This is a genomic window from Metapseudomonas resinovorans DSM 21078 (genome assembly GCF_000423545.1).
GTDB lineage: Bacteria > Pseudomonadota > Gammaproteobacteria > Pseudomonadales > Pseudomonadaceae > Metapseudomonas > Metapseudomonas resinovorans.
This window is the reverse complement of record NZ_KE384031.1, coordinates 1-56249: the sequence shown is the minus strand read 5'-3', so window position 1 is coordinate 56249 and position 56249 is coordinate 1. Positions and strand designations below refer to the sequence as shown.

Sequence of the window (56249 nt, the reverse complement as noted above, 5' to 3'; positions counted from 1 at the left end):
GAGGAAGCGATAGACCTCGGCGCGATTGATCGCCTGCATCAGTGTGGTGCGGTCGCCATGGGCGCTGAGCAGCATGCGCAGGGCGTCTGGCTGGCGCTGCCGGGCGAATTGCAGGTACGTCAGGCCATCCAGTTGCGGCATGTTGAGGTCGCAGATGATGGCGGCGTACTGGTGCTCGGCCAGGGCCGCGAGCGCGGCTTCGGGCTTGTCGAAGGTATGCAGGACCCAGCCCTGGGGGCGCAGCTGGCGCTGCAGGGCACTGAGGATGTGGGGTTCGTCGTCCACCAGCTGGATCTTGATCATCGGTGTTACTCCTTGGCCGGGCTCGCGTCAGCCTCGGACAGGCGGACGTGGAGGGTGTAGCGCGCACCTTCGCTGGCCTCGAAGGCGATGAGCTTGTCGATCAGGGTGCGGCTGAGCTGCTTGCCGGCATTGAGCAGGAGCATGCCGCTCTCGGCCTGGAGGTTGCGGGCCAGGACCATGCCCGGTTCCAGGCGCCGGGTATCGACGGCGAGGATGCTCGTGTCGGCCTCCGGCAGGTCTGGTGCGCAGCGGGTGCAGAGGTCGATGAATTGCTGGGAGAGCTGCGGGTCGTAGAGCCGCCCTGCATAGCGGGCGAGGAACTGCAGGGATTCCTGGCGCTGCAGCGGGCGTTGCAGCACCAGGCCGCATTGCAGTTCGACGAAGTCCACCGCCAGCTTGAGCAGGCGGGCGCCGAAGGGGATGTCCTGGCCGCGCAACTGGTCGGGGAAGCCGGTGCCGTTCCAGCGCTCCTGATGGTGGCGGATCAGTCGTCCAGCATCGTGCAGGGGTTCCAGGGCCATCAGCAGGCTTTCGCCCAGCAGTGGGTAACGGCAGTAGCGTTCCCGCTCTTCGCGGTGCAACAGGTCGCTGGGGCGGATCAACAGGTGGTCGTCCCAGGTCAACTTGCCAAGGTTGTAGAGGGCGGCGGCCATGGCCAGATCGCGACTGTCCGTTTCCGGCAACTGGTGCTCGCTGGCATAGGCGCGCACCAGGGCGATGACCTGGGCGTTGCCTTGTTTGTCGCCCGGCAGGCGCTGGCTGAGCAGGGATGAGAAGACTTCGGTGGCCGTCACGTAGCTATGGCGCAACTCGTCGTAGGCCAGGTCGAGCATGTCGGCGGTCTGCTGCAACTCGGCGGTGCGGTCGCGGACGCGTTGCTCCAGGCTGGCGTTGAGTTCCTGCAGGCTGCGATTCTGCTCCAGGGTGAGGCGTTCCAGGCGCTGGTGTTCGCGTTCGGCATGCTGGTGAGCCAGGGCCTGGCGCAGGGTGAAGCGCAGTTCGTCGTCATTCCAGGGTTTGCCCAGATACCGGTAGATCCGCCCCTGGTTGATGGCGCGGATGCTGGTGTCCAGATCAGTGGCCCCGGTTAGCATCAGGCGCAGGGTGCTCGGCCAGCGCTGCTGTACTTCAGCCAGCAGGGCGGGGCCATCGAGGCCGGGCATGCGCGCATCGGAGACCACGAGGTCCACATCGTTCGCGGCCAGCAGCGCGAGGGCCTCGGTGCCGCCGGTGGCCGTGAGCAGTTCGTAGGGTTCGCCACGCAGGACGCGACGCAGCGCGCTGAGGATGTGTTCTTCGTCATCCACCAGCAGCAGGGTGGGGCGGTGCCGGGCTTCGCTCATGCTTGCGACCCGCCGGGCTGGGGTTGGTGCTGCGGCAGCCAGACGCGGAAGCGGGTGCCCTGGCCGGGTTGGCTCGCTACTTCGATGCGGCCGTTGTGCTTCTGCACGATGTTGTAGGAAAGCGCGAGGCCAAGGCCTGTGCCTTTGCCCACCGGCTTGGTGGTGAAGAAGGGTTCGTAGATGCGATGGAGGATGGTGGGGTCGATGCCCTTGCCGTTGTCTTCGACTTCCAGCCAGATCCAATCGCCCTGGTGGCCGCTGCGCAGGGTGATGCGGCCAAAGCTTTCGATGGCGTGGGCGGCGTTGATCAGCAGGTTCATCACCACCTGGTTGATCTGCGAGGGGATGCATTCCACCAGCGGCAGCTCCCCATACTCGCGCACGACTTCGGCCTTGTACTTGAGTTCGTTGTTGACCAGGTTGAGGGTGCTGTCGAAGCCTTTGTGCAGGTCGGCCGCGCGGAACTCTTCTTCTTCGATGTGCGAGAAATCCTTGAGGGCGGTGATGATCTTCTTGACCCGATCGATACCGTCCTCGGATTCGTGGATCAGGGCTTCGACATCGTTGCGGATGTAGTCGTACTCCAGGCTGCGCTTGAGCTGCTGCAGTTCTTCCAGGCTGCCGACGCCGTCCACGGCGTCGACGATGCGCAGCAGGTCGTTGACGTAGCCGGTGAGGGTCTTGAGGTTGGAGAAGACGTAGCCGATGGGGTTGTTGATCTCGTGGGCCACGCCAGCTGCCAACTGGCCGATGGCGGCGAGCTTCTCCGATTGCAGCAACTGGGCGTTGGCCTTCTCCAGCTTGTGGACCAGTTGATCCTGCTCCAGTTGCTTGCTGCCCAGGGCGTTTAGGGCTGCGGCCAACTGGTCGTTGGAGCGAGCGAACTCGGTGGTGTCGTAAAGCAGCAGGCCGAAATAGCGTTCGCCCGCACAATCGAAGGGGAAGAGCAGGGTGCTCTGCAGGCGCAGGGGCGTCACCTGGCCTTCGGGGTTGTAGGGCAGCTGGATCAGGTAGGGGTCTTCGCGCCAGTGGGTGTAGGCGTGGAGGCCCTGTTCGCGGGCCTTGGCCACCATCTGGCCGAGGCGTGGGGTGTCCGCTTCCGGGAAGACCCACGTCAGCGGTTGATACCGGGCAGGCCCCAGCGCCTTGCCGCTGCGCTGGCTGACGAAGTCGTTCCAGTGAAGTACGCGCAGCTCCTGGTCGAGGATGATGACGCCCACCTCGATCCGTTCAACCAGGGCTCCGGCAAGATCCAAAGGGCTGCTTTCCATGATGTCGCCCGCTTTTTTCGCTGTAGAACTGTTGTCGGGGTTGAATTCTGGCGCTTGTCCGACTTTGTTGTACGAAGTGTATGACAGATTTCAGGCGTCTGAATCTCGTCGAATTTCGTGTTGGATGGCGCTGAAATTTCCCTTCAACAGGTGAGCAAGGGTAGACCATGGAGCTGGAGTCGAGGGCTGAGGCACAGGTTCGCTACGAGTTCCGATTCCCGGATGGCCACCTCTGGGCGCATGAGGTGGACCTGGCGGGCACTGAGCAATACCTGGACAACGGGCCGGACTGGGCGCGGCTGGGCTTCCAGCAATGCAGCCATTGCCCGCTGAAGACCACCGAGGTGCGTGACTGTCCCTTTGCGCGGGCCCTGGCACGGCCAGTGGCAGTGCTGGCACATTCGCCTTCCTACGAGGAGGTGCAGATGGCGGTATTCTGGCGCGGGCGGGAGATTCGCCAGCAGACCACGCTGCAACGGGCCCTGGGCTCGCTACTCGGTCTGCTCGGGGCGACGAGCGGTTGTCCCCATACCCGGATGCTGCGGGCGATGGCATGGTTCCACTGGCCGTTCAGCACCTCGGCTGAGACCCTCTACCGCTCCCTGGGTACCTATCTGCTAGGGCAGCATTTGCGCCGGCAGCGCGGCCTTGAACCTGATTGGGACATGGATGGGCTGCGCGAGCTGTACCGCAACCTGCGCCAGGTCAACTTGGGCATGGCCGGCCGCTTGCGTGCCGCTGCCGAGGAGGATTCCAGCCTCAATGGGCTGATCCTGCTGGACCTGCTGGCGGCCGACACCCTGTATTCGCTGGACAGCTATGAGGGGGAGCTGGATGGGTTCTTCGCGGAGTTCTTCGAGGAGGGGTGAAGCGAGTTTTGTCGTAGGGGCCGCCAAGGTCAACGGCGTTGCCCTGTCGAACGCCTCTGGGCGGGCCTGAGGCCCGCTTGGCGATTGAAATCGCCCCTACAGCACAGCTGGGGCGTCGGACCAGCAGGGCAGTCAGCCGTTGAAGCCGAGGCGCTCCTTCCAGCGTTTCTCCAGCGCCTTGGTCTCGTGGTCGAAAGGATGGAAACCGGGGCGGTAGTAGTCCAGGTAAGGCTTGATCATCTTCGGGAAGTAGCCGTTGCGCGGACCGAGCAGGGTCTTGAGGCCGCGAGCCCAGCTGCGCCAGTTGAACAGCTGGCCGTCCTTGCGCATCAGGTGGACCTGAAAGGTCATGATCACGCCGAAGAACAGGAAAGTGGTCAGGAACATGGTCAACGTGCGGATCAGGTAGCCGCCGCCGATTGCCTGGTAAGCGTCATAGCAAACCGCCTTGTGCTCGTTCTCCTCGATGGCGTGCCACATCCACAACTTGTACATCTTCGGGTCGTCCATCTGGGTGTTGATGTCTTCCCGGCGCAGCAGTTGCTCGGCCATGGTGGCGGTGAAGTGTTCCAGGGCGCAGGTGGCAGCCAGACGCTGCTTCTTGGTGGTGACGCGGGTGACCCATTCCAGCAGCACCTTGATGCGCAGTTCCAGGCGTTCCAGGTCGATACCGTGTTCGGCGGCGTAATCGTTATAAGTCGCGTGTTCCTTGGAGTGCATGGCTTCCTGGCCGATGAAGGCGCTGATGTCCTTCTGCAGTTGCGGGTCACTGACCTGGTCGCGCACGGCACGCACGCTGTCGACGAAGAACTTCTCACCGTAGGGGAAGAGCGAAGACAGGTTGTTCATGAAGTGGGTCATGAAGGGATCGCCGCTCCACCAGTATTTCTGGGTCGACGCGAAGCTGAAGTCCATGCGGCGCACGGGGAAGTTGGCTTTGGGCAGGGGAGCGCTGGCGCTGGCGGTCATGCGGGGATCCTCTCGGGCTCTGCGAGCCGTCCATTCGTTGTTATCGGTGGGCACGGCAACCGTGCCATCAGTCGATGTAACTATTGAGGATCGTGCGGGGCGGCGCGAGGGGCTGGCCGCCAACTTTCGGCGGGTGATCGCGGCGTGGGCTGGGGCGAGGGGTAACGTCAGTCGGAGGGGGTGTAACCCGGGTGGGTCAGCCGTGCTTCGGTTGGGGCGGGTCCGCTGGCACGGCCCCGCCCGTCTCTCAGCGCTCGTCGAGTGCGAAGGCGGTGAGGGCGAAGGTGGGGATCCCAGCGTCGGCAAGGCGCTCGGAGCCGCCCAGTTCGGGCAGGTCGATGATGGCTGCAGCCTCGAACACGCTGGCGCCCATGCGCCGGACCAGCCGGGTGGCAGCCAGCAGGGTGCCGCCCGTGGCGATCAGGTCATCGAAAATCAGCACCTTGTCGCCGTCGCACAGGCTGTCGCTGTGGACTTCAAGAAAGGCTTCGCCGTATTCGGTCTGGTAAGGCTCGGAGAGCACGTCCGCCGGGAGCTTGCCCTGCTTGCGGAAGAGCACCAGCGGCTTGTTGAGTTCGTAGGCGATGATCGAGCCAATCAGGAAGCCGCGGGCGTCCATGGCGCCGATGTGGCTGAAGTCGGCCTCGACATAACGCTGGATAAAACTGTCGGCCACCAGGCGCAGGGCGCGGGGCGACTGGAACAGGGGCGTGATGTCGCGGAATACCACACCGGGTTTGGGGAAGTCAGGGACAGGGCGGATCAGTGTCTTGATGGAAAAGTCGTCGAAGATCATCGTCAATGCCTGATGGGAAGGGCAGGGTGGGACAGGCGGACCTGCCAGGCCGGCAGGTCTGCGGGGGATCAGCTTTCGATGCTCCCGCCTGCCATGGCGCAGAGTTCGATGGGGTCGAGAATGTGCACTTCCTTGCCTTCGGCGGCAATCAGGTTGGCCTGCTGGAAACGGGTGAAGACGCGGGAGACGGTTTCTACAGCCAAGCCCAGGTAATTACCGATTTCATTGCGCGACATGGCCAGGCGGAACTGGTTGGCCGAGAAGCCGCGGGCGCGGAAGCGTGCGGAGAGGTTGACCAGGAAGGTGGCGATGCGCTCGTCGGCGGTTTTCTTGGACAGCAGCAGCATCATCTGCTGGTCGTCGCGGATCTCGCGGCTCATCACGCGCATCAACTGACGACGTAACTGCGGCAGCTGGACCGAGAGTTCGTCCAGGCGCTCGAAGGGAATTTCGCACACCGAGGTGGTTTCCAGGGCTTGGGCAGAAACCGGGTAGAGCTCGGTGTCCATGCCGGAAAGGCCTACCAGTTCGCTGGGCAGGTGGAAGCCGGTGATCTGCTCTTCGCCAGTGTCAGTAACGGTGAAGGTCTTGAGGGCGCCGGAGCGTACTGCGAAGACCGAGCCGAAGGTATCGCCCTGACGGAAGAGGAGTTCGCCTTTCTTCAGCGGGCGGCCGCGTTTGACGATGTCGTCCAGCGCGTCCATGTCCTCCATGTTCAGCGACAGGGGCAGACAAAGGGCGGCCAGGCTGCAGTCCTTGCAGTGGGCCTGGGGTACGTTGCGCACCTTGATGATTTCGGACATGAACCATTCCTTGCGAGGCATACACACAATGCTCGTAAGGGTAACGCAGGGTGTAGGCAACGGCCAGAAAAAGCCTATCTGACTTGTTGCTCAAGTTTTGCCGGCAATGGTCGATATCCGGGCGGTATTCAGGCAAGGAGCGGCCTATGTTGCGCGTGGACACGAATAGCGCGGTTTCTCGGGTGGCGGAGTCGGTGCGGCGACAGGTCGCACGGCAGGATGAGGCCCCGGTGGACATGCATGCCGTGCGACAAGGGATTCGCGTCAGCCTGTCGAACCTCGGCAAGCCCGGCGAGCCGCAGAAGAATGACGACATCGACAAGAGCAGCCTGCCGGATGGCATCAAGGAGCTCCTGAAGATGATCCGCGCCCTCAAGGCGCAGATTGCCGAGCGGAAGGCCGAACTGGATGCCATCGCGGCCGACCGGAGCCTGGACGATGAAACCCGCGCCCAGCGTCTGGAGGCAGTACGCAATCAGCTTACGTCGTTGCAAGGGGCCCTGAGCAGCGCCAACCTGAATCTCGCCAAGCTGGTTCGTGAGTCGAATCTCAGTGAGGAGCAGGCGGTGGAGCTGAACCAGTTGCTCGCCGCCTGAGCCGATTTCAGATGACGCGGGAGAATCGTTGCTGGTTCTGCCCCGCCAGGTAGTTGTCGAAGAGCATGCACAACGAGCGCACCAGCAGGCGCCCAGCAGGCAGAACGTCGATGCGGCCGTCGCTGAGGTCGATCAGGCGATCCTCGCTCATTTGCTGCAATTGCGGCCAGATGTCAGCGAAGTAGCCGCGAAATTCGATGTTGAAACGGGTTTCGATGCTCGCGAAATCCAGCTCGAAGGCGCAGATCAGTTGCTGGATCACCGCTCTGCGGATGCGGTCGTCCTCGTCGCACATCAGCCCCCGATTGATAGCCAGCAGGTCTTGCCCCAGCGCACCCTGGTAGTCGTTGAGCTGCACCGTGTTCTGGCAGTAGAGGTCGCCGATCTGGCTGATGGCCGATACGCCCAGACCAATCAGGTCGCAATGGCCGTGGGTGGTGTACCCCTGGAAGTTGCGTTGCAGGCTGCCGTCTTCCTGGGCGATGGCGAGATCGTCGTCGGGCAAGGCGAAGTGATCCATGCCGATGTAGCGGTACCCGGCAGCGCTCAACTGCTCGATGCTGCGCTGGAGCATTTCCAGCTTTTGCCCAGGGCTGGGCAGGTCTTCGCTGCGAATCCGCCGTTGCGGCATGAAACGATCCGGCAGGTGGGCGTAGTTGAACACCGAAAGCCGGTCCGGTTGCAGGGCGATGACTTCGTCCACAGTGCGGGCGAAGCTCTCCGGGTTCTGCTTGGGCAGGCCGTAGATCAGGTCGAGGTTCAGTGAGCGGTACTGCAAGGTACGCGCGGCTTCAACGATGGCGCGGGTTTCCTCCAGGCTCTGCAGGCGGTTGACGGCGCGTTGCACGGCGGGGTCCAGGTCCTGCACGCCAAGGCTGACGCGGTTGAAGCCCAGTTCACGGAGCAGGCCCATGGTGGACCAGTCGGCCTCGCGCGGATCGATTTCGATACCGTAGTCCCCCGAGTCGTCGTCCAGCAGGCTGAAGTGCTTGCGCAGATGACCCATGAGCCGGCGCAGTTCGTCATGGCTGAGAAAGGTCGGGGTGCCGCCCCCGAAGTGCAGTTGCTCAACTCTCTGCTGCGGATCAAGGTGGCAGGCCAGCAGTTCGATTTCCCGCTCCAGGTGTTCCAGATAGGGCAGAGCGCGGCCGCGATCCTTGGTGATGACCTTGTTGCAGGCGCAGTAGTAGCAGATGTTCGCGCAGAACGGCACATGGACGTAAAGCGACAGGGGGCGACGGGCCTTGCGACTGTCACGCAGGGCATGAAGCATGTCGAAGGAGCCTACCCGGTGGGTGAATTGCACGGCGGTGGGGTAGGAGGTGTAGCGGGGGCCTGGAGTGTCGTAGCGGTGGATCAGGCCCGCGTCCCAGCGAATGTTGTCGAGCATGCAGGTGTCCCCGGTTCGGATATCAGTGCCAGGGAGTCTATGGGGCACCCGCTTGAGCGATCTTGATTTGTATCAAGCCGTTTAGTGGCTGTGTTGATGCTCGCTGGTGGCGGCACTGCTGTCGTGTCCACCGTGACCCATCAGCCACGCCTGGTGGGGGCCGGGCAGAGTCCAGAGACCGAACAGGACTACCAGCATGCCACCGGCGACACGCACGCCGCGCTTGCGCAGCAGTGCGGTCAGACGCTCGGCGGCGAGGCCGGTAGCGATCAACACGGGCAGGGTCCCGAGGCCGAAGGCAAGCATCAGCAATGCGCTGTCGGCGGCCGAACCTTGGCTGGCGGCCCAGAGTAGGGTGCTGTAGACCAGGCCGCAGGGCAGCCAGCCCCAGAGTCCGCCCAGCAGCAGGGCGCGGGGCAGGCTGGAAACCGGCAGCAGCTTGCGCGCTGCCGGCTGGATGTGGCGCCAGAGGCCCTGTCCCAGTGCTTCGATGCGGGTCAGGCCGCTCCACCAACCCGCCAGGTAGAGGCCCATGCAGATCAGCAGCAGCGCCGCCACCACGCGCAGGGCCATGGCTGCCGGGCTGCTGGCAATGGCCCAGCCGGCGAGGCCGATGAGCAGGCCAGCGAGGGCGTAGCTGAGGATGCGACCGAGGTTGTAGGCCAGCAGCAGGCGCAGGCGCCGGGCGCGTTGTTCAGGGGGGATGGCCAGGGTCAGGGCGCCCATCAGGCCACCACACATGCCGAGGCAATGGCCGCCTCCGAGCAGGCCGAGGATCAGGGCAGAAAGCAGCAGAGGAGCAAGTTCAGCCACGGGGCTCGTCCTGCTCGTCCTGTTTGTCCTTGTTGTTGCCCTCGGCTTCGGCGATGCCAGCCTTGTGCTTGGGGTCCTCGTCATCGAAGAGGATGCTGTGGGCCGGCCCGTCCAGGTCGTCGTACTGGCCGCTGTCCACGGCCCAGAAGAACAGCCAGATGGCGAAACCGACCAGGCCGATGGCGACCGGAATCAGTATGTAAAGCGCTGGCATCAGGGGCTCCGATTGAAAATGCGTGGCTCAGGTGCGGGCCAGGCGCAAGGCGTTGATTACCACCAGAAGCGAGCTGACCGACATGCCGAATGCGGCCCAGAGCGGGGTGATCCAGCCGAGGGCGGCGAAGGGCAGCACCAGGCCATTGTACAGGGTCGCCCAGGCCAGGTTCTCGATGATGATGCGGCGGGTCCGGCGGGCCAGAGCGAACGCCTGCACCAGGCTGTCGAGGCGATTGGACAAGAGCACGGCATCGGCGCTGGTCTTGGCCAGGTCGGTGGCGCTGCCCATGGCGACGCTGATGTCGGCGCCGGCCAGCACCGGTACGTCGTTGACGCCGTCGCCCAGCATCAGGACCTTGTGGCCCTGCTGGTGGAGATGGCGCAACACTTCCAGCTTGGCATCCGGCGTGAGGCCGCCACGGGCGTCGTCGATGCCGAGTTGTTGGGCAATGCCAGCAACCATGGGTGAGCTGTCGCCTGACAGCAGCAGGAGCTTCCAGCCGCGTTCGCGGCAGTCATCGAGCAGGGCCGGGGCGTCTTCCCGCAGGCGGTCGTCGAGGACAAACCAGGCCAGCGGTCCTTGTTCATCCCCCAGCAGCAGCCACTGGCCCTGGTCGCCAGGAATGCTGGGTACCGGCTGGCCGCTGAGTTCGGCGACGAAGCCGGGCTGGCCGATGCGCAGCAGGTGCTCGCCAACCCGGCCTTCCAGGCCTCGGCCAGGCACGCTTGAGACCTGATCGGCCGCTTGTGGGGCGCGGCCGAAGGCACGCGCGATCGGGTGTTCGGAGCGGCTCTCGAGGGCGGCGGCCAGGCCCAGGCAGGTATCGCGATCCATCGCGCCCAAGGGGTGGATGGCGCTAAGCGTCAGACGGCCTTCCGTGAGGGTGCCGGTCTTGTCAAAAATCACTGTGTCGATCTGGTTCAGGCCTTCCAGCACATGTCCGCGGGTCAGCAGCAGACCGAGCTTGTGCAGGCTGCCGGTGGCGGTGGTCAGGGCGGTGGGGGTGGCCAGGGCCAGGGCGCAGGGGCAGGTGGCGACCAGCAGGGAGAGCACGACCCAGAACGCGCGGTCCGGGTCGATCTGCCACCAGATGGCGCCGACGATGGCGGCAGCAGCGAGGACGATCAGCAGGAACCACTGGGCGACCTTGTCCGCGAGCTCGGCCAGACGCGGCTTGTCCGCCTGGGCGCGCTCCAGCAGGCGCACGATGGCGGAGAGGCGGGTGTCGTCACCCAGCGCCTGGACTTCGATGGTCAGCGGGCCTTCGACGTTGAGGGTGCCGGCCGTGACGGTATCGCCTTCGCCACGTGGGTGGGGCAGGTATTCGCCGGTAAGCAGGGACTCGTCGACGCTGGACTGGCCGGTGAGAATCTGGCCGTCAGCCGGCATCAATGCGCCCGGCGGCACCAGGACGCGGTTACCGACCTTCAGTTCGCTTAGCAGGATTCGCTCGCTGTGCCCGGTCGCATCCAGGCGCAGGCAGGAAGCCGGCAGCAGGTTGACCAATTGCGCGGTGGCGGCGGCCGTGCGTTCACGCGCTCGGCGTTCCAGGTAGCGGCCGGCGAGGAGGAACAGGGCGAACATGCCCACGGCGTCGAAGTAGAGCTCGCCCACGCCGGTGACGGTGGACCAGATGCCGGCGACATAGGCACCGCCGATGGCCAGGGAGACCGAAACGTCCATGGTCAGGTGGCGTGTGCGCAAATCGCGCAGGGCGCCGCGGAAGAACTGACCGCAGCAGTAGAAGACGATCGGCGTGGTGAGGAACAGGCTGACCCAGCGCAGGATGGTGTCCAGCTCGGGGGACAGGTCGATGTTGAACTCCGGCCAGGTGGCCATGGCAGCCATCATCACCTGCATCCAGAGCAGGCCGGCGACGCCCAGCTGGCGCATGGCGCGGCGGTTTTCGCTGGCCAGACGTTCGGCGGCTTCGTCCGCTTTGTAGGGGTGGCCGGCATAGCCGATCTTGCGCAGCTCCTTGAGCATCCGGCTCAGCGGCAGCTGGCTGTCGGACCAACGTACCTGCAGACGATGGTTGGAGAGGTTGAGGCTGGCCTCGGCAACGCCCGGCAAAGTCTTCAGGTGTTTCTCGATCAGCCAGCCGCAGGCGGCGCAACTGATGCCCTCGATCAGCAGGCAGGTCTCGCTCAGTTCGCCTTGGTGCTGAACGAAGGGCTGCTGGACTTCGGCGCGGTCGTAGAGGGCCAGCTCCTCGGGGAGCTCGCGGGGCAGGGTGTCAGGGTTGGGGGCGCTGTCGCTGCGGTGGCGGTAGTAGCTTTCCAGACCGCCGGCGACGATGGCTTCGGCTACCGCCTGGCAACCCGGGCAGCACATGGCCCGCGTCTCTCCCAGCACGCGGGCCTCGAAACGACTGCCGGCCGGAACCGGCAAGCCGCAGTGGTAGCAGGAAAGTGGTGCGCTCATGGGCGCTTATTCGCCGAGGCGGATAACACTGCCCTTGTTCAGGGTTTCTTCCTCGAACAGGCGCCAGTCCTGGCCCTGCTCCTGGCCGATCAGCTCGACGAAGCGGCGCCCGTTGACCGTGTCCTGCAGGTGGCCGCGGTAGTGGCCGTCAGCCTGGGGCTGGAGCACGATGCGACGGTCCTTCTCCGGCTGAGTAGGGGAGAGCAGGCTCAGCACCAGTTGCTGCGGACGGCTTTCGCCGACCAGTTGCAGCTCGACTTCGCCGCTGGCCTCATCCACTTGCAGGCTGGCTTGCATGCCGAGCTGCTTGGCGAGGTTCTCGCGTTCCAGTGAGGTGTTGATGCCCTTGCCGACTTCGTAATAGTTGTCGGAGACCAGGCTCGGTGGGTTTCGGGTGGCGATCACCAGCATGGTGGTGCCGAGCACCACCGAGGTGCCGAGAATGGCGAGGATGAACCAGGGCCAGGGCTGCTTGTACCAGGGGCTGGGAGTTTCGGACTGCATGGGTCTTCCGTTTGCTAGCGGACGCTGGGGCCGATGAAGCGGCTGTCGGCGTCGGTCTTGATACTGGGGTCATCCGCGCTGTGGACGCGGAAGAGGATCTTGTTGGTGCTGGACGGCAGCTGGTCGGGGTCGATGGACAGCTCCACCGGTACCGAGAGCACTTCACCCGCGTCGGCGCGGACTTCACGCTTGCCCTCGTAGACCAGGCCATCAAGGCCTTCGGCGTCGATGACGAAGGTCTGGTCGACCTGGGACTTGTTCATGATCTTCAGGGTGTAGACGTTCTCGATCCGACCCTGCTCGTTCTCGCGGAACAACACGCGGTCCTTGATAACGTCCAGTTCTACGAGGGAGCGAATGGCTACGGCGTAAGCGAAGAGGCCGATCATGGCGACGAGTGCAATAGCGTAACCGATCAGGCGCGGGCGTATCAGCTGCGTCTTCTGGCCATTGAGGTTGTGCTCGGTGGTGTAGCTGATCAGTCCTTTCGGATAGTTCATCTTTTCCATGATGCTGTCGCAGGCGTCGATGCACGCGGCGCAGCCGATGCATTCGATCTGCAGGCCGTCACGAATGTCGATGCCGGTGGGGCAGACCTGGACGCACATGGTGCAGTCGATGCAGTCACCAAGTCCCTGGGCCTTGTAGTCGGTGCCTTTCTTGCGCGGGCCGCGGGATTCACCGCGACGAGGATCGTAGGAAACGATCAGGGTGTCCTTGTCGAACATCACGCTCTGGAAGCGCGCGTACGGGCACATGTAGATGCACACCTGCTCGCGCAGCCAGCCGGCGTTGCCGTACGTGGCAAGGGTAAAGAAGCCCACCCAGAAGTAGGCCCAGCCACTGGCTGCGCCCGTGAAGAATTCGAAGACCAGTTCGCGGATGGGGGTGAAGTAACCGACGAAGGTGATGCCGGTGGCGAAGCCGATCAGCAGCCAGAGGCCATGCTTGGCAGACTTGCGCAGGATTTTCTGGCCGCTCATGGGGGCCTTGTCGAGCTTCATGCGCTGGTTGCGGTCACCTTCGGTGACTTTTTCGCACCACATGAATATCCAGGTCCAAACGCTCTGCGGGCAGGTGTAGCCGCACCAGACGCGTCCGGCGAATACGGTGATGAAGAACAGTCCGAAGGCGCAGATGATCAGCAGCCAGGAGAGGAGGACGAAATCCTGGGGCCAGAAGGTGGCGCCGAAGATGTAGAACTTTCGCTCGGGGAGGTTCCACCAGACGGCCTGGCGGTCGTTCCAGCTCAGCCAGACAGTGCCGAAGTAGAGCAGGAAGAGGAAGGCGCCACCTGCCATGCGCAGGTTGCGGAACAGGCCCGTGAAGGCTCGGGTGTAGATTTTTTCGCGGCTGGCGTACAGGTCGGTGGTTTCACCGCCCTTGGCCGGGGAAGGGGTGACGTTCTTGACAGGAATCTGTTCGCTCATCGTTCTCATACCACGGCGGTTGTCGGCGCCCTGACCAGTACATCGCCGGTCGGAGTCTTTTTGCCCGCTATATATGGTACGCCTGATAGCGGCCTGCCATGTGCGACAGTGCGTCGCGCATGGCAGGCGAGGGTATTACTTGGCTTCCGCTTCTGCAGCAGGTTTCTGCGACAGGCTGTACACGTAGGCAGCCAGCAGGTGCACCTTGTCGTTACCGAGGATTTGCTCCTGGGCCGGCATGGTGCCTTGGCGACCATAGCGGATGGTCTGTTGCAGTTGGGCGTAGCTGCTGCCGTAGATGAAGGCGCTCGGGTGGGTCAGGTCTGGAGCGCCCATCGCCGGGGTGCCCTTGCCTTCCGGACCGTGGCAGGCCACGCAGTTGGCAGCGTAGATGGCTTTACCGGCTTCCGGATCAGCCTTCACGTCCTTAGGCAGTTCGCGACCGTGCAGGGTCACGCGCAGGAAGGCGGCAACGTCGCGCACGCCCTGGTCGCCGACGACTTCACCCCAGGCCGGCATGATGCCGTGGCGGCCAGCCATGATGGTGGTCTTGATGGTGGCGGCTTCGCCCCCCCAGCGCCAGTCGCGGTCGGTCAGGTTCGGGAAGCCGTAGGCGCCCTTGGCATCGGAGCCGTGGCACACGGAGCAGTAGGACGCGAACATGCGGCCACCCATTTTCAGCGCTTTCGGGTCCTGGGCCACTTCCTCGATCGGCATGGCTGCGTACTTGGCGAAGATGGGGCCGTATTCCTTGTCGGCCTTGTCCATTTCCTTTTCCCACTGGTGCACGCCAGTCCAGCCAGCCTCGCCGTTGGCGAAGGGCTTGCCCTCGGTCACTTCGTTGTAACCGGGGAAGATGCCTTTCCAGTTGCCCATGCCCGGGTACATGACCAGGTAGCCGACGGCGAAAATCAGGGTGCCGACGAACAGCATGAACCACCACTTGGGCAGCGGGTTGTCATATTCCTCGATGCCGTCGAAGGCATGGCCGACGGTTTCTTCGGTGCTTTCCTGGCGCTGGCCACGACGGGTGGCGAAGATCAGCCAGGTCAGCGCCACCAGCGTGGCGCCGGTGAGCAGGGTTACGTACCAACTCCAGAACGAAGTCATTCTTTCTCACTCCTAGAAGCTTGCTCGTCGCGCTTGGCGGACTTCGGAGGCTCATCCGCGAAAGGCAGGTTGGCTGCTTCGTCGAAGCTGCTCTTGCGCCTGCTGCTGTAGGCCCAGAGCACGACACCGATGAAGGCGACGAAGACGACGAAGGTGCCTATACCGCGGAGAGTCCCGATATCCATCTTGCGTTACCGTTTGTTCTTGATAGAGGTGCCCAGGCCTTGCAGGTACGCGACGAGCGCGTCCATCTCGGTCTTGCCTTTGACTGCCGCCTTGGCGCCGGCGATGTCTTCGTCGGTGTAGGGCACGCCCAGCTTGCGCAGAGCTTCCATCTTGTCGGCGGTGTGCTTGCCGTCGAGCTTGCTCTCAACCAGCCAGGGGTAGGAGGGCATCTTCGACTCGGGCACTACGTTGCGCGGGTTGTACAGGTGCGCGCGGTGCCAGTCGTCGGAGTAGCGACCGCCAACGCGGGCCAGGTCCGGACCGGTACGCTTGGAACCCCACAGGAAGGGGTGGTCCCAGACGCTTTCACCCGCGACGGAGTAGTGGCCATAACGCTCGGTTTCGGCACGGAAGGGGCGGACCATCTGCGAGTGGCAGCCAACGCAACCCTCGCGGATGTAGATGTCACGGCCTTCGAGTTCCAGCGCGGTACGCGGCTTCATGCCTTCCACCGGAGTGTTAGTCACGTCCTGGAAGAACAGCGGCACGATCTGCACCAGGCCGCCGATGCTCACGGCGATCACCATGAACAGCGCCAGCAGGCCGATGTTCTTCTCGACTAATTCGTGTTGCTTCATTAGTGAGCTCCTTGCGGAATCTGCGCAGCAGCGTCGTATTCAGACGGCTTGGCAGCACGTACGGTGCGATAGGTGTTGTAGGCCATCAGCAGCATGCCGGTCACGAAGAAGGCGCCGCCGATCATGCGCACCAGGTAGCCCGCGTGGCTGGCTTCCAGGGCTTCAACGAAGGAGTAGGTGAGGGTGCCGTCTTCGTTGACAGCGCGCCACATCAGGCCCTGGGTGATGCCGTTGACCCACATGGAGGCGATGTACAGCACGGTACCGATGGTCGCCAGCCAGAAGTGCGCGTTGATCAGGCCAACACTGTGCATCTGCTCACGGGCGAAGACCTTCGGGATCAGGTGGTACAGGGAACCGATGGAGATCATGGCTACCCAGCCGAGCGCGCCGGCGTGTACGTGACCGATGGTCCAGTCGGTGTAGTGGGAGAGGGCGTTGACGGTCTTGATGGCCATCATCGGGCCTTCGAAGGTGGACATGCCGTAGAAGGCCAGGGAAACCACCAGGAAGCGCAGGATGGGGTCGGAGCGCAGCTTATGCCAGGCACCGGACAGGCTCATCATGCCGTTGATCATGCCGCCCCAGCTCGGAGCCAGCAGGATCAGAGACATGGCCATGCCGAGGGACTGCGCCCAGTCCGGCAGGGCGGTGTAGTGCAGGTGGTGCGGACCGGCCCAGATGTACAGGGTGATCAGCGCCCAGAAGTGCACGATGGACAGGCGATAGGAGTAGATCGGACGTTCGGCCTGCTTCGGCACGAAGTAATACATCATCCCCAGGAAGCCGGTGGTCAGGAAGAAGCCTACGGCGTTGTGGCCGTACCACCACTGGATCATGGCGTCGGTAGCGCCGGCGTACATGGAGTACGACTTGAAGGCGTAGACCGGCATTTCCATGCTGTTGACGATGTGCAGCATGGCCGTCACCAGGATGAACGCGCCGAAGAACCAGTTGCCCACGTAGATGTGCTTGGTCTTGCGTTTCATGATGGTGCCGAAGAAGACGACGCAGTAGGTGATCCAGACGATACCCAGGAGGATGTCGATCGGCCACTCCAGTTCGGCGTATTCCTTGGAGGAGGTGTAACCCAGCGGCAGGGTGATGACTGCCAGCACGATCACGGCTTGCCAGCCCCAGAAGGTGAAGGCGGCCAGACTATCGGATACCAGACGGGTCTGGCAGGTGCGCTGCACCACATAGTAGGACGTGGCGAACAGTGCGCATCCGCCGAAGGCGAAGATCACCGCGTTGGTATGCAGGGGGCGCAGGCGGCCGAAAGAGGTCCAGGGTAGGTTCAGGTTGAGTTCCGGCCACACGAGTTGTGCGGCGATGAACACGCCTAGACCCATCCCTATGACCCCCCAGATCACCGTCATAATGGCGAACTGGCGGACCACCTTATAGTTATAAGCAGTCTGACTGATTGCTGTGCTCATGCTAGGGGTTCCACGGTTAATGGAGTTTTCTGGGGACAAAAAATCGGCGGCAAGTATGGAGAAAGAGGGTAGCCATTGCAACGACACAAGCCGACACAATCGGGGCTGAAAAGCCCGCTGGACAAGGATTTGCGGCTGTGCTTTCAGCGCTTCTCGACGCGCTGTCGAAACCCGATGGGTTGCGTGGCTGGAGGGATCGCCTCGGAGTTGTCACAAGTGGCGACTGGAAAGCAGCTTAGCCGATGTCAATGAAGGCAGGGTGCTACTGGTCGGAGAGGTGCGACACTGGGTCGCACTATATAAAGGAGGGGGTGGACACTTCCCTGTGTCCTTGGCACCCGGCTCAGGGGGCCGTTTTGCGCGGCATGCAGTTCGGCTGGAGGGCCTGGCTGCGTGGTTGGAGCGACGCGTCCTTGCGTCACCCCGACTTCTTCACTACTTGATGGCCAGATCCTGGTCCTTGTGAGACAGGCTGTAGATATAGGCAGCCAGTACGTGGACCTTGTCCTGGCCAAGGTATTCCTGCTGGGCCGGCATCTGGCCGTTGCGGCCGTAGCGGATGGTCTGCTGCAGTTGGGCCAGGCCCGAGCCGTAGATCCAGCCGGCCGGGTGGGTCAGGTCCGGAGCACCCATGGCCGCAGTGCCTTTGCCGTCGACGCCGTGGCAGGCAACGCAGGTAGCGGCGAATAGCGACTTGCCGGACTCCAGGTCTGCTTTGGTGCCTTCCGGCAGTTTCAGGCCGGCCAGGTCCTGGCGCACATAGGCTGCGACGTTCTTCACACCCTCGTCACCCAGCACTTCGCCCCACGCAGGCATGGCGGCCATACGGCCGTGCAGGATGGAGGCCTTGATGGTTTCCGGCTCGCCGCCCCAGCGCCAGTTGCTGTCGGTGAGGTTGGGGAAACCCATGGCACCCTTGGCGTCCGAGCCGTGGCAGATGGAGCAGTAGGTGGCGAACAGGCGGCCGCCCATCTTCAGGGCTTGAGGGTCCCTGGCCACTTCCTCGATGGACATGGCGGAGTAGCGGGCGAAGATCGGGCCGTACTGTTGGTCGGCCTTGTGTACTTCGCGCTGCCATTGGGCTTCCTGGGTCCAGCCGTCGGTGTAACCGGGGAAAATCCCTTTCCAGTTACCCAGCCCCGGGTAGAGCACCAGGTAGCCGGCGGCGAAGATCAGGGTGCCAACGAACAGCAGGAACCACCACTTGGGCAGCGGGTTGTCGTACTCCTCGATACCGTCGAAGGCGTGGCCCATGGTCTTGTCAGTGGTGCCCTGGGACTCGCCCTTTCGAGTGGCGAAGATCAGCCAGAGCAGCGCCAGTAGGGTGAAGATGGTGAGCAGGGAGATGTACCAGCTCCAGAAAGTGGTCATGCGCGGGTGCTCCTAGAATCGTTCCGGTCGTCGTCGGCGAAGGGCAGGTTCGCGGCTTCGTCGAAGCTGGCCTTGCGCTTGCCGCTGTACGCCCAGCAGATCACGCCAAGGGTGGCGATCAGCACCAGCAGGGTGCCGAGGCCACGCAGGGTTCCGATGTCCATGGCCTTACCTCTTGTTCTTCAGGCTGGTGCCCAGCACTTGGAGATAGGCGACCAGGGCGTCCATCTCGGTCTTGCCCTTGACCGCCGCCTGGGCGCCCGCAACATCCTCGTCGCTGTACGGCACGCCGAGGGTCTGCATGGCGCGAAGCTTGGCCGCCGTGTCCTTGCCGTCCAGCGTGTTCTCCACCAGCCAGGGGTAGGCGGGCATCTTCGACTCGGGCACTACGTTGCGCGGGTTGTAGAGGTGCGCACGGTGCCAGTCGTCGGAGTAGCGGCCGCCCACGCGGGCCAGGTCTGGGCCGGTGCGCTTGGAACCCCACAGGAAGGGGTGGTCCCAGACGCTTTCACCGGCCACGGAGTAGTGACCGTAGCGCTCGGTTTCGGCGCGGAAGGGGCGGATCATCTGCGAGTGGCAACCGACGCAGCCTTCGCGGATGTAGATATCGCGGCCTTCCAGTTGCAGGGCGGTGTAGGGCTTCATGCCTTCCACCGGGGTGTTGGTCACGTCCTGGAAGAACAGCGGCACGATCTGCACCAGGCCGCCGATGCTGACGGCCAGGATCATGAACAACGCCAGGAGGCCGACGTTCTTCTCGAGTTTCTCGTGCTGTTTCATCAGTGGGCTCCTTGCGGGATCTGCGCGGCGGCGTCGTATTCAGCAGGATCGGAGGCCTTCGCGGTACGCCAGGTGTTCCAGGCCATGAGGAACATGCCGCTGAAGAAGATGGCACCGCCTATCACCCGCACGACGAAGCCGGGGTGGCTGGCTTCCAGGGCTTCGACAAAGGAATAGGTGAGGGTGCCGTCCTCGTTCACTGCGCGCCACATCAGGCCCTGGGTGATGCCGTTGACCCACATGGAGGCGATGTAGAGGACGGTGCCGATGGTGGCCAGCCAGAAGTGGGTGTTGATCAGGCCGGTGCTGTACATCTGCTCGCGACCGAACACTTTCGGAATCAGGTGGTACAGGGAGCCGATGGACACCATGGCGACCCAGCCGAGGGCGCCGGCGTGTACGTGGCCGATGGTCCAGTCGGTGTAGTGGGAGAGGGCGTTGACAGTCTTGATGGCCATCATCGGGCCTTCGAAGGTGGACATGCCGTAGAAGGCCAGGGAAACCACCAGAAAGCGCAGGATGGGGTCCGAGCGCAGCTTATGCCAGGCGCCGGAGAGGGTCATCATGCCGTTGATCATGCCGCCCCAGCTCGGCGCCAGCAGCACCAGGGACATCACCATGCCGAGGGACTGGGCCCAGTCCGGCAGGGCGGTGTAGTGCAGGTGGTGCGGACCGGCCCAGATGTACACCGCGATCAGCGCCCAGAAGTGCACGATGGACAGGCGATAGGAGTACACCGGGCGTTCGGCCTGCTTCGGCACGAAGTAATACATCATTCCCAGGAAGCCGGCCGTGAGGAAGAAACCCACGGCGTTGTGCCCGTACCACCACTGAATCATGGCGTCGGTGGCGCCGGCGTAAAGGGAGTAGGACTTGGTCAGGGTGACCGGGATCTCCAGGTTGTTCACCAGATGGAGGATCGCCACGGTGAGGATGAAACCGCCAAAGAACCAGTTGCCCACGTAGATGTGCTTGGTCTTGCGCTTCATCACGGTGCCGAAGAAGACGATGGCGTAACTGACCCAGACAATGGTGATCAGAATGTCGATCGGCCACTCCAGCTCGGCGTATTCTTTCGAGCTGGTCCAGCCCATCGGCAGGCTGATGGCGGCCAGCACGATCACCAGTTGCCAGCCCCAGAAGGTGAAGGCGGCGAGCTTGTCGGAGATCAGGCGGGTCTGGCACGTACGCTGCACCGCGTAGTAGCTGGTGGCGAACAGCGCGCATCCGCCGAATGCAAAGATCACTGCGTTGGTGTGCAGTGGGCGCAGTCGGCCGAAGCTCGTCCAGGGAAGGTTGAAGTTGAGTTCCGGCCAGGCCAGTTGTGCGGCTATGAGAACGCCGAGCCCCATCCCGACGATTCCCCAGACCACCGTCATGATGGCGAACTGGCGGACCACCTTGTAGTTATAGGCGGTACTGCTTGCTGTGCTCATGTTATGGGCTTCCGTCCACGGTTTTTGGATTGCGCGGCAAGCATGGTGAAAGCCCATTGGGCGACTATTGATCTGGATCAATCGCCCACAAACGACGGAGAAGTCTGAATGCTGTTGTGGAACAGGCCTGACGGCCCGGTTTCGTACACCCTTATCCTGGCCCATGGCGCCGGTGCCGCGATGGACAGTCCGTTCATGGATGACATCGCGCAAAGGCTCGCCGCTCGTGGCGTTGCGGTGGCGCGTTTCGAGTTTCCGTATATGACTGCACGGAGGCACGACGGACGTCGCCGACCACCCAATCCCCAGGCCCTGCTACTGAGTTGCTGGCGGGAGATTCATGCCGAGGTGCGACAGCAGGTCACAGGGCCACTGGCCATCGGCGGCAAGTCTATGGGCGGGCGCATGGCCAGCCTGCTGGCAGACGAACTGGGCGCTGACGCGCTGGTCTGCCTGGGTTATCCCTTCCATGCCGTTGGCAAGGCGGACAAGCCTCGTGTCGCCCATCTGGCGGACCTGAAGACTCCGACTCTGATTATCCAGGGCGAGCGCGACCCCATGGGCGATCGCCTTACGGTTGCGGGCTACAGCCTCTCGGGTGCCATTCACCTGTGCTGGCTCGCTGCCGGGGATCACGATCTGAAGCCGCTGAAGGCCTCCGGGTTTACCCATGAGCAGCATCTGGACACCGCCGCGGACGTCATAGCGCGGTTCCTGGCGGGACCGGTCCAGGAATGAGAAGGGCGCAGTCTCAGGCTGTGTGAAAACTACTGCGCTCGGTGATGCCGAGCGTCGCTCGCGACGTTCTCACACAGCCTGGTCTGGCGCCCTGTTGATTGCTTCAGCGATTGAACCTATCCACCAGGGAGTACTGTCCCTGCGCCGTGTGGGTCAGCTCTTCGCTCAGCATGGCCGTGCGCTGGGCCTCGCCCGAGGTCTGGTCGGCCAGGTGGGCGATGCTGCTGATGCTCTGGTTGATCTGCTCGGCCACCGCGCTCTGTTCCTCGGTCGCTGCGGCGATCTGGTCGGCCATGTCAGCGATGTTGGCCACCGCTTCGCTGATGCCCACCAGCGCCTGGTCCGCCTGGAGCACACGCTCGACGCCTTCGTCCGCCTGGCGACGGCCATGCTCCATGGTGTGCACGGCTTCTTCGGCGGTCTTCTGCAATTGGGCGATGAGTTGATGAATCTGCCCGGTGGATTCCGCCGTGCGCTGGGCGAGCTGGCGCACCTCGTCGGCCACCACGGCAAAGCCACGGCCCATTTCGCCGGCGCGGGCGGCCTCGATGGCCGCGTTCAGCGCCAGCAGGTTGGTCTGGTCGGCGATGCCCTTGATGACATCTACCACGCCACCAATTTCATTGCTGTCCTGGGCCAGTCGCGTGACGGTCTCGCCGGTTTCACCCACTGACGCCGAGAGACGCTGGATGGCTTCGCGGGTTTCGGCGGCGATATTGCGGCCCTCGCTGGTCAGGCGGTTGGCTTGCTGGGTTGCATCGGCGGTGCGCTGCACGTTGTTGGCCACTTCCTGGGTGGTGGCGGCCATCTGGTTCACCGCGGCGGCCACCTGCTCGGTTTCCACCCGCTGGCGTTCCAGGCCTTCGGAGCTGTTGTGAGCTAGGGTGTCGGCCTCGCGAGCCTGCTGGGTGAGGTGCTCTGCGGTGTCCTGCAGGCGGGTCAGGCAGGTCTTCAGCCGCGCTTCCTGGCTGAGCATGGCCATTTCCAGGCGCGCCTGGACGCCGCGGCTGTCGGTGTACATCTGTGCGATCAGCGGGTCGGAGGTGGTCTGTTCGGCAAGGTGCAGCAGGCGCTTGATGCCGCGGTTCTGCCAGGCCAGGCCGATCAGGCCCAGGGGCACCGACAACAGGGCGGCGAGAAGGAAGCCCCAGTGGGAGTTCAGCCAGGCGCCGATCAGGAAAGCGATCTGGCTGATGAGAATGAAGGGCAGCCAGTCCTGTACCACCGGCAGCCACTTGTCGCGGCTGGGGATGGCGGCCTTGCCGGCATTCAGGCGCTGATAAAGGGCTTCGGCGCGACGCACCTGTTCGGCAGTCGGCTTGATCCGCACGGATTCATAGCCGGTGACCTGGCTCCCTTCGAAAATGGGCGTGACGTAGGCATTCACCCAGTAGTGGTCGCCGTTCTTGCAGCGGTTCTTCACCACTCCCATCCACGGACGTCCCTTTTTCAGGGTTGCCCACATATGAGCGAAAACCGCAGGCGGTACGTCCGGGTGGCGCACCAGATTGTGGGGCGAACGAAGCAGTTCGTCGCGGCTGAAGCCGCTGATGTCGATGAAGGCTTCGTTGGTATAGGTGATGACGCCTTTGCTGTCCGTGGTGGAGATCAGGCGTTGTTCGATCGGGAAGCTACGTTCCCGCTGGGTCACAGGTTGGTTATTTCTCATGGTGTCCTTCCGCAAGGCTTACTGCTTATATCGGCATCCGCGCACTTAGGTTGAGCCTTTTCTTTTCGCGACAGTCTATCCGGATTCCGTCGCCACCTACCCCCTCATTTTCCTGCTTGCCTACCGCCCTGATAGCGATCTAGAAGTCGCGCAAGTTTTTGACGCGGATAATCTGGCGAACTTTTCTTTTTTCCTGATGGATATCTATCAAGTGCAGTGTTCTGTTTTTGGCGGCATATATATGACGCACTTTGGAGTTCGCATTGGTATCTCTCAATGGAACTTGCGGGTGCATTCTTATGGCTTGCAAAGACTGTCCTGCATGGTTTTGGTGCTTTCTTTTGATGGGGGGTGAAGGCTGCGTAATGCCTGGCTTTTAGGGTAATTGCTTGTTTTTCATTGGCTATTAAATTTGAAACTTCAAGATGCTTTGATAGTTGTACGGCTGGCATTCGATTTGCTCAGTCGAAGTTGTCTTTCGCAATACGGCTGTCGTGCTTTCTTGACGTCGTGAACCCGGTCCCCGGTCATTCGCGAAGAATCCTGCCGTGCCTTCGAGTCTTGTTCGGGCTGGACGCTCGCAAGTCTGTCGCGAGGTCAGCCCTGGTCGTTCGCCTGGGGGGATCGTGCAATGCGCATCAGCATTTTCGGATTGGGGTACGTGGGGGCCGTTTGTGCAGGTTGCCTGTCGGCGCGGGGGCACCAGATCGTCGGGGTGGACATCGCCCCGTTGAAGATCGAGATGATCAACCAGGGCAAGTCGCCCATCGTGGAACCGGGGTTGGGGGAGTTACTTAAGCAGGGCGTGGCCAGTGGGCGCCTGCGCGGCACCCTGGATGTACGTGATGCGGTGCTGAGCACCGACATCTCCTTCATTGCCGCGCCAACGCCGAGTAAGAAGAATGGCGATCTGGACGTTTCCTACATCGCCCAGGTCTGCGAGCAGATCGGCAGCGTGCTGCCGGAGAAGACGACTCGCCACACCGTAGTGGTGCGCAGCACGGTACTGCCCGGCACGGTGATGAACGTGGTGGTCCCGATGCTGGAGAAGTGCTCGGGAATGAAGGCCGGTGTCGATTTCGGCATCGCGGTGAATCCCGAGTTCCTTCGTGAGAGCACGGCGATCAAGGATTACGACTACCCCGCCATGACGGTCATCGGGGAGCTGGATTCGCAATCCGGAGATCTGCTGCAAGCCATCTACAGCGAGCTGGACGCGCCCATCATCCGCAAGAGCGTCGAAGTGGCGGAGATGATCAAGTACACCTGCAACGTCTGGCACGCAACCAAGGTCACCTTTGCCAACGAGATCGGCAATATCGCCAAGGCCGTGGGTGTCGACGGTCGCGAGGTGATGGAGGTGATCTGCCAGGACCACAAGCTCAACCTCTCCAAGTACTACATGCGCCCGGGCTTCGCCTTCGGCGGCTCCTGCCTGCCCAAGGATGTGCGCGCGCTGACCTATCGCGCCGGCCAGCTGGACATCGAGCATCCACTGCTGCACTCGATCATGCGCAGCAACCGGGTCCAGGTGGAACGTGCCTTCGACCTCATCGCCGGCCATGACAAACGCCGTGTCGGGCTCCTCGGCCTGTCCTTCAAGGCCGGTACCGATGACCTGCGCGAAAGCCCGCTGGTCGACCTGGCCGAGATGCTGATCGGCAAGGGCTACGACCTGCACATCTACGACCAGAACGTCGAATACGCGCGGGTCTACGGTGCCAACAAGGACTACATCGAGTCGAAGATCCCCCACGTGTCATCCCTGCTGTGCGCCGACCTGGACAAGGTCGTGGAGCAGGCCGACGTCATCGTTCTCGGCAATGGTGACCAGCAGTTCGCCGGGCTGCTGGACAAGATGCCGGCGGGCAAGACGGTGATCGACCTGGTGGGGTTCATGAAGTCGCGCAGCGGCGCGGGCATGGAAGGTATCTGCTGGTAGCCAACGGACCGGACGCCAAGCCCCGGAGCCGGTACGGCGACGGGGTTGGGGAGCGGCGTTCCATGGGGGAGGGGGATGCGAATGGATGGCTTGGCGAGCAGCCTGCGCGAGGGCGCCGGCTGGATGTTTTTCTGCACTGCACTGATGCTGCTGGCGTTGGCCATGCCGCAATCGGTGTTCGATCCGGAGTCGCGGGATTTCCTGCTGCTGCTGGGCGCCGTGGGCATCTGGCGCTATTCCATGGGCGCCATCCACTACCTGCGCGGCATGCTGTTCCTCTATGTCGTGTTCCCCTGGTACCGGCGCCAGGCGCGCAAGCTGGGTGAGTCCGCCGCCCCGTCCCATGTGTTCCTGCTGGTCACCAGTTTTCGCATCGACGCGCTGACCACGGCCCAGGTCTACCGCTCGGTGATCCAGGAGGCCATCGACTGCGGCTATCCGGCTACCGTGGTGTGCTCCCTGGTGGAAATGTCCGACGAGCTGCTGGTCAAGAGCCTCTGGCAGAAGCTCGATCCGCCTGCGCGCGTCAGCCTGGACTTCGTGCGCATCGCCGGTACCGGCAAGCGCGATGGCCTGGCCTTCGGATTCCGCGCGATCTCCCGGAGGCTACCGGACGAGAACGCGGTGGTGGCCGTGGTTGACGGCGATACCGTGCTCACACCTGGCGTGGTGCGTCGGACGGCACCCTACTTCAAGCTGTTGCCCCGGGTCGGCGGGCTCACCACCAACGAGTTCTGCGAAGTACGTGGCAGCTACATCATGAGCGAGTGGCACAAGCTGCGCTTCGCCCAACGCCATATCAACATGTGCTCCATGGCCCTGTCCCGGCGCGTGCTGACGCTGACCGGTCGGATGTCGGTATTCCGTGCCCAGGTGGTTACCAACCCCGGTTTCATCGCCGATGTGGAAAGCGATCACCTCGACCACTGGCGGCTCGGCCGCTTCCAGTTCCTCACAGGTGACGACAAGTCCAGTTGGTACAGCCTGATGCGCCTGGGCTACGACACCTTCTACGTACCGGATGCCGCCATCAACACCGTGGAGCACCCGCCGGAGAAAAGCTTCTTCAAGGCCAGCCGCAAGCTGATGTTCCGCTGGTATGGCAACAACCTGCGGCAGAACTCCCGCGCCCTGCGCCTGGGGCCGCGCCGCCTGGGCTGGTTCACCTGCCTGGTGCTGGCTGACCAGCGCGTGGCGATGTGGACCAGCCTGCTGGGACCGGCCGTCGCGATCATTGCCAGCCTGAAGTACGGCATCCAGTTCCTGCTGATCTACCTCCTCTGGATCGGCCTGACCCGGCTGGCTCTGACCCTGCTGCTGGTGGCCTCCGGGCACCCGGTCGGGCCGGCCTATCCGATGATTCTCTATTACAACCAGGTGCTCGGCGCCCTGGTGAAGGTCTACGTCTTCTTCCGGCTCGACCGGCAATCCTGGACGCGGCAGAACACGCGGCTGGATCGCGGCCTGGCGAGCTTCCAGAACGGGTTCAACACCTGGTCCTCCAGGGCCATGACCTTTTCCGCGGCCAGTGTCTTCCTGGCCGTGCTCATGAGCGTTGTGTAAGGGGGCAGGGTGGCTGAAGGGCCGGCCCTGCAGGGGACAAAACCGTTTTGCAAAGGAAGGGAATGATGACTACAGCCACGGGTGTTGCCAGCAATGCCAATATCGTCCATGAGTCCGAGGCCCAGCGGCAGTTTGCGCGCCTCAAGATGCCGGCCAAGGTGCGCTTCCTTGGCCCCAATCGCGAAACACTGGAAAGCGAGCTGCTGGATCTTTCCGCCGGCGGCTTCAGCTTCCGGGATACGACCCACCCGCTGGGCGTAGGGGGGCACCACAAGGGCAAGCTGGTATTCCAGGTCGATGGGCTGGGCATGGCCATCGACGTCGAATTCCAGGTGCGGTCGGTGCAGGACAAGGGGGCACGCGTTGGTTGCGAGTTTCACAACCTGCGCCCTCGCGAAGTGGCCGCGCTGCGCTACCTGATCACCGCCTACACCAGCGGTGAGATGGTGACCGTGGGCGACATGCTCAACACCTTGCAGCGCGACAACTTCGCGAAGGCGCGCAAGGGGCGGGATGGCGGTGCCGGCATGGGCTTCTTCGGTCGCCTGCGCGCCTTGAGCTTCAGCTTGATGATCTTCCTCGTTGGTGTCGGCGCCTTCACCTACATCCTCAACCAGCTCTATCAGCTGTACTTCGTCACCCATGCCGACTCGGCCATGGTCAGCCTGCCCAGCCAGACCGTCAGCATGCCGCGTGAAGGCGTGGTGCAGGCCGCGTTGGTGAAGGTTGGCGGAGACGTGGCCAAGGGCGCGCCCCTGGCTACGTTCAGCGCGACCATGCTCGATGTGCTGAAGAACAGTCTGCCGGAAGGCCAGATGACCCCGGACAACATCGAGAGGCTCTTCAGCAAGACGCTGCAGGGTACCCTCACCAGCCCCTGCGACTGCCGCGTCGTGGCCCAACTGGTGGGCGACGGCCAGCCGGCCGGCAAGGGAGCGCCGGTGTTCGAACTGTTGCCCCTGCAAGGGCAAGCCACGATCGAGGCGCGCTTCCCCTACAAGACCTTCGCCAAGGTGCAGCCCGGCGCCGAAGTGCGTGTCCAGGTGGCCGGTGAGAGTACATCGCGCACCGGGCGAATCAGTACGGTGTCCCTGCAGCAGGGCGGATTGGCCTCGGACCTGAGGGTTTCCGTTCTCACCGACGATCCCTTGACCACCGACATGGCCGGGCGCCCGGCAGAAGTGGTCATCGACGGCCTGCCCGGCAACTTGCTGCTGGACAAGGTCATGGCGGCCGGCAAATGAAGGTCGTACGCCTGGCCCTGATGGGCTGCGGCCTGCTCGCGGGCTGTGCCGGGCTGCCCGACCAGCAGTTGGCGCGGGAAGCGCTGCTGCGGGGTGATACGGAAACCGCCCGGCAGAACTTCCAGGCCCTGGCCGGCATGGGGTATCCCGAGGCGCAGACGGCGCTGGGCGACATGGCGGTGGGCAGTCGCGACCCTTCGCGCCTGGCCGAAGCCGAAACCCTCTACCGCCAGGCCGCGACCCGCTCGGTACGCGCGCAGTCGCGTCTCGGCCGGCTGCTGTCGCGTCAGGGCGGTGCCAGCGATGCGCAACTCAAGGAGGCCGAGACGCTCCTGATCCAGTCCATCGCCCAGGGCGAGTACAGCGCCGTGGTGCCGCTGACGCTGCTCTACCTGAGCTACCCGCAACTGTCGCCGGACCTCGACCCGCAGCAACAGGTGAACGACTGGCGCGCCAGCGGTATTGCCGAGGCCGAGCTGGCGCAGATTCTCATCTACCGCAGCCAGGGCACCTACACCGCACACCTCACCGAGGTGGAGGCCAAGTGCCAGGCGCTGCTGGCGGTTCAGGACATCTGCTACGTCGAGCTGGCGACCGTCTACCGGCTGCGTCAGCAGCCGGCCGTGCTGGAGCAGTTGTTGGCCAATCTGCGCGATGCCCACGCGGCAGGGCGCGTGGCGCCCGCGCGGCTGGAGTCCGTGGCCCTCACCCTGGCCGATCCGACCATTCCGGCTCCGGCCGAGCTGAGCCAGGCCAAGGCCCTGCTGGTGGATGTCGCGCCGGGCTACCCGGCTGCCTGGTCGTCCCTGGGCAAACTGCTCTACGACTACCCGGCGCTGGGCAGCAGCGAGGACATGCTCGCCGCCCTCGAACGCGGCCGTGCGGCAGGCGACAGCCGCGCCGAGCTGCTCACCGGGCGCCTCTACTACGACGGTCGCGCGCTCGCGCCGGACCCGCGCCAGGCCGAAGCCCACCTGCTCAAGGCGGCACCCGAGCAGCCGGCGGCGAACTTCTACCTGGGCCAGCTCTATCGCCGTGGCTATCTGGGGGAGGTCCGTCCGCAACAGGCGGTCGACCACCTGCTGCTGGCCGCCCGTGCCGGCCACGGCAGCGCCGACCTGGCCCTGGCCCAGCTGTTCAGCGAGTCGCGCGGCGTCAAGGTGAACCGCGTCAACGCCTACGTATTCGCCCGGATGGCCGCCAGCCAGGGACGTCCGGAAGCGGCCGCCCTGGTGGTTGGTCTGGAACCGGCCATGACGGCTGCCGAGCGTCAGCGCGCCGCCGAGCTCCTGCGGGAAGAGCAGGGCACGCGGCAGATCGACCCGGCACGCCTGGCCCGAATTCAACCGCTGCACAATGGAATGGACCTGCTATGAAGATGACGCGCTGGATGGGGGGCATCCTCGGCGGCTCATTGCTGAGCGGCCAGCTTTTGGCGGCCACGGCGGAGGCGCCGCGCAGCTTCGGCCTGGATATCAAGTTCACCGCGCAATCGGAGGACGATCGTGACCTCGGCACCCGGCCCGGCGGCGACGTGCAGGGCCTGGGTGTCGACGTGCGTCCCTGGCTCTTCGGGCTCTGGGGTGACTGGAGCGCTTACGCGATGGCGCAGGGCGTGGCCGCCACCGACACCATCGAGACCGACACCCTGGAGTCCGACAGCATCGTCGCCGACAGCGAAGACGGCAGCGATGCCCGCGAGGCCGACAAGAGCTACCTGGCGCTGCGTGAGTTCTGGGTGGACTACGGCGGGCTCACCGCCTACCCCGGCGAACACCTGCGATTCGGCCGGCAGCGGGTGCGCAGCGATGAAGGCACCTGGTGGGATACCAATATCGAGGCGCTGCACTGGGTGTTCGACACCACCTTGCTCAAGGCCAATCTGGGCCTTGCCGAGCGCTACAGCGACTACCGCACCGACATCGACGACCTGGCTCCCGAGGACGAGGACCGCCAGCACCTGTTCGCCGGTATCTCCACCCAGTGGGCGCCGGGCCACAGCCTTGGCGCCAAGCTCCACCACAGCCGCGATGATGGCGACCTGGCCGGCGTCGGCGAAACCGTGGACGAACTGACCAAGATCCAGACCGGCGACCTCACCTGGCTGGGCCTGCAGGCCGATGGCGACTACTTCAAACCGCGCAGCACGCTGCCCCTGAACTACTGGGCGCAGGCCATCTGGCTGACCGGTGACCAGGACAGCGTCACCCAGAGCTCGGCCAGCGGCCTGCCCCTGGTCACCGGCGAACGCAGTGGTGATCTGGATGCCTGGGCGGTGGACCTGGGGCTGCGCTGGAACATCGACGGCCAATGGAAGGCCGGCGCGGCCTACGCCAGGGGCAGTGGCGGCACGGATTCCAACAGCGAAGATTCCGAGCAGTTCGTGCAACCGGGGCTGGAGAGCAACCGTTCCAGCTTCACTGGTACCCGGACCCGCGTGCATCGCTTCGGCGAGGCCTTGCGCGGCGAACTGACCAACATCCAGGTGGCGACCCTCTACGGCTCCCTGGCGGTGCGCGAGGACTACGACGCCAGCCTCGTCTACCACCGCTTCTGGCGCCTGGAAGATGACCTGCCCACCGGAGATTCCGGAATCAGCGCCACGCTGGTGAACGGCGAGAAGGACCTGGGGCAGGAACTCGACCTGGTGGCCACTTATTACATCAAGGACGGCCTGGTGCCGCCGGGGCTGGACTGGGTGGACGAACCCTCGGCACTGGTCCGCGTGCGGCTGGGGCTGCTGTTCCCTGGTGATGCCTACGAAGACGCGGACTCCACCATGCACCGCGCCTTCGTCGACTTCGTCTGGCGCATTTGAGGGAGGGGCGGGAGATGCACGGGATGATCAAGTCCGGAGTCGCATTGGCCGCGTGCCTGGCCAGTGCCCTGGCCGGCGCGGAAATACTGGCCGGCGGTTACCGGCTCAGCGCCGAGCCGGGCGAACCGCTGGAGATTGCCGCGCCGGCGATGCCGGATCTGTCCGTTTTCACGGCAGCGGCGGCTGAGGCCAGAATCCAGCGCAAGCCAGAGGGCCGCGCGGTAATCAAAGAGATGCTGCATGAAGACGCACTGGACGAATTCATCGGCGGCGAAGAGCGCCTGAAGGAATGGGTAGTGCGCCAGAAACGCATGCCCCGCGCCATCTTCATCGAGAAGGGCTACATGAACACCGCCGCGCTGGCCAGGCAATTGCCCCGGGAGGCGTTCGCCGAAACCGCTCCGGGCGTCTACCTGGCGCGGCTGCCGATCATCGTGCGGCCCGGCGCCACCCTGCACATCGACCGCGATACGCGCGAACTGCGGCTGTCCCAGGAGGCCGGTGCCTTCCTGGTCAACGACGGTCGGGTGTTCATCACCGGCACCCAGGTCACGGCCTGGCGCGAGCGCACCGGTGAACCGGCGCTGTGGCGCGAGGCCAAGGAGTTCAGGCCCTATTTCCTCGCCTGGGGCGGCACCGAGACCTACGTGGTCGACAGCGTGATCCAGAGCTTCGGCTACGACGCCAGCAAGGCCTATGGTTTTTCCATCTCGCAGTACAGCCCGAGCATGGCGCCGAAGATGAAGCGCTCACGTCCCACCGGCTGGCTGCTCAACTCGCGCTTTATTGACATGTGGTACGGCTTCTACTGCTACGAGGCGGACGACGTCGTCATCCGGGGCAATGTCTATGACCGCAACATCGTCTATGGCATCGACCCCCACGACCGTTCGCGACGGCTGATCATTGCCGAGAACGAGGCATTCGGAACGAAGAAGAAGCACGGGATCATCATCTCCCGCGAGGTCAACGACAGCTGGATCATCAACAACCGGTCCCATCACAACAAGCTGTCCGGCATCGTCCTGGACCGCAGCAGCGTCAACAACGTCGTCGCCTACAACGAGACCTACAAGAACGAGGCGGACGGCATCACCCTCTACGAAAGCCCGCGCAACGTGCTCTGGCACAACCGCAGCATGAACAACGAGCGGCACGGCATACGCGTGCGCAACAGCCTGGATGTCCGCCTCCAGGGCAACCTGCTGGCCGCCAACAAGCTCACCGGCATCTACGGCCACATCAAGGACCTGCGCGGGACCGATCGTGACCTCGAAGAAGACCCCTTCGACCCGCGCGTGTCCCTGCGCATCGTTGGCGACCAACTCGTCGGCAATGGCTCCAGCCCCATCTCCATCCATTCACCGACGCGGCTGGAACTCTACCGGCTGAGCATCCTGGCGCCGCAGAAATCCTCGGGGATTTCCTTCAGCGGCCTGCTGGGCGAACACCAGGGCGAAATCATGGACATTCTGCTGCGTCAGCAGCGGGCGGTGCTGATCGAGCCCGCCGGCAGCCTGGCCAGCAAGGAGTGAAGCGATGAATCGAGCCACCTGCGTGATCGCGGCGGCCCTCCTGGCCGCTGCCAGCGAGCTGCGCGCCGCGCCGACCTATGAGGCGCAAGCCTGTTGCAACCTGTGCCCGGCGGCGGCCAGCCTCGATTCGGCACAGCCGGGTCTGGCGGAACACGGTGCCCTGCTGGAGGCCCGTGATGGCTGGTTGTTCAGCCGTGCCCAGGACCTGCGTACAGAGTTCGGCCTGGACGACTACAGCTACAAGCAACTCAGGCGCTTGCGCAACGCCCTCAGGCACAACGGCACCGAGCTGCTGGTGGTCTACCAGCCCAGTCGCGGACTGCTCCATGGCAACAAGCTGCAGCCGACCGACCTGGTGCGATTCGACCAGGCCAAGGCGCGCGAGAACTACCGCGCGACCCTGGCACGCCTGCGCGAGCTGGACATCTGGGTGCCGGACCTGGCCAGCCTGATGGAGGCCCGGGCCGACACGCCGGACTACTACTTCAAGGGCGACCAGCACTGGACGCCCCAGGGGGCGGAGCGTACTGCGCGGCTGGTGGCCGATACGGTGCGGGGCATTCCGGCGCTGCAACACCTGCCCCAGGAAAGCTTCACCAGCCAGCCCGGTGGCTTGATCGGGCGCAGCGGTTCGCTGCAGAAGGCCGCGCAGCTGGCCTGCGGCACGGGTTATCCGCGCCAGTTCGTCCAGGGCTATGTCACCCGGCCCATGGCGGCGGGCCAGGAGCCGGCTGCCGAGGTGGTCCTGGTGGGCGGCGGCAACGCTGACGATGCCTTCAACTTCGCCGGCTTCCTCGAGCAGAACCTGGAGACCCCGGTGCACAACGCTTCCCAGCCGGGGGGCGGGCATGCGGCTGCACTGATGGCGTACCTCATGAGCGATGACTACCGGCAGCGACCACCGAAACTGCTGATATGGGAGATGGACGATGCCGACAGCCTGACCCAGCGCAATTTCTACCGGCAGACCATCGCTGCGGTAGGAGACGGCTGCATGGGTCGGCCCGCGTTGCTGCAGGGACAAACCAGCCTGGCGGCCGGTAGCCACCAGGTACTGTTCAATGGCGCCGACGGCGTGCTGCCGATTCAAGGCAGCGACTACCGGATCGACCTGCAGCTGGATGACGCGAGCGTGCAGCAACTGGCGGCCACCCTGACCTTCATGAACGGTCGCCAGGAGAACCTGGTGTTCCTGCGCGGCCCGGGACCGGGGCGCTTCCTGCTGGAGCTGCGCGAGGACGCCGACTGGGACGAACTCACCTTCCTCTCCCTCAATGTCCAGGCGTTGCCAGGTGGCGGGGACGGGCAGCTGAGCGCGCGCCTGTGCAAGGCGCGCAGTGACGAGGCGCGGCCGGACCTGCGCACCGCGCAGGCTGGAGCCGGATCGTGAAGGCCTGGATCGCGGTGCTGGCAAGCCTGGTGCCAGTCCTGGCCGGCGCTACCGATCTGGTTCCCCCTGGCGGCTACTACCTGCCGGCAACGCTGAAGAAGGGCGAGGCGGAAACCTGCCCGGTGGTGGCCAGGCCTTACGTGGGCGACTTGATGATTCCGAGCAAGTACGAGGGCTCCGGCCCGGCCCGCGACCAGTTGAACAAGGCGTCCAATGCTCGCTACCAGGCCCAGGCCGAGCAGATCCGTGTACTCGAGAAAATGGTCAACAAGCAGGTGGCGGCCTGGCTGCGGCTGGGGCGCCAAGGGCACCTCGACTGCGCCCTGGAATGGCTCGGCCAGTGGGCAGCCGCCGAGGCGCTGCTGAGTCGGCAGTACACCCATACCGGCAAGTCCATGCGCAAGTGGGCCCTGGGCAGCATTTCGTCGGCCTACCTGCGGCTGAAGTTTTCCCGATCCCAGCCCCTGGCCGGACGCGAGGCGCAAACCCGCCCCATCGAGGCGTGGATCGGCCGGCTCGGCCAGCAGGTGGTGGCGGACTGGCGCGACCAGCCGCTGGAACGCCTCAACAACCATCAGTACTGGGCCGCCTGGGCAGTGATGGCCGCCTCGGTCGTGGTTGATCGTCGCGACCTGTTCGACTGGTCCGTGGCGCAGCTGCGCATCGGCGTCTCGCAGGTCGATGCGGAGGGCTACCTGCCCAACGAACTGCGTCGCGAGACGCGCGCCCTGGCGTACCACAACTACAGCATGGGCCCGCTGATGATGATGATGGCCTTCGCTCAGGCCAACGGCATCGACCTGCGTACGGACAATCACCGGGCGATCCAGCGCTTGGCCACGCGCGTGGAGCAGGGCATCGAGAACCCACGGCGCTTCGAAGAGAAGACCGGCTTCAAGCAGGAGCTGGAAGACCTGCAGGAGGACGGCAAGTTCGCCTGGCTGGAACCCTATTGCGCGCTCTACCGCTGCGCGCCCAGCACCGAAGAATGGCGCCGCTCCATCGAGCCACTGAAAACCTACCGGTTGGGTGGCGACATCACCCAGCTGTTCGCCACGCCCCCGCAGCTGGGTGAGCGCGACTGACGCATGCGTTTCCCCGGCACAGGACGTGCCGGAGGCTTGATCCGGCCGGTCGTCGGGAAGACGGCGCGGTCCAGGTGGATTCGAGGGTTGAGAGGAGAGCAGGCATGATTCCAGTGATTTTGTCCGGTGGCAGTGGTTCGCGACTCTGGCCGCTGTCGCGCAAGCTGTACCCCAAACAGTTCCTGGCCCTGGCCGGTGAGCACACGCTGTTCCAGCAGACCATGCAGCGCCTCGGGGGCGAGGGCATCGAGCGACCGATCATCGTGTGCAACCAGGAGCACCGCTTCATCGTCAACGAGCAGTTGGCCGGCATCGGCATGACCGCCCAGCGCATCCTGCTGGAGCCTTTCGGCCGCAACACGGCACCGGCAGTGGCCATTGCCGCCCTGCGGATGCTCGCCGAGGGCCGCGATGAACTGCTGCTGGTGCTGCCGGCCGACCACGTGATTACAGACGAGGGCGGGTTGCGCCAGGCCCTGGAGATCGGCCGGGCGGCGGCGGAGGACGGCGAGATGGTGCTGTTCGGCATTCCCGCCGAACGCCCCGAGACCGGTTTCGGCTACATCAAGGCCGCGCGTGGCGAAGAGGGGCCGGAGCTGGCTCCCGGGGCGTACCGGGTCGAGCAATTCGTCGAAAAACCGGACAGCGGCCGCGCCGCCGAGTTCGTGCGTAGCGGTGGCTATTACTGGAACAGCGGCATGTTCCTGTTCCGCGCCAGTCGCTACCTGGACGAGCTGCGCAACCATGAGCCGGACATCTACGACACCTGCGTGCTGGCGCTCGAGCGCAGCAAGGTCGAGCGCGACCTGTTGCGTATCGATGCAGGCACCTTCGAGTGCTGCCCGGAGAACTCCATCGACTATGCCGTGATGGAAAGGACCTCCCGGGCCTGCGTGGTGCCGCTCGCCGCTGGCTGGAACGACGTGGGCAGCTGGTCGTCCCTCTGGGAAGTCCACGCCAAGGACGACGATGGCAACGTGCTCAAGGGCGATGTGCTCACCCATGACAGCCGCAATTGCTATGTCCACGGCAACTCCAAGCTGGTCACGCTGCTGGGCCTGGAGGACGTGGTCGTGGTGGAAACCCGTGACGCGGTGATGATCGCCCACAAGGACAAGGTGCAAGAGGTGAAGAAACTGGTCGGTGCACTGGACGCCCGTGGCCGCCAGGAAACCCAGAGCCACTGTCAGGTCTACCGTCCCTGGGGCGGCTACGACTCGGTGGACTCGGGTTCCCGTCACCAGGTCAAGCACATCACCGTAAAACCGGGGGCGCAGCTCTCGCTGCAGATGCACCACCACCGCGCCGAGCACTGGATAGTGGTGTCCGGTACCGCACGGGTGACCTGTGACGACAAGACCTTCCTGCTCACTGAAAACCAGTCCACCTACATCCCCATCGCCTCGATCCACCGCCTGGCCAACCCCGGCAAGATTCCGCTGGAAATCATCGAGGTCCAGTCCGGCAGCTACCTGGGCGAGGACGATATCGAGCGATTGGAGGATGTCTACGGCCGCAGCGCCCAGGACCTGGGCCTGGTGAAGGGCTGAGTGCGTGTCACGTCGCGCGGCCTGCGCTTTTCCGCAGGCCGCGCCGGGAGGTTAGCCCGCCAGGAGTTGCCGCAGAACGTAGTGGAGGATGCCGCCGGCCTTGAAGTACTCCACCTCGTTCTGGGTATCGATGCGGCACAGCAGTTCAGCCTGCTCCTTCGAGCCGTCATCGCGGGTGATATCCAGGTGCAGGTCCATGTGCGGGCGCAGGCTGGTGCCGTCCAGGCCTCTGATGGTCAGGGTTTCCTTGCCGGTGAGGTTGAGGGTCTTGCGGTCGTCGCCATCCTTGAACTGCAGGGGCAACACGCCCATGCCCACCAGGTTGGAGCGGTGGATACGCTCGAAGCTCTCGGCGATCACCGCCTTGACCCCCAGCAGGTTGGTGCCCTTGGCCGCCCAGTCGCGGGAGGAACCGGTGCCGTATTCCTTGCCGGCGACTATCACCAGCGGCGTGCCTTCGTCCTGGTAGCGCATGGCGGCGTCATAGATGGCCAGTTTTTCGCCGCTGGGCAGGTGCAGGGTGTTGCCGCCTTCCTCGCCACCGAGCATCTCGTTGCGAATACGGATATTGGCGAAGGTGCCGCGCATCATCACTTCATGGTTGCCGCGCCGTGAGCCGTAGGAGTTGAAGTCGGCGGGGGCGACGCCGTGCTCGCGCAGATAGCGCCCAGCCGGGCTGTCCGCCTTGATGTTGCCAGCCGGGGAGATGTGGTCGGTGGTCACCGAATCACCGAGCAGGGCCAGGATGCGCGCCTGGTGAACGTCTTCCACTTTCGGCGGCGCACCGGTGATGTCGGCGAAGAAGGGCGGGTGCTGGATGTAGGTGGAGTCCGCCTGCCAGGCGTAGGTATCGGATTCGGGCACCTTGATCGCGCGCCATTGCGCGTCGCCAGCGAAGACTTCGGCGTATTCCTTGCGGAACATGGCGGTATCCACCTTCTGGATGGCTGCGGCGATTTCCTGCTGGCTTGGCCAGACATCCTTCAGATAGACCGGCTGGCCGTCCTTGCCCTGGCCCAGCGGCTGGTTGGCAACATCCACGCGCACGCTGCCCGCCAATGCATAGGCCACCACCAGCGGCGGAGACGCCAGCCAGTTGGCTTTCACCAGGGGATGCACCCGGCCTTCAAAGTTGCGGTTGCCCGACAGCACTGAAGCCACCGTCAGGTCCGCTTGCTGGATGGCCTTCTCGATGGGGTCGAGCAGGGGCCCGGAGTTGCCGATGCAGGTGGTGCAGCCGTAGCCCACCAGGTTGAAGCCGAGCTGGTCCAGGTAGGGCGTGAGGCCGGCCGCGCGGAAGTACTCGGTCACCACCTTGGAACCCGGGGCGAGAGAGGACTTCACCCAGGGTTTGCGGGTCAAGCCCTTTTCCACGGCCTTCTTCGCCAGCAGGCCGGCGGCCATCATCACGCTGGGGTTGGAGGTGTTGGTGCAGGAGGTGATGGCGGCGATGACCACGGCGCCATCTTCGAGATTGAAGTGTTCGCCATCGTCCAGCGTCACGCTGACCTTGCCGGCACCGCTGGTGCCGGAGGACTTGAGTTGCAGGTTCAGCAGGTCGTCGAAAGCCCTGGGCACCTGGGGCAGCGGCACGCGGTCCTGGGGGCGGCGGGGGCCGGCCAGGCTGGCTTCGACGCTGGAAAGGTCCAGGGCCAGGGTGTCGGTGAACACCGGTTCGTGTCCGGCTTCGCGCCACAGGCCCTGGGCCTTGCTGTACGCCTCCACCAGTTGCACGGTTTCTTCCGGACGGCCGGAGAGGCGCAGGTAGCCGAGGGTGATCTCGTCCACCGGGAAGAAGCCGCAGGTGGCGCCGTATTCCGGGGCCATGTTGGCGATGGTGGCGCGGTCGGCCAGGGGCAGGTCGGCCAGGCCGTCGCCGTAGAACTCGACGAATTTCCCCACCACACCCTTCTTGCGGAGCATCTGGGTGACGGTGAGCACCAGGTCGGTGGCGGTAATGCCTTCGCGCAACTTGCCGGTGAGCTTGAAGCCGATTACCTCGGGAATCAGCATCGACACCGGCTGGCCGAGCATGGCGGCTTCAGCTTCGATGCCGCCAACGCCCCAGCCGAGCACGCCAAGGCCGTTGATCATCGTGGTGTGGGAATCGGTGCCTACCAGGGTGTCGGGGAAGGCGTAGGTGAGGCCGTCTTCTTCGCGGGTCCAGACGGTACGGGCCAGGTACTCCAGGTTGACCTGGTGGCAGATGCCGGTACCCGGTGGCACCACGCTGAAGTTGTCGAAGGCCCGCTGGCCCCAACGCAGGAAGGCGTAGCGCTCGCCGTTGCGCTGCATTTCGATCTCGACGTTCTCTCCGAAGGCGGCCTGGGAGGCGAAGCGGTCCACCATCACCGAATGGTCGATCACCAGGTCCACCGGCGACAGCGGATTGATGCGCTGCGGGTCGCCACCGGCCGCGGCGACGGCGGCGCGCATGGCGGCAAGGTCCACCACGGCCGGCACGCCAGTGAAGTCCTGCATCAGCACCCGGGCGGGGCGGTACTGGATCTCCCGCTCCGATCTGCGCGGGCCGAGCCACTCGGCCAGGGCCTTGAGGTCGGCAGCATTGACCGTTTCGTCATCCTCCCAGCGCAACAGGTTCTCCAGCAGCACCTTCATCGACATGGGCAGCTTGTCGATCGCGCCCAGGCGCTTGGCTGCCTCGGGCAAGCTGAAGTAGTGAAAGGTCTTGCCTGCGACTTCGAGGCTGCGGCGGCAGTTCAGGCTATCCAGGGAAGGCATCGAGATATCTCCTTGAGGCCCACACGGCATGGGCCGGCTGCGCGTACGGAAGCTAAAACCCTAGCCCCGCTTGGCGGGTCCTGCCATGTCAGCCGACCGGCAGGGCGGGCCGGGCTCCCCGGATGAAGCTATCCGGCTGTAGGAATTTCCTTCCTTTCCTGTGTGAAAACGGGCGTTGCGCAACTATAGTGCGCGCCCAGGAGGAGCCCACCCGATGAACACCTTGCTGTTGCACTGCCGCCCCGGTTTCGAGGGTGAGGTCTGTGCCGAAATCGCCGAGCACGCCGCCCATCTTGATGTGGCGGGTTATTCCAAGGCCAAACCCCATAGCGCCTGCGCCGAGTTCGTCTGCAGTGAGCCCGGCGGCGCCGAGCGGTTGATGCGCAAGGTGCGTTTCAGTCAGTTGATCTTTCCGCGCCAGTGGGCCCGCGGCGAATTCGTCGAGCTGCCGGAATCCGACCGCATCGGCGTGCTGTTGGAGGCACTGGCCGGCTACCCGGTGTGCGGCAGCCTCTGGCTGGAGGTGCTGGACACCAACGAAGGCAAGGAGCTGTCCACCTTCTGCCGCAAGTTCGAGAAGCCGCTGCGCAGCGCCCTGATCAAGGCCGGCAAGCTCAAGGACGACGCGCAACTGCCGCGCCTGTTGCTGACCTTCCGCAGTGGCCGACAGGCGTTCGTCGGCATGGCCGAGTCCAACAATTCGGCGCTCTGGCCCATGGGCATCCCACGTCTGAAGTTCCCCCGCGAAGCGCCGAGCCGCTCGACCCTCAAGCTGGAAGAGGCCTGGCACCACTTCATCCCCCGCGCCGACTGGGACAAGCGCCTGGCGCCGGGCATGACTGCAGTGGATCTGGGCGCGGCCCCCGGTGGCTGGACCTGGCAGCTGGTGCAGCGGGAGATCAAGGTCACCGCCGTCGACAACGGCCCCATGGCGGAGAGCCTGATGTATTCCGGCTTCGTCGAACACCAGCGTGCCGACGGTTTCACCTTCAAGCCGCGCCGGCCGGTGAACTGGATGGTGTGCGACATCGTCGAGAAGCCTGCGCGCACTGCCGCGATGATCGAGACCTGGCTGGGTGAAGGCTGGTGCCAGGAAGCGGTGGTCAATCTCAAGCTGCCGATGAAGCAGCGCTACGCCGAAGTGCGGAAGCTGCTGGCGCGCATTGACGACGGCCTGAAAGGGCGTGGGCTGAAGGTCTTTATCGGCTGCAAGCAGCTCTATCACGACCGCGAGGAAGTGACCTGCCATCTGCGCAGGCTATAGCACCGGCACTCGCTCCACCCAGTAACTCTGCTTGTGTCCACGCGCCTGGTACTCCGCTACCAGGCGCTCGGCTTCTGCCCGGGTCAGGCCGTCGCGCAGGACGAACTCGTTGCCGTTGTCATCCAGTCGCTTGACGCACCAGCTGCGCTCGGGGGCTTCGGACATGGCCCGCTCCACTGGGAAAACCTCATGCTGCGCCGCCGCTCACTGGCTGGCCAGTGGCGTCTCCAGGGGGATCAACGACGGCAGGCGGACCTCCCCCTTGAGCGTGGTCGACTGTGGGCTCCAAGAACTGTTGAACAGGTACTGGCCACTGAAGCCGCTGACTTTCAGGCCCAGCTCATCGCCGGGCTGGAGCAGGGCGCTGACGGCTGCCAGCTCAACCTGGCGGGCGTTGAGTGGGGTGACCTGTTCGCTGAGCACTTCGATGCGGCCTCCGGCGCGGCGCACTGCCAGGGAGGCGAACAGCAGCGGTGCGTTGGCGTCGCGCTGCAACTGCAGCTGGGCGGTACCCACCAGTCCACTGGCGTTGTCGACCTGGCGCAGCGGGATGAAGCGGGAAGGGCTGAGCCATCCGCTGGTCAGCGGGCGAATGCGCGTCTCCGGCAGAGGCTGTGGCGCGTCCATCTGCGGGGGCTGTTGCAGCATCAGGCCGTGATCCAGGTCGAGGCTGAGGCAAAGGTCCGGCACGCTGTCGGCGACGCCGGACCGGCCGCGCAGCTTGTCCTCGTACCAGGCGACCACCGCCTGGTAGAGATTGATGGCGCGGTCACCGCAATGCAGCACGGGCTCGTTGTTGAAGGGTGGCAGGCCGCTCCAGTGCTGCAGGGGCGGCGGCAGGATATGCCCACCCTGCATGCCCAGGAGGCGCACATCGGCGTTGCCCTGATCCAGGCAGTCGCGAATGGCCAGCCCCTGGTCGAGGGGGAACAGGGTGTCGCGCAGGCCCTGGATCAGCAGTGCGTCTGCGTGCGGGCGCTGGCCGCGTTGGCAGTAGTTGGCAAGGCTGTGGGACTTGAGTTCGGCCTGCACGTCGGGCGTCATTTCGCCGCCGGCGCTTTTCAGATAGGACGCCTGGGTGAACTTGCCCAGGTCGTAGCCGGTGGCAATGCCGAGGCCCAGCAGTACGCCAGTCCAGCCGACTTTCATGCGTCCGCCCGGGGCGAGGGCCTCGGACAGGTCGTACCAGGTAGCGATGGGCACTATGGCGTCGATGCGTGGGTCTTCGGCCGACGCCAGCAACTGCACGGCGCCGCCATAGCTTTCGCCGAGCATGCCGACACGCGGATCGCCGGGGCCGTCCATGGTCAGTCGCGGCAGGTGGGCGGCAGCCCAGTCGATTACCGCCAGGGCGTCTTGCACTTCGTAGCGCGGGTCCATCATCTCAATGTTGCCGTCGCTGCCGCCCCAACCGCGCTGGTCGTAGCTGATCACCCAGAAACCGGCCTGCCAGGCCTTGAGCGCGGCTCGCCCGGACATCATCTGCTGGCCGTAGAAGCCATCCGGCCCGGTCACTCGCCAGCCGCCCCAGCCGTGGGTGTGAACGACCAGGGGGGCTTGCTCGCCGGGCTTCAGTGCCGGCTGGAAGACGGTGGCGGAAAGCCGGGTGCCGTCCCGGGCGGTGATCACTGTCTCGAAGTGGGTCGCAGGCAGCGCGCGGTCGGCGAGGGTGCTGTAGTCGGGAAGCTGCTCGCGGGCAGCGCAGCCGCCCAGCAGGAGAAGAATGAGAAGCAGACTGGTGAGGCGCATCGGATTTTCGCTGGCGGTCATGTTCCGTCCAGCTTGCCCAAGCGAGCTGGCCAGGCGCGCCCATCCAAGGTTGTGTGGTGCTGTGGCCGGACGTCGCTGCACGCGTGGCAAGGCTGGGCGGAGACTCGGCTTTGCGCCACAATAGCCGCCAGTTTTTGGAGTGCCTTATGTCCCAACAGCCTGATGCCATCCTCGACGCCACCGGCCTGAACTGCCCCGAACCGGTAATGATGCTGCACAACAAAGTGCGCGACCTGCCGGCCGGCGGCCTGCTCAAGGTGATCGCCACCGACCCTTCCACGCGCCGCGACATCCCGAAGTTCTGTGTCTTCCTTGGCCATGAACTGCTGGACCAGTCGGAAGAGGCTGGCACCTACTTCTACTGGATTCGCAAGAAAGCCGATTGATGCCCTCTGCTTCGCCCCGGGCTCGAACATGACCCCGGCGCGCATGCAGAGCCGGGGCCTGGCGTTCAGCGAGGCCCCGGCCGGTCTTACGCCGATGTGAATGAAAAAGGGCCGCTCGATGCGGCCCTTCTTGTCAGCGGCGAATCCTTGCCCGTGCGCTGCGCGCCAGTCTAAGGCTGAGCAGCACCGCAGCACAGGTCAGGCCCACCACCAACCCCTGCCAAAGCCCCTTGGGCCCGCTGGGTTCGCCCAGCCAGTCGGACAGGCCGAGGGCATAACCCACTGGCAGGCCGATGCCCCAGTAGGCAAAGAGGGTGATGACCATGGTCGCGCGGGTGTCCTGGTAGCCACGCAGGGCGCCAGCGGCCGCTACCTGGATGGCGTCGGAGAACTGGAACAGCGCCGAGTAGACGATCAGCATGGCTGCCACTGCGATCACTTGCGGATCGGGCGAGTACATCTTCGCGATCGGTTCGCGGAACAGCAGCATCAGGCTGGCGGACAAGCACGCATAGGCCAGTGCGGCGCCGATACCAATACCTGCGGCGAAGCGCGCGGCTCGCGGCTCGCCACGGCCCAGCGCCTGGCCGACGCGCACGGTGACCGCCATCGCCAGGGCGTATGGGATCATGAAGATCAGGGCGCTGAAGTTGAGCGCGATCTGGTGCCCGGCCACCACAGTGGCGCCCAGGCCGCCGATCAGCAGCGCGATCACGGCGAAAATGCTCGATTCGGCGAATACGGCGATGCCGATGGGGCCGCCGATGGAAAGCAGGCGCTTGATCATCGACCACTGCGGTTTGTCGAACTGGCCGAACAGCCGGCTTGGCTTGTAGGCCGGGGCGCGGATTACCCAGCTCAGCATGCCCAGCAGCATGAACCACATCACCGCCCCGCTGGCCCAGCCGCAGCCCACGCCGCCCAGGGCGGGCATGCCCAGGTGGCCGTAGATCAGGATGTAGTTCAGCGGAATGTTCAGCAGCAGGCCGCAGATGCCCAGCACCATGCTCGGGCGGGTACGACCCAGGCCGTCGCTGAAGCAGCGCAGCACATAGTAGAGGGCCACCGCCGGAAAACCGAAGGCGATGCCGTGCAGGTAGCCCATGGCCGGGTCGACCAGGTCAGGGTCCACGCCCATCAGCTGCAGCACGGGGCGCGCATTGATCAGCAGCAGGGCACCGCAGATTCCTACCACCAGCGCCAGCCAGAGGGCCTGTCGTACCAGCGGGCCGATCTCGTCCGGTTTGCCGGCGCCAAAGCGCTCGGCGACCTTGGCGGTGGTGGCAAGGAGGATGCCGGTCATCAGCAGGAACACCGGAATCCAGATGGAGTTGCCGAGCGCCACGGCAGCCAGGTCGCGGGGGCTGACGCGGCCGGCCATCACCGCGTCGACGAAACCCATGGCGGTGTTGGAAAGCTGGGCGATCATGATCGGCGCCGCCAGCTTGAGCAGCGCGCGCAGTTCCGTGCTGGCGCGGCTGAAACGGGTTTGAGGTTGGGTCACTGATAGTTCCATATCGATAAGTCATCCTCCGGGCGTACCGGTGGTGTCCATGCAAAGGGTGGCTGTCGGGAATCTGGGCGTTGCCTGGTCGCGACGGGCTCGCGACGGTGCACGGTCCCAGCCTTTGCAGCAGAGGCTGCCGGCGGAACGGGACGTGGAGGCTGAGGGACGCCTAGTCTACGCCCTGACACATTGGTCAGAAAAGAGGGGTGACGGCCCGTGATACGGGCATCTGCCGAGGGGATTGCGTAAAATGACGGCCTCTCTGCCGGAGCCTGCCATGCAAATAGTTGCCGACGAAAACATACCCCTGGTCGATGCCTTCTTTGGCGGCTTGGGGAAAATACGCCGTCTGCCGGGGCGCGCCATCGATGCTGCCGCGCTGGCAGACGCTGATCTGCTCCTGGTGCGTTCGGTGACCCGCGTCGATCGCGCGCTGCTGGCTGGCAGCCCGGTGCGCTTTGTCGGCACCTGCACGATCGGGACCGATCACCTGGACCTCGATTACTTCACCGAGGCCGGTATCGCCTGGTCCAGCGCCCCCGGTTGCAACGCCCGCGGCGTGGTGGACTATGTGCTCGGAAGCCTGCTGGTGCTGGCCGAGGATGAAGGCGTGGACCTCGGCTCGCGCACCTTTGGCGTAGTGGGCGCCGGCCAGGTGGGCGGGCGCCTGGTGGACGTGCTGCGTGGTCTCGGGTGGCGGGTGCTGGTGTGCGATCCGCCGCGGCAGGCCGCCGAAGGGGGCGACTTCGTCGATCTCGCGACCATCCTCCACGAATGCGACGCCATCAGCCTGCATACGCCGCTGGACAGCGGCGGTGAGCACCCGACTCATCACCTGCTGGACGCCGGTCGCCTTGCGCGGCTTCGCCCCGGTGCCTGGCTGATCAACGCCAGCCGCGGTGCCGTAGTGGACAACCAGGCCCTGCGCGAGCTGCTTGGCCGGCGCACGGACGTGCGCGCGGTGCTGGATGTCTGGGAAGGCGAGCCCCGGGCGGACGTGGAGCTGGCGCGCCTATGCCGTATCGCCACGCCGCACATCGCCGGATACAGCCTGGACGGCAAGTTGCGCGGCACGGCGCAGATCTACCAGGCCTGGTGCCGGGTCAGTGGGCAGGCGGAAAATGTGCAATTGGATGAGCTGCTACCGACCCCCTGGCTGGGGGAGCTGGCCCTGGATGCCAGTTGCGACCCGAACTGGGCGCTGGCGACCCTGTGCCGTGCGGTGTACGACCCGCGCCGCGACGATGCGGATTTCCGTCGCAGCCTGGTGGGCGACGAGGCGCAGCGACGCGCTGCTTTCGATGCCCTGCGCAAGCACTATCCGGTGCGCCGGGAGATCGACGGGTTGCGGGTGCGTTTGACGGGGGAAGCCCCCAGGTTGGCAGAAATCGTCCGGGCGCTGGGCGCGGAACTGGTGTAGGAAGAGGCCCGGAATTGCCCCGGGCCAGGGGCGCTCAAGCCTGTTTCAGCTCGGACTCCAACTGCTTGTGCAGTTCCTGGCAGGCGCGCTGGATCATGGATTCGGTGATCGGAATCTCACGGCCCTGGGCGTCGATGACGGCGCCGCCCACGGGACGAGGATTGCGCAGCGGGATCACGCGGCGATCGGAAGTGCTGTCGTGCAAGCTCATGGCCTGTCTCCTCTTCAGGTGGTGCGCGCAGTCTAGGTAGGGTAGATGAAAGCGCGGTGACAGTTGGCGCCAACGTTGCGCCAGAAAATAAAGAAAGACCAGGAAACATTAGCAGCGAATATGCCAACTGCGAATGTCCTGGTCGTGGTAGGTGGATCCCCCAGTGCGGGGCGACAGTTCAGTTCGAGGTAAGCATGTCCTTGTTCCATATGGGCCTGATCATCAATCCCTTGGCCGGTCTGGGCGGCCCGGCTGCGCTAAAGGGTAGCGACGGCGTTGCCGCAGAGGCCATTGCCAGAGGTGCGGAGCCCCGTGCGGCTGCGCGCACTCGCCTGGCCCTGGAATGTCTGCTGCCGCTCGTCGGGCGCATCCAGTTCCTCACCTTCCCTGGCCCGATGGGCGCCGACCTGTTGGCGGAAATGGGCTTCGACCACCGCGTCCTAGGCCATCTGGACGGCCCCATGACATGCGCAGAGGACACTCGGCAGGCTGTCGACGCCCTGCAGGACGCCGGCGTTGCCTTGATTCTCTTCGCCGGTGGAGACGGCACGGCGCGGGACGTCAGCGCCGCAGTGCGCGAAGGCCAGCCGGTGCTGGGCATTCCCGCCGGCGTGAAGATCCACTCCGGCGTCTATGCCATCAGCCCGCGCGCCGCCGGAGAACTGGCGCGGCGCCTGGTGGAGGGTGGCCTGGTGCGTCTGGCCAGTGGCGAGGTGCGCGACCTGGACGAAGCGGCCCTGCGCGACGGCAAGGTCGCGGCGCGCTGGTATGGCGAGCTGACCGTGCCCGAGGAAGGCCACTTCATGCAGCACGTCAAGCAAGGTGGAATGGAGTCGGAAGAGCTGGTGCTGGTGGATCTGGCCGACTGGCTGAACGACAGCTGGGAGGAGGGCGTGCGCTATGTGCTCGGGCCGGGCTCCACCCTCCATGGCCTGGCAGCCAATCTGGGGCTGGACACCACGCTGCTGGGCGTCGACGTGGTCGAGAATGGCGTGGTGATCGCCCGAGACGTGACCGAAAGCCAGCTGTTCGCGCTGGTGGACGGTCATCCGGCGCGGTTGCTGGTCACTGCCATTGGCGGCCAGGGGCACATCATCGGCCGGGGCAACCAGCAGATCAGCCCCAGGGTGCTGCGGGCCATCGGCCTGGATCACCTGAGGGTGGTCGCCACCAAACGCAAGCTTGGCACTCTGGAAGGGCGGCCGTTGCTGGTGGACAGTGGTGATCCGGCCCTGGATGAAGCCTTCCCGGATGCCGTGCGGGTCTGGGCGGGCTACAAAGAGGAGCTGCTCTATCCCGTGGGGTGGGGCGACCCGGCCTGAGGCGGGGCGCCGGTATCCGGGGAGATCGGCTACCATCGACGGCACTTCCCCGTGGATTCAGGAGCATCGTGATGGATGCCGAGCAGTACCCGCCCCATGTCCGCCCCGGCGAGCACGTCGTGCTGTTTGACGGGGTGTGCAAGCTCTGTAACGGCTGGGCGAAGTTCCTGATCCGCCATGACCGGGCGCGGGTATTCAAGCTTGCCTCGGTACAGTCGGTGGAAGGGCAGGCGATCCTGCGCTGGTTCGGCCTGCCCACCGATAGCTTCGCCACCATGCTCTATGTGGAAGGCCGCGAGCTGTTCGTCCGCTCCGAGGCCATTGCACGGATCGTTCGTCAGTTGCCGGCCCCCTGGCCGCTGCTGGGCGTTTTCCGCTTTCTGCCTCTGGGCCTGCGCGACTGGTGCTACGACCGTATTGCCCTGAATCGCTACCGCCTTTTCGGCCGGCACGACGTCTGCCTGCTGCCGTCGCCCGACCATGAGGGGCGCTTCCTGAATGCCGACCGCTGAATCACGTCGCTTCGCCTCGTTGGCCCGGTGGGGGTTGGCGCTGTTGTTCCTCTACCACGGTCTGGTGCCCAAGCTGCTCTGGTTGAGCGCCGACGAGAAATTGATGATTGCCGCCCATGGCCTAACCCGCGTGGAGCTGGTAGCGACCATTGCCGGGCTGGCGGAAATCGCCCTTGCGCTGATCCTGTTGCGGGTACGCAAACAACGCTGGCCCTTGGCGCTGGCGGCGGCATTGTTGATCGGCTTATTGCTGGATGTGGCGCTGTTCGCTCCGGGCTTGCTGATCCAGGCATTCAATCCCCTGTCCACCAACCTGGTGGCGCTCTGCCTCTGTCTGGCGGGGTGGTGGGCGGAAGCGCCTGCCGCCGCCGCGCAGCGCGCAGGGCAACCCCTTAGGCAATCCGACTGAGTCCCTCAATGGCATCCCTTCTTTCTGCACGGCAGCGCAATGCGCTGCGCATGGCTGGTCGCTTCGTTTCGCCCTATCGCTGGCGAGTGTTGGGCGCGCTGCTGGCGTTGTTGTTCACTGCCGGAATCACCTTGTCCATGGGGCAGGGCATCCGCCTGTTGGTGGACCAGGGCCTGGCGACCCAATCCCAGGCGTCGTTGCAGCATTCGATCATGCTGTTCTTCGGTCTGGTGCTGGCGCTGGCCGTCGGTACCTTTACGCGCTTCTACCTGGTGTCCTGGATAGGCGAGCGATTCGTCGCGGACATCCGCAAGCGCGTGTTCGATCACCTGATCCAGCTGCATCCAGGTTTCTACGAGAGCAACCGCGCCTCGGAGATCCAGTCTCGGCTGACAGCCGACACGACGCTGCTGCAATCGGTGATCGGCTCGTCCCTCTCCATGGCGCTGCGCAACGGCATCATGCTGGTGGGCGGCATCGGCCTGCTGTTTGTCACCAATCCCAAGCTGACCGGCATCGTGCTGCTGGCGTTGCCGCTGGTGCTGGCGCCCATCCTCATTTTCGGGCGCCGTGTGCGGCGCCTGTCGCGGCAGAGCCAGGACCGTATCGCCGATGTCGGCAGCTACGTTGGCGAAACCCTGGGGCAGATCAAGACGGTGCAGGCGTACAACCATCAGGCCCAGGATCGTCAACGTTTCGCCGGCACGGTGGAAGGTGCCTTTGACACGGCACTGCACCGCATCACCCAGCGCGCCTGGCTGATCACCCTGGTGATCCTGCTGGTGCTGGGAGCCGTTGGGGTCATGCTCTGGGTCGGCGGAACGGATGTCATCGCCGGGCGTATCTCTCCCGGCGACCTGGCGGCCTTCGTGTTCTATAGCTTGATCGTGGGGGCGGCCTTCGGTGCTATCAGTGAAGTGATCGGTGAGCTGCAGAGCGCCGCCGGTGCGGCCGAGCGTATCGCCGAGTTGCTCCAGGCGCGCAACGCCATCCACGCCCCGGCTGAGGGACAGGTGACGCTGCCGGAACGTGTCAGTGGTCGTATCGAACTGGAGGCTGTTTGCTTCGCCTATCCCAGTCGGCCTGAAGTGAACGCCCTGGATGGCGTCAGCCTGGACGTTCGCCCTGGTGAGACCCTGGCGCTGGTCGGGCCCTCGGGTGCGGGCAAGTCGACGGTGTTCGAACTGCTGCTGCGCTTCTTCGACCCCCAGGCGGGCAGCATCCGCGTCAAGGGCGTGGCGTTGCAGCAACTCGACCCTGCCGACCTGCGCCGCTGTTTCGCCCTGGTGTCCCAGAATCCCGCACTGTTCTACGGCAGCGTCGAAGACAACATCCGCTATGGACGCCCCGAGGCCAGCGATGCCGAAGTGGAGGCTGCCGCGCGTGCGGCCCATGCCCACGAGTTCATCACGCGCCTGCCGCAGGGCTACCGGACGCACCTGGGGGAGGGCGGCATCGGCCTTTCCGGTGGCCAGCGCCAGCGTCTGGCCATTGCCCGAGCCCTGCTGGTGGATGCACCCATCCTGCTGCTGGACGAGGCCACCAGCGCCCTCGATGCAGAAAGCGAGCACCTGATCCAGCAGGCCCTGCCGGCCCTGATGAGCGGACGCACCACGCTGGTGATCGCCCACCGTCTGGCCACCGTGCAGAATGCCGATCGCATCGCTGTGATGGAGCGGGGAAAGGTGATTGCGGTCGGTCGCCACGCGCAATTGGTGGCCAGCAGCCCGCTCTATGCGCGACTGGCCGAGTTGCAGTTCGGCGTCCAGGCGGAGGATGAGGTGGAGTAGGGGAATTAAACAAGCGGAATGAAAAAGGGGATGCCGATGGCATCCCCTTTCTCTTTCAGGCTTGGCTTCAGACGACCGGTTTGGTCTCGTCCTTGGCTTCGTCCTTCTCTTCTTCCTCGGCCTTGGTCTCGGCTTGGGCCGGTACTTCGGCTTCGGTTGCTTCAGCCACTTGCTCAGTCTGTTCGGCCGGAGCCTCTACAGCCTGTTCGACAGTTTCTTCAACCTTCTGCTCGGCGGCGACCACTTCCTCTTCCACGCCGGCGATGGCGTGTACGGCAGTGGCGACCGGTTCGGCAGCGGCTACCGCGTCAACGGCCTTGGCAGCAGCCTCTTCGGCTTCCTTGGCCAGACGCTCGGCTTCGCGCTGACGGCGACGCACTTCACGCGGATCGTTGGGGGCACGGCCACCGCTGGAGGGCGCACGAACCGGCTCTTCGACCTGGGGCTCTGCAGCCGGTGCTTCCTCGACGGAAGCGACGGCAGGCGCTTCGGCTTCGGCTACGACTTCGGCCGGGGCCGGTTCAGCGACCTGAGGGGCTTCGACCACAGCCGGGGCTTCCTCGACCACCGGAGCCAGTTCGACGACCGGAGCGGCTTCCTCGACTTGGGCGACCACGACTTCGGCAACCGGAGCTTCAACAACCGGAGTTTCGGCCGCGGCCGGTGCTTCAGCGGTTGCTTCAGCAGTTGCTTCGGCGACCAGGTCTGCGGTGACCGCGGCGGTGGCGGCTACTGCAGCGATCTGGGTGGCGTCGGCCGGAGCGGCCTGCTCGGCGCCTTCCTGATCTTCCTGACCTTCTTCCAGCTCATCACCGTTTGCTTCGCGCTGGCGCTCGCGGCGATTGCTGCGGCGACGCTGGCCACGGGAACGGCGACGGGGACGTTCGCCATCGGCGCCTTCCTGTTCGTCGTCCTGCAGCAGCTCTTCGTTGTTCAGCAGTTCTTCGTCGACCGCCTCGGCATCGGCCTGGGCCAGTTCGGCACGGGGCTGGCGCTCTTCACGAGGTTGACGCTCTTCACGCGGCTGGCGCTCTTCGCGGGCCGGACGCTCGGCGCGTTCGCCACGCTCGCGGCGACCTTCCTGGCCTTCACGGGGCTCACGAGGCTGACGCTCTTCGCGAGGTTGGCGCTCTTCACGCGGTTCACGCGGCTGACGTTCCTCGCGAGGCTCGCGCGGCTGACGCTCTTCGCGGGGCTGGCGCTCTTCACGCGGTTCACGCGGCTGACGCTCTTCGCGCGGTTGGCGCTCCTCACGCGGCTGGCGCTCTTCGCGGGCCGGACGCTCACGGCGGCTTTCCTGGCCTTCGCGCGCCTCACGGGCTTCGCGCGGCTGACGCTCTTCGCGAGGCTTGCGATCGTCCTCACGGCGGGCTTCACGACCTTCGCGGGGCTCACGACCATCGCGGCGGCGGTTCTGCTGGCGACCGCTACGGCGTTCTTCACTGCGCGGCTGGCGCTCGGTGGAAGGCTTCTCGGCTTCGACCTTGGGCTCTTCCTTGCCGGCGAACAGGCCTACCAGGGACTTCACCAGACCCTTGAACAGGCTGGGTTCCGGGGTCGGTGCGGGTGCGGGTGTCGGGGCCTGAGGGGCAACCGGGGCCGGAACGGGGCGCTCAGGGGAAACAGTCTTCACCGCGGCTTCCTGGCGAACCAGGGTGCGGGTGGAGCTGACCGGCTGAATTTCTTCCGCTTCGGCAGGCGTCATTTCGTAGCTGGACTGGCTGCTCAGCACTTCTGGGCTGTCATCGCGCAGGCGCTGGACTTCGAAGTGCGGAGTTTCCAGGTGGTCGTTCGGCAGGATGACGATGCGCGAACGGCTACGCAGCTCAATCTTGGTGATGCTGTTGCGCTTCTCGTTAAGCAGGAAGGCGGCAACGGGGATCGGGACCTGGGCGCGGACTTCGGCGGTGCGGTCCTTGAGGGCCTCTTCTTCGATCAGGCGCAGGATGGCCAGGGACAGGGATTCGACGTCACGGATGATGCCTTGGCCGTCGCAGCGCGGGCAGACGATGCCGCTGGTCTCGCCCAAGGACGGACGCAGGCGCTGACGGGACATTTCCAGCAGACCGAAACGAGAGATGCGGCCAATCTGCACACGGGCGCGGTCGGCTTCCAGGGCTTCACGGACTTTCTCTTCCACGGCGCGCTGGTTCTTGGCCGGGGTCATATCGATGAAGTCGATGACGATCAGGCCACCAATGTCACGCAGGCGCAGCTGGCGGGCGATTTCTTCGGCCGCTTCCAGATTGGTCTGCAGAGCGGTTTCTTCGATGTCGCCGCCTTTGGTCGCGCGAGCCGAGTTGATGTCGATCGACACCAGGGCTTCGGTCGGGTCGATGACGATGGAACCGCCGGACGGCAGCTTCACTTCGCGCTGGAAGGCGGTTTCGATCTGGCTTTCGATCTGGAAGCGATTGAACAGCGGGACGCTGTCCTGATAGAGCTTGATCTTGCTCTGGTACTGCGGCATCACCTGGCGGATGAAGCTCAGGGCTTCTTCGTGGGCTTCGACGCTGTCGACCAGCACTTCGCCGATGTCCTGGCGCAGGTAGTCGCGAATGGCGCGGATGATGACGTTGCTTTCCTGGTAGATCAGGAAGGGCGCGCCACGCTCACCGGAGGCTTCCTTGATGGCGCTCCAGAGTTGCAGCAGGTAGTCCAGGTCCCACTGCAGCTCTTCGCTGGAGCGGCCGAGGCCGGCGGTGCGGACGATCAGGCCCATGTCGGCCGGAGCGTTGAGGCCGTTCAGCGCTTCACGCAGTTCGTTGCGCTCTTCGCCTTCGATACGGCGGGAGATACCACCTGCGCGCGGGTTGTTCGGCATCAGAACCAGATAACGGCCGGCGAGGCTGATAAAGGTGGTCAGGGCTGCGCCCTTGTTGCCACGTTCTTCTTTCTCGACCTGGACGATGACTTCCTGGCCTTCGCTGAGCACTTCCTTGATGTTGATGCGGCCTTCGGGGGACTTCTTGAAGTACTCGCGGGAGATTTCTTTCAGAGGCAGGAAACCGTGGCGCTCAGCGCCGAAATCGACGAAGGCAGCCTCGAGGCTGGGTTCGATGCGAGTGATTCGGCCCTTGTAGATGTTGGCTTTCTTCTGCTCGCGGGCACCCGATTCAATGTCCAGATCGTACAGGCGTTGGCCGTCGACCAGAGCAACACGCAACTCTTCGGGCTGAGTCGCGTTAATCAGCATTCTTTTCATGTGGTACCAATAGGTTTCCGGGCTACCGGAAACGGCGATTGGCGCACACGACTCTCGCGGTCGGTGTCAGGTGCGTGTCAGGGGCGGCGGGCCACCCCAGTGTCCAGCGAACTCCAGCCAAAGGGGCCGGAATCGCGACTACGTCTCCTGCTTGCTGTGTCGTGACAGAAGCACTTGTTCAGGAGGAGGAATCAACGGTCGGTAGCGGACGAAATGAAGCGTCTTGAAACTACGCAGTCCGACGGTTATGCATCTCCACCCTACACTTATCCCTTGAAAATCGGGTGCCGCTCGCTGAATCCGTAGCGGGTTGCATTTACCGTGATCTCCCATTGGAAGGGGTGATCACGCGTCATGGCTCGAGGCTTTGATTTCGGAAATATCGCGGTCAATGCGGCGAATTTTCTGTCGGACGGCCTTACGTCCTGAAAGGGTTGCAGCGGTTGGGGGGTGGCAGTTTTGGCGAACACCCCGAAACCAGGCCGCTTTTGGCGGCGTTCGCGACTATAGCAGTAATCATTAAGTGCTTCAAATCCATAAAAAATTGTTATGATACCCAGATGAATACTCCTGCCTCTCCAACCTCCGGCGTCCAGCTGCTTGAGGTTTCGCCGGAATATGCCGGCCAACGCATCGACAATTTCCTACGTACCCAGTTGAAAGGTGCGCCCAAGACGTTGATTTATCGCATCCTTCGTAAGGGCGAGGTCCGCGTCAACAAGGGGCGAATCAAGCCGGAGTACAAGCTCCAAGCTGGCGATATCGTGCGGGTTCCGCCGCTGCGCCTGTCCGAACCGAACGAGCCGGCACCGGTGGCCCAGGGGCTGCTGGAGCGTCTGGAGAGCGCCATCGTCTACGAAGACAAGGCGCTGATCGTGCTGAACAAGCCGTCTGGCATCGCGGTGCATGGTGGCAGCGGCCTCAGCTTCGGCGTGATCGAAGCCTTTCGTCAGTTGCGTCCGGAGGCCAAGGATATTGAGCTGGTGCATCGCCTGGATCGCGACACTTCCGGTCTGCTGATGATCGCCAAGAAGCGCAGTATGTTGCGTCACCTGCACGAGGCATTGCGTGGTGATGGCGTCGATAAGCGCTATCTGGCGCTGGTGCGCGGCAGTTGGCCGACCTCGAAGAAGAAGGTCAGTGCGCCGCTGCTGAAGAACAACCTGCGCTCCGGCGAGCGTATGGTCGAGGTGAATCCCGAGGGCAAGGAGGCGCTGACCGAATTTCGTGTCGTGCGTCGTTTTGGCGAGTTCGCCACCCTGGTGGAAGCCAGTCCCATCACTGGGCGCACTCACCAGATTCGTGTGCATGCCAAACACGCCGGTCATTCCATCGCTGGCGATCCCAAGTATGGGGATGAGGATTTCACCCGCGAGATTCGTGATCTGGGTGGCAAGCGCTTGTTCCTTCATGCGCATTCCCTGGCTATCAGCCTTCCCGATGGCGGTGAGCTGAAGCTGGAGGCTCCGGTGGATGAGATGTGGCAGAAAACCCTGGAGCGACTAGGTGCCTGATTATCAGCTTCTGATCTTCGACTGGGATGGCACGTTGGTTGACTCCATTGCCCGCATTGTCGAAGCCATGCGTGTGGCAGCGGAGGTTTCGGGGTTGCCCTGGCGCGATGATGCCGCCATCAAGGGTATCATCGGGCTCGGCTTGCCGGAGGCTATCGCTACCCTCTATCCAGAACTCGATGATGCGCAGCGCATCGACACGTTCCGCCAGCGATACGGTGAGCACTACAACGCCCTGGAGCGTCAGCCTTCCCCGTTGTTCGATGGGGTGGCTGAGGCCCTGGAAACATTCCGAGAGCAGGGCTACCGTCTGGCCGTGGCCACCGGCAAGAGTCGTCGAGGGTTGGATCATGTGCTGGCCGGGCGTGGGTGGCTGGACTATTTCGATGTCACTCGTTGCGCTGATGAAACGGCAAGCAAGCCTGATCCACGCATGCTGCAGGAAATCCTGGCGCATTGTGGGGTGGGGGCCGAGCAGGCGGTGATGGTGGGGGATTCGCCCTTCGATTTGCGCATGGCGCATCGGGCTGGGATGGATTCCGTGGCGGTGGGCTATGGTGCCCAGCCGCTTGCTGAGTTGCTCAAGGAGTCGCCCAGGTTGGCGATCGAGCGTTTCGAGGAGCTGAGCCACTGGTTGAGCGGTGGCCTGAGCCGGCAATCCCGAGAGGTGGAGTCTTATGTCTGACGAGTGGAAAGAACCGGCTGTCGACAAGGCTGAACAGAAGAGCTGGAAGCTGCTGGAAAAAGCGGTCCTGGCTGGTGTTCAGGAGCAGCGCCGTGCCCGGCGCTGGGGTATTTTCTTCAAATCGCTGACTTTCCTTTACCTGTTCGCCGCCCTGGCGCTGTTCTCGCCGATCTTCGACCTGCAGAAAAGTGCGGCGCGTAGTCAGGAGCATACCGCCCTGGTTGAGGTGCGCGGCATGATCGCCGATGAGGAGGCAGCAAGTGCCGACAATATCGTGACCGGTCTGCGTGCGGCCTTCGAAGATCCGAACACCAGGGGTGTGGTGTTGCGCATCAACAGCCCGGGCGGCAGTCCGGTGCAGTCCGGCTACGTTTATGACGAGATCCGCCGGCTGCGCGAAGAGCACAAGGACATCAAGGTCTACGCCGTCATTTCGGACCTGGGGGCATCTGGTGCTTATTACATCGCCAGTGCGGCCGACGAGATTTACGCCGACAAGGCCAGCCTGGTCGGTTCCATCGGTGTTACTGCGGCGAGCTTCGGCTTCGTCGACGCCATGGCTAAGCTTGGCGTCGAGCGCCGTGTCTATACCTCAGGCGAGCACAAGGCCTTCCTCGATCCGTTCCAGCCGCAAAAGCCGGAGGAGACCGAGTTCTGGCAGGGTGTGTTGAGCACCACGCATCAACAATTTATCGAGAGCGTGAAGAAGGGGCGTGGCGACCGGCTCAAGGTTGACACTCATCCCGAGCTCTTCAGTGGTTTGGTCTGGACTGGCGAGCAGGCGTTGGTGTTGGGGTTGGTGGACAAGCTTGGCAATGCCAGTTTTGTGGCTCGTGAAGTCGTCGGTGCAAAGGAGATTGTTGATTATACCGTTCAGGAGTCGCCTTTCGATCGATTTTCGAAGAAGTTTGGTGCCAGCGTCGCTGAGCGCCTGGCGCTCTGGATGGGGTTCCAGGGGCCAAGCCTGCGCTGAGTGTGAGTGTCGTTAGTGAAGGAAGGCCCGGCGAATCAGACTGTGTGAAAACCTAGCCGTCTGAGTCGAAGCTGAAGACAATGCCCGTATCGATCGATACGGGCATTGTCGTTTATGGGCTACATCCAGGGAGAGGCGCGCGGTCAGGACAGCCTGTTTCCGCCGTCGTTGGACGAGCTGGTTCCCGAAGACCACCTGGTGCGGGTGATCGAGGTCTACGTGGCGCGGCTGGATCTGCAGGCGCTGGGTTTCAGCAAGGCGCAGCCGGGTCGAACCGGGCGTCCGCCCTACGACCCGGCGGACCTGCTCAAGCTCTACCTGTACGGCTACTTCCAGCG

At 64.3% G+C, this 56249-nt stretch carries 50 protein-coding genes and 1 pseudogene (1 of these 51 running past the window's edge); 23 read left to right on the top strand and 28 right to left on the bottom strand.

Features of this window, described 5'->3' with window-relative positions:
• The 3 genes in view from G559_RS0125405 to G559_RS0125395 are tightly spaced (at most 5 nt apart) and all read right to left on the bottom strand, a layout consistent with a single transcriptional unit that may run on beyond the window.
• On the bottom strand, nt 1–303 hold the 5' portion of the coding sequence (locus tag G559_RS0125405) for a response regulator (protein WP_028630918.1). The gene continues 234 nt to the left of window position 1, outside the view; 303 of the gene's 537 nt are visible here — the first part of the coding sequence; its start codon is at nt 301–303; the stop codon falls past the left edge of the window.
• 5 nt (nt 304–308) lie between these two features.
• Nucleotides 309–1646: an HD domain-containing phosphohydrolase gene (locus tag G559_RS0125400; protein WP_028630917.1), complete on the bottom strand. Its 1338-nt coding sequence runs from the start codon at nt 1644–1646 to the stop codon at nt 309–311.
• A complete protein-coding gene (locus G559_RS0125395) occupies nt 1643–2917 on the bottom strand; it encodes an ATP-binding protein (protein WP_028630916.1) in 1275 nt (424 codons plus the stop codon). The genes G559_RS0125400 and G559_RS0125395 overlap by 4 nt, the downstream gene beginning before the upstream one ends.
• 167 nt (nt 2918–3084) lie before the next feature.
• Here G559_RS0125395 and G559_RS29375 point away from each other — a divergent pair, with 167 nt between their 5' ends.
• A complete protein-coding gene (locus G559_RS29375; protein WP_051246903.1) occupies nt 3085–3786 on the top strand; it encodes a DUF6901 family protein in 702 nt (233 codons plus the stop codon).
• Between the two features lie 132 nt (nt 3787–3918).
• Here the strand turns inward: G559_RS29375 and G559_RS0125385 are convergent, their stop codons facing one another.
• The 3 genes from G559_RS0125385 to fnr form a co-directional block, all read right to left on the bottom strand.
• Entirely contained in the window at nt 3919–4755 is an 837-nt protein-coding gene (locus G559_RS0125385; RefSeq protein WP_028630915.1) for a metal-dependent hydrolase, read from the bottom strand.
• Between the two features lie 247 nt (nt 4756–5002).
• Entirely contained in the window at nt 5003–5551 is a 549-nt protein-coding gene (locus G559_RS0125380) for an adenine phosphoribosyltransferase (RefSeq protein ID WP_028630914.1), read from the bottom strand.
• A gap of 68 nt (nt 5552–5619) precedes the next feature.
• Nucleotides 5620–6354 carry a fumarate/nitrate reduction transcriptional regulator Fnr gene (gene fnr / locus G559_RS0125375; protein WP_028630913.1) on the bottom strand — a complete coding sequence of 245 codons (735 nt, stop codon included), beginning with the start codon at nt 6352–6354 and terminating at the stop codon, nt 5620–5622.
• A gap of 146 nt (nt 6355–6500) precedes the next feature.
• On the opposite strand from fnr, the gene G559_RS29370 reads away from it, so the two are divergent.
• Entirely contained in the window at nt 6501–6950 is a 450-nt protein-coding gene (locus G559_RS29370; RefSeq protein WP_081668169.1) for a hypothetical protein, read from the top strand.
• Nucleotides 6951–6957: 7 nt separating this feature from the next.
• Here the strand turns inward: G559_RS29370 and hemN are convergent, their stop codons facing one another.
• From hemN to ccoN (G559_RS0125300), 14 genes are all read right to left on the bottom strand, one after another.
• A complete protein-coding gene (gene hemN / locus G559_RS0125365) occupies nt 6958–8340 on the bottom strand; it encodes an oxygen-independent coproporphyrinogen III oxidase (RefSeq protein WP_028630911.1) in 1383 nt (460 codons plus the stop codon).
• A gap of 81 nt (nt 8341–8421) precedes the next feature.
• The gene (locus G559_RS0125360) at nt 8422–9153 is read right to left on the bottom strand and encodes a sulfite exporter TauE/SafE family protein (RefSeq protein WP_028630910.1); all 732 of its coding nucleotides are present in this window, start codon (nt 9151–9153) and stop codon (nt 8422–8424) included.
• Nucleotides 9146–9367: a cbb3-type cytochrome oxidase assembly protein CcoS gene (gene ccoS / locus G559_RS0125355; RefSeq protein WP_028630909.1), complete on the bottom strand. Its 222-nt coding sequence runs from the start codon at nt 9365–9367 to the stop codon at nt 9146–9148. The genes G559_RS0125360 and ccoS overlap by 8 nt, the downstream gene beginning before the upstream one ends.
• 27 nt (nt 9368–9394) lie before the next feature.
• Nucleotides 9395–11794, bottom strand: a complete 2400-nt coding sequence (locus G559_RS0125350; RefSeq protein WP_028630908.1) for a heavy metal translocating P-type ATPase — start codon at nt 11792–11794, stop codon at nt 9395–9397.
• A gap of 6 nt (nt 11795–11800) precedes the next feature.
• Complete coding sequence (locus G559_RS0125345) at nt 11801–12298, bottom strand: FixH family protein (RefSeq protein WP_028630907.1); 498 nt, start codon at nt 12296–12298, stop codon at nt 11801–11803.
• Nucleotides 12299–12312: 14 nt separating this feature from the next.
• A complete protein-coding gene (gene ccoG, locus G559_RS0125340; RefSeq protein WP_028630906.1) occupies nt 12313–13728 on the bottom strand; it encodes a cytochrome c oxidase accessory protein CcoG in 1416 nt (471 codons plus the stop codon).
• 135 nt (nt 13729–13863) lie between these two features.
• The gene (ccoP, locus tag G559_RS0125335; RefSeq protein ID WP_028630905.1) at nt 13864–14838 is read right to left on the bottom strand and encodes a cytochrome-c oxidase, cbb3-type subunit III; all 975 of its coding nucleotides are present in this window, start codon (nt 14836–14838) and stop codon (nt 13864–13866) included.
• Nucleotides 14835–15023: a CcoQ/FixQ family Cbb3-type cytochrome c oxidase assembly chaperone gene (locus G559_RS0125330; RefSeq protein ID WP_028630904.1), complete on the bottom strand. Its 189-nt coding sequence runs from the start codon at nt 15021–15023 to the stop codon at nt 14835–14837. Before G559_RS0125330 ends, ccoP (G559_RS0125335) begins: the two co-directional genes overlap by 4 nt.
• Before the next feature lie 6 nt (nt 15024–15029).
• On the bottom strand, nt 15030–15641 hold the full coding sequence (gene ccoO, locus G559_RS0125325; RefSeq protein WP_028630903.1) for a cytochrome-c oxidase, cbb3-type subunit II: 612 nt from the start codon (nt 15639–15641) through the stop codon (nt 15030–15032).
• The gene (ccoN, locus tag G559_RS0125320; protein ID WP_028630902.1) at nt 15641–17080 is read right to left on the bottom strand and encodes a cytochrome-c oxidase, cbb3-type subunit I; all 1440 of its coding nucleotides are present in this window, start codon (nt 17078–17080) and stop codon (nt 15641–15643) included. Before ccoN (G559_RS0125320) ends, ccoO (G559_RS0125325) begins: the two co-directional genes overlap by 1 nt.
• A 435-nt stretch (nt 17081–17515) precedes the next feature.
• A complete protein-coding gene (gene ccoP / locus G559_RS0125315) occupies nt 17516–18451 on the bottom strand; it encodes a cytochrome-c oxidase, cbb3-type subunit III (RefSeq protein ID WP_028630901.1) in 936 nt (311 codons plus the stop codon).
• The gene (locus tag G559_RS0125310) at nt 18448–18615 is read right to left on the bottom strand and encodes a CcoQ/FixQ family Cbb3-type cytochrome c oxidase assembly chaperone (protein WP_028630900.1); all 168 of its coding nucleotides are present in this window, start codon (nt 18613–18615) and stop codon (nt 18448–18450) included. The genes ccoP (G559_RS0125315) and G559_RS0125310 overlap by 4 nt, the downstream gene beginning before the upstream one ends.
• Before the next feature lie 4 nt (nt 18616–18619).
• Nucleotides 18620–19231, bottom strand: a complete 612-nt coding sequence (gene ccoO, locus G559_RS0125305; protein WP_028630899.1) for a cytochrome-c oxidase, cbb3-type subunit II — start codon at nt 19229–19231, stop codon at nt 18620–18622.
• A complete protein-coding gene (gene ccoN, locus G559_RS0125300; RefSeq protein WP_028630898.1) occupies nt 19231–20667 on the bottom strand; it encodes a cytochrome-c oxidase, cbb3-type subunit I in 1437 nt (478 codons plus the stop codon). The genes ccoO (G559_RS0125305) and ccoN (G559_RS0125300) overlap by 1 nt, the downstream gene beginning before the upstream one ends.
• Before the next feature lie 108 nt (nt 20668–20775).
• On the opposite strand from ccoN (G559_RS0125300), the gene G559_RS0125295 reads away from it, so the two are divergent.
• Entirely contained in the window at nt 20776–21405 is a 630-nt protein-coding gene (locus G559_RS0125295; protein WP_028630897.1) for an alpha/beta family hydrolase, read from the top strand.
• Nucleotides 21406–21508: 103 nt separating this feature from the next.
• On the opposite strand, the gene G559_RS0125290 is transcribed toward G559_RS0125295, so the two are convergent.
• Nucleotides 21509–23074: a methyl-accepting chemotaxis protein gene (locus G559_RS0125290; RefSeq protein WP_028630896.1), complete on the bottom strand. Its 1566-nt coding sequence runs from the start codon at nt 23072–23074 to the stop codon at nt 21509–21511.
• A 104-nt stretch (nt 23075–23178) separates the two neighbouring features.
• Nucleotides 23179–23526, bottom strand: a complete 348-nt coding sequence (locus G559_RS30545; protein WP_155945762.1) for a hypothetical protein — start codon at nt 23524–23526, stop codon at nt 23179–23181.
• 179 nt (nt 23527–23705) lie between these two features.
• Here G559_RS30545 and G559_RS0125285 point away from each other — a divergent pair, with 179 nt between their 5' ends.
• The 9 genes from G559_RS0125285 to G559_RS0125245 all read left to right on the top strand — a co-directional run bounded on the left by G559_RS0125285 (nt 23706) and on the right by G559_RS0125245 (nt 36201).
• Nucleotides 23706–25016 (top strand): nucleotide sugar dehydrogenase, encoded by a 1311-nt coding sequence (locus G559_RS0125285; RefSeq protein WP_028630895.1) that lies wholly within the window; start codon nt 23706–23708, stop codon nt 25014–25016.
• An 81-nt stretch (nt 25017–25097) separates the two neighbouring features.
• On the top strand, nt 25098–26579 hold the full coding sequence (locus tag G559_RS0125280) for a glycosyltransferase family 2 protein (RefSeq protein ID WP_028630894.1): 1482 nt from the start codon (nt 25098–25100) through the stop codon (nt 26577–26579).
• Nucleotides 26580–26644: 65 nt separating this feature from the next.
• Nucleotides 26645–27823 (top strand): alginate biosynthesis protein Alg44, encoded by a 1179-nt coding sequence (locus G559_RS0125275; protein WP_028630893.1) that lies wholly within the window; start codon nt 26645–26647, stop codon nt 27821–27823.
• Nucleotides 27820–29199 (top strand): SEL1-like repeat protein, encoded by a 1380-nt coding sequence (locus G559_RS0125270; protein ID WP_155945761.1) that lies wholly within the window; start codon nt 27820–27822, stop codon nt 29197–29199. The genes G559_RS0125275 and G559_RS0125270 overlap by 4 nt, the downstream gene beginning before the upstream one ends.
• Before the next feature lie 2 nt (nt 29200–29201).
• Nucleotides 29202–30641, top strand: coding sequence for an alginate export family protein (locus G559_RS0125265; protein WP_245586553.1), 1440 nt, complete (start codon nt 29202–29204; stop codon nt 30639–30641).
• A gap of 14 nt (nt 30642–30655) precedes the next feature.
• Nucleotides 30656–32176, top strand: a complete 1521-nt coding sequence (gene algG, locus G559_RS0125260; protein WP_028630890.1) for a mannuronan 5-epimerase AlgG — start codon at nt 30656–30658, stop codon at nt 32174–32176.
• A gap of 4 nt (nt 32177–32180) precedes the next feature.
• Entirely contained in the window at nt 32181–33566 is a 1386-nt protein-coding gene (locus G559_RS0125255) for an alginate O-acetyltransferase AlgX-related protein (RefSeq protein ID WP_028630889.1), read from the top strand.
• The gene (locus G559_RS0125250; protein ID WP_245586549.1) at nt 33563–34651 is read left to right on the top strand and encodes a mannuronate-specific alginate lyase; all 1089 of its coding nucleotides are present in this window, start codon (nt 33563–33565) and stop codon (nt 34649–34651) included. The genes G559_RS0125255 and G559_RS0125250 overlap by 4 nt, the downstream gene beginning before the upstream one ends.
• A 104-nt stretch (nt 34652–34755) precedes the next feature.
• Entirely contained in the window at nt 34756–36201 is a 1446-nt protein-coding gene (locus G559_RS0125245) for a mannose-1-phosphate guanylyltransferase/mannose-6-phosphate isomerase (RefSeq protein WP_028630887.1), read from the top strand.
• 51 nt (nt 36202–36252) lie between these two features.
• On the opposite strand, the gene acnA is transcribed toward G559_RS0125245, so the two are convergent.
• Complete coding sequence (gene acnA / locus G559_RS0125240; RefSeq protein ID WP_028630886.1) at nt 36253–38943, bottom strand: aconitate hydratase AcnA; 2691 nt, start codon at nt 38941–38943, stop codon at nt 36253–36255.
• Nucleotides 38944–39157: 214 nt separating this feature from the next.
• Here acnA and rlmM point away from each other — a divergent pair, with 214 nt between their 5' ends.
• On the top strand, nt 39158–40207 hold the full coding sequence (rlmM, locus tag G559_RS0125235) for a 23S rRNA (cytidine(2498)-2'-O)-methyltransferase RlmM (protein ID WP_028630885.1): 1050 nt from the start codon (nt 39158–39160) through the stop codon (nt 40205–40207).
• On the opposite strand, the gene G559_RS30735 is transcribed toward rlmM, so the two are convergent.
• Both G559_RS30735 and G559_RS0125225 read right to left on the bottom strand, forming a co-directional pair.
• Nucleotides 40202–40372: a hypothetical protein gene (locus G559_RS30735; RefSeq protein WP_169338781.1), complete on the bottom strand. Its 171-nt coding sequence runs from the start codon at nt 40370–40372 to the stop codon at nt 40202–40204. The genes rlmM and G559_RS30735 overlap by 6 nt on opposite strands.
• A 39-nt stretch (nt 40373–40411) precedes the next feature.
• Complete coding sequence (locus G559_RS0125225; protein WP_245586548.1) at nt 40412–41977, bottom strand: alpha/beta hydrolase family protein; 1566 nt, start codon at nt 41975–41977, stop codon at nt 40412–40414.
• Nucleotides 41978–42123: 146 nt separating this feature from the next.
• Here G559_RS0125225 and tusA point away from each other — a divergent pair, with 146 nt between their 5' ends.
• Nucleotides 42124–42363, top strand: coding sequence for a sulfurtransferase TusA (tusA, locus tag G559_RS0125220; protein WP_028630883.1), 240 nt, complete (start codon nt 42124–42126; stop codon nt 42361–42363).
• Between the two features lie 133 nt (nt 42364–42496).
• On the opposite strand, the gene G559_RS0125215 is transcribed toward tusA, so the two are convergent.
• Nucleotides 42497–43879, bottom strand: coding sequence for an MATE family efflux transporter (locus tag G559_RS0125215; RefSeq protein ID WP_028630882.1), 1383 nt, complete (start codon nt 43877–43879; stop codon nt 42497–42499).
• 268 nt (nt 43880–44147) lie between these two features.
• Here G559_RS0125215 and pdxB point away from each other — a divergent pair, with 268 nt between their 5' ends.
• Nucleotides 44148–45290, top strand: coding sequence for a 4-phosphoerythronate dehydrogenase PdxB (gene pdxB, locus G559_RS0125210; RefSeq protein WP_028630881.1), 1143 nt, complete (start codon nt 44148–44150; stop codon nt 45288–45290).
• Nucleotides 45291–45324: 34 nt separating this feature from the next.
• Here pdxB and G559_RS30730 read toward each other — a convergent pair whose 3' ends face one another.
• Nucleotides 45325–45501: a PA1571 family protein gene (locus G559_RS30730; RefSeq protein WP_169338780.1), complete on the bottom strand. Its 177-nt coding sequence runs from the start codon at nt 45499–45501 to the stop codon at nt 45325–45327.
• Between the two features lie 194 nt (nt 45502–45695).
• On the opposite strand from G559_RS30730, the gene G559_RS0125200 reads away from it, so the two are divergent.
• The 4 genes from G559_RS0125200 to G559_RS0125185 all read left to right on the top strand — a co-directional run bounded on the left by G559_RS0125200 (nt 45696) and on the right by G559_RS0125185 (nt 49534).
• Nucleotides 45696–46823, top strand: a complete 1128-nt coding sequence (locus G559_RS0125200) for an ATP-NAD kinase family protein (protein WP_028630880.1) — start codon at nt 45696–45698, stop codon at nt 46821–46823.
• Between the two features lie 71 nt (nt 46824–46894).
• Entirely contained in the window at nt 46895–47335 is a 441-nt protein-coding gene (locus tag G559_RS0125195; RefSeq protein WP_028630879.1) for a thiol-disulfide oxidoreductase DCC family protein, read from the top strand.
• On the top strand, nt 47322–47744 hold the full coding sequence (locus G559_RS0125190) for a DoxX-like family protein (protein WP_028630878.1): 423 nt from the start codon (nt 47322–47324) through the stop codon (nt 47742–47744). Before G559_RS0125195 ends, G559_RS0125190 begins: the two co-directional genes overlap by 14 nt.
• A gap of 8 nt (nt 47745–47752) precedes the next feature.
• Nucleotides 47753–49534, top strand: a complete 1782-nt coding sequence (locus G559_RS0125185; RefSeq protein WP_028630877.1) for an ABC transporter transmembrane domain-containing protein — start codon at nt 47753–47755, stop codon at nt 49532–49534.
• A gap of 67 nt (nt 49535–49601) precedes the next feature.
• Here G559_RS0125185 and rne read toward each other — a convergent pair whose 3' ends face one another.
• Nucleotides 49602–52739, bottom strand: a complete 3138-nt coding sequence (rne, locus tag G559_RS0125180) for a ribonuclease E (protein WP_036997885.1) — start codon at nt 52737–52739, stop codon at nt 49602–49604.
• 560 nt (nt 52740–53299) lie between these two features.
• Here rne and rluC point away from each other — a divergent pair.
• The 4 genes and pseudogenes from rluC to G559_RS29365 form a co-directional block, all read left to right on the top strand.
• Entirely contained in the window at nt 53300–54253 is a 954-nt protein-coding gene (gene rluC, locus G559_RS0125175) for a 23S rRNA pseudouridine(955/2504/2580) synthase RluC (RefSeq protein WP_028630875.1), read from the top strand.
• Nucleotides 54246–54938, top strand: coding sequence for an HAD-IA family hydrolase (locus G559_RS0125170; protein WP_028630874.1), 693 nt, complete (start codon nt 54246–54248; stop codon nt 54936–54938). Before rluC ends, G559_RS0125170 begins: the two co-directional genes overlap by 8 nt.
• A complete protein-coding gene (gene sppA, locus G559_RS0125165; protein ID WP_028630873.1) occupies nt 54931–55911 on the top strand; it encodes a signal peptide peptidase SppA in 981 nt (326 codons plus the stop codon). The genes G559_RS0125170 and sppA overlap by 8 nt, the downstream gene beginning before the upstream one ends.
• Before the next feature lie 114 nt (nt 55912–56025).
• Nucleotides 56026–56249: pseudogene (locus G559_RS29365) on the top strand (IS5/IS1182 family transposase); the annotation flags it as partial.

Excerpts from the sequence above, each read along its gene's own strand:
- G559_RS0125400 (WP_028630917.1), bottom strand. The coding sequence starts at position 1,646 with ATGAGCGAAGCCCGGCACCGCCCCACCCTGCTGCTGGTGGATGACGAA.
- G559_RS0125395 (WP_028630916.1), bottom strand. The coding sequence starts at position 2,917 with ATGGAAAGCAGCCCTTTGGATCTTGCCGGAGCCCTGGTTGAACGGATC.
- G559_RS29375 (WP_051246903.1), top strand. The coding sequence starts at position 3,085 with ATGGAGCTGGAGTCGAGGGCTGAGGCACAGGTTCGCTACGAGTTCCGA.
- G559_RS0125385 (WP_028630915.1), bottom strand. The coding sequence starts at position 4,755 with ATGACCGCCAGCGCCAGCGCTCCCCTGCCCAAAGCCAACTTCCCCGTG.
- G559_RS0125380 (WP_028630914.1), bottom strand. The coding sequence starts at position 5,551 with ATGATCTTCGACGACTTTTCCATCAAGACACTGATCCGCCCTGTCCCT.
- fnr (WP_028630913.1), bottom strand. The coding sequence starts at position 6,354 with ATGTCCGAAATCATCAAGGTGCGCAACGTACCCCAGGCCCACTGCAAG.
- G559_RS29370 (WP_081668169.1), top strand. The coding sequence starts at position 6,501 with ATGTTGCGCGTGGACACGAATAGCGCGGTTTCTCGGGTGGCGGAGTCG.
- hemN (WP_028630911.1), bottom strand. The coding sequence starts at position 8,340 with ATGCTCGACAACATTCGCTGGGACGCGGGCCTGATCCACCGCTACGAC.
- ccoS (WP_028630909.1), bottom strand. The coding sequence starts at position 9,367 with ATGCCAGCGCTTTACATACTGATTCCGGTCGCCATCGGCCTGGTCGGT.
- G559_RS0125350 (WP_028630908.1), bottom strand. The coding sequence starts at position 11,794 with ATGAGCGCACCACTTTCCTGCTACCACTGCGGCTTGCCGGTTCCGGCC.
- G559_RS0125345 (WP_028630907.1), bottom strand. The coding sequence starts at position 12,298 with ATGCAGTCCGAAACTCCCAGCCCCTGGTACAAGCAGCCCTGGCCCTGG.
- ccoG (WP_028630906.1), bottom strand. The coding sequence starts at position 13,728 with ATGAGCGAACAGATTCCTGTCAAGAACGTCACCCCTTCCCCGGCCAAG.
- ccoP (WP_028630905.1), bottom strand. The coding sequence starts at position 14,838 with ATGACTTCGTTCTGGAGTTGGTACGTAACCCTGCTCACCGGCGCCACG.
- G559_RS0125330 (WP_028630904.1), bottom strand. The coding sequence starts at position 15,023 with ATGGATATCGGGACTCTCCGCGGTATAGGCACCTTCGTCGTCTTCGTC.
- ccoO (WP_028630903.1), bottom strand. The coding sequence starts at position 15,641 with ATGAAGCAACACGAATTAGTCGAGAAGAACATCGGCCTGCTGGCGCTG.
- ccoN (WP_028630902.1), bottom strand. The coding sequence starts at position 17,080 with ATGAGCACAGCAATCAGTCAGACTGCTTATAACTATAAGGTGGTCCGC.
- ccoP (WP_028630901.1), bottom strand. The coding sequence starts at position 18,451 with ATGACCACTTTCTGGAGCTGGTACATCTCCCTGCTCACCATCTTCACC.
- G559_RS0125310 (WP_028630900.1), bottom strand. The coding sequence starts at position 18,615 with ATGGACATCGGAACCCTGCGTGGCCTCGGCACCCTGCTGGTGCTGATC.
- ccoO (WP_028630899.1), bottom strand. The coding sequence starts at position 19,231 with ATGAAACAGCACGAGAAACTCGAGAAGAACGTCGGCCTCCTGGCGTTG.
- ccoN (WP_028630898.1), bottom strand. The coding sequence starts at position 20,667 with ATGAGCACAGCAAGCAGTACCGCCTATAACTACAAGGTGGTCCGCCAG.
- G559_RS0125295 (WP_028630897.1), top strand. The coding sequence starts at position 20,776 with ATGCTGTTGTGGAACAGGCCTGACGGCCCGGTTTCGTACACCCTTATC.
- G559_RS0125290 (WP_028630896.1), bottom strand. The coding sequence starts at position 23,074 with ATGAGAAATAACCAACCTGTGACCCAGCGGGAACGTAGCTTCCCGATC.
- G559_RS30545 (WP_155945762.1), bottom strand. The coding sequence starts at position 23,526 with ATGCCAGCCGTACAACTATCAAAGCATCTTGAAGTTTCAAATTTAATA.
- G559_RS0125285 (WP_028630895.1), top strand. The coding sequence starts at position 23,706 with ATGCGCATCAGCATTTTCGGATTGGGGTACGTGGGGGCCGTTTGTGCA.
- G559_RS0125280 (WP_028630894.1), top strand. The coding sequence starts at position 25,098 with ATGGATGGCTTGGCGAGCAGCCTGCGCGAGGGCGCCGGCTGGATGTTT.
- G559_RS0125275 (WP_028630893.1), top strand. The coding sequence starts at position 26,645 with ATGACTACAGCCACGGGTGTTGCCAGCAATGCCAATATCGTCCATGAG.
- G559_RS0125270 (WP_155945761.1), top strand. The coding sequence starts at position 27,820 with ATGAAGGTCGTACGCCTGGCCCTGATGGGCTGCGGCCTGCTCGCGGGC.
- G559_RS0125265 (WP_245586553.1), top strand. The coding sequence starts at position 29,202 with ATGACGCGCTGGATGGGGGGCATCCTCGGCGGCTCATTGCTGAGCGGC.
- algG (WP_028630890.1), top strand. The coding sequence starts at position 30,656 with ATGCACGGGATGATCAAGTCCGGAGTCGCATTGGCCGCGTGCCTGGCC.
- G559_RS0125255 (WP_028630889.1), top strand. The coding sequence starts at position 32,181 with ATGAATCGAGCCACCTGCGTGATCGCGGCGGCCCTCCTGGCCGCTGCC.
- G559_RS0125245 (WP_028630887.1), top strand. The coding sequence starts at position 34,756 with ATGATTCCAGTGATTTTGTCCGGTGGCAGTGGTTCGCGACTCTGGCCG.
- acnA (WP_028630886.1), bottom strand. The coding sequence starts at position 38,943 with ATGCCTTCCCTGGATAGCCTGAACTGCCGCCGCAGCCTCGAAGTCGCA.
- rlmM (WP_028630885.1), top strand. The coding sequence starts at position 39,158 with ATGAACACCTTGCTGTTGCACTGCCGCCCCGGTTTCGAGGGTGAGGTC.
- G559_RS30735 (WP_169338781.1), bottom strand. The coding sequence starts at position 40,372 with ATGTCCGAAGCCCCCGAGCGCAGCTGGTGCGTCAAGCGACTGGATGAC.
- G559_RS0125225 (WP_245586548.1), bottom strand. The coding sequence starts at position 41,977 with ATGACCGCCAGCGAAAATCCGATGCGCCTCACCAGTCTGCTTCTCATT.
- tusA (WP_028630883.1), top strand. The coding sequence starts at position 42,124 with ATGTCCCAACAGCCTGATGCCATCCTCGACGCCACCGGCCTGAACTGC.
- G559_RS0125215 (WP_028630882.1), bottom strand. The coding sequence starts at position 43,879 with ATGGAACTATCAGTGACCCAACCTCAAACCCGTTTCAGCCGCGCCAGC.
- pdxB (WP_028630881.1), top strand. The coding sequence starts at position 44,148 with ATGCAAATAGTTGCCGACGAAAACATACCCCTGGTCGATGCCTTCTTT.
- G559_RS30730 (WP_169338780.1), bottom strand. The coding sequence starts at position 45,501 with ATGAGCTTGCACGACAGCACTTCCGATCGCCGCGTGATCCCGCTGCGC.
- G559_RS0125200 (WP_028630880.1), top strand. The coding sequence starts at position 45,696 with ATGTCCTTGTTCCATATGGGCCTGATCATCAATCCCTTGGCCGGTCTG.
- G559_RS0125195 (WP_028630879.1), top strand. The coding sequence starts at position 46,895 with ATGGATGCCGAGCAGTACCCGCCCCATGTCCGCCCCGGCGAGCACGTC.
- G559_RS0125190 (WP_028630878.1), top strand. The coding sequence starts at position 47,322 with ATGCCGACCGCTGAATCACGTCGCTTCGCCTCGTTGGCCCGGTGGGGG.
- G559_RS0125185 (WP_028630877.1), top strand. The coding sequence starts at position 47,753 with ATGGCATCCCTTCTTTCTGCACGGCAGCGCAATGCGCTGCGCATGGCT.
- rne (WP_036997885.1), bottom strand. The coding sequence starts at position 52,739 with ATGAAAAGAATGCTGATTAACGCGACTCAGCCCGAAGAGTTGCGTGTT.
- rluC (WP_028630875.1), top strand. The coding sequence starts at position 53,300 with ATGAATACTCCTGCCTCTCCAACCTCCGGCGTCCAGCTGCTTGAGGTT.
- sppA (WP_028630873.1), top strand. The coding sequence starts at position 54,931 with ATGTCTGACGAGTGGAAAGAACCGGCTGTCGACAAGGCTGAACAGAAG.